General features: G+C 41.6%; 61 protein-coding genes (1 of these 61 running past the window's edge). 20 read left to right on the top strand and 41 right to left on the bottom strand.

Features of this window, described 5'->3' with window-relative positions; translation table 11 throughout:
• Nucleotides 1-48: 48 nt before the first annotated feature.
• Nucleotides 49-618, top strand: coding sequence for a DUF3611 family protein (locus G1O98_RS02560; RefSeq protein WP_163927018.1), 570 nt, complete (start codon nucleotides 49-51; stop codon nucleotides 616-618).
• 829 nt (nucleotides 619-1,447) lie between these two features.
• Here the strand turns inward: G1O98_RS02560 and G1O98_RS02555 are convergent.
• Entirely contained in the window at nucleotides 1,448-2,125 is a 678-nt protein-coding gene (locus G1O98_RS02555; protein ID WP_114084732.1) for a response regulator transcription factor, read from the bottom strand.
• Between the two features lie 190 nt (nucleotides 2,126-2,315).
• The gene (gene era / locus G1O98_RS02550; protein WP_163927017.1) at nucleotides 2,316-3,290 is read right to left on the bottom strand and encodes a GTPase Era; all 975 of its coding nucleotides are present in this window, start codon (nucleotides 3,288-3,290) and stop codon (nucleotides 2,316-2,318) included.
• Nucleotides 3,291-3,571: 281 nt separating this feature from the next.
• Between era and G1O98_RS02545 the strand changes: the two genes are divergently transcribed.
• The gene (locus G1O98_RS02545) at nucleotides 3,572-4,654 is read left to right on the top strand and encodes an ATP-dependent 6-phosphofructokinase (protein WP_163927016.1); all 1,083 of its coding nucleotides are present in this window, start codon (nucleotides 3,572-3,574) and stop codon (nucleotides 4,652-4,654) included.
• A 173-nt stretch (nucleotides 4,655-4,827) separates the two neighbouring features.
• On the opposite strand, the gene G1O98_RS02540 is transcribed toward G1O98_RS02545, so the two are convergent.
• The 7 genes from G1O98_RS02540 to G1O98_RS02510 all read right to left on the bottom strand — a co-directional run bounded on the left by G1O98_RS02540 (nucleotide 4,828) and on the right by G1O98_RS02510 (nucleotide 10,706).
• On the bottom strand, nucleotides 4,828-5,955 hold the full coding sequence (locus G1O98_RS02540; protein WP_163927015.1) for a succinylglutamate desuccinylase/aspartoacylase family protein: 1,128 nt from the start codon (nucleotides 5,953-5,955) through the stop codon (nucleotides 4,828-4,830).
• A gap of 283 nt (nucleotides 5,956-6,238) precedes the next feature.
• Entirely contained in the window at nucleotides 6,239-6,877 is a 639-nt protein-coding gene (locus G1O98_RS02535) for a histidine phosphatase family protein (protein WP_163927014.1), read from the bottom strand.
• Between the two features lie 258 nt (nucleotides 6,878-7,135).
• Complete coding sequence (locus G1O98_RS02530) at nucleotides 7,136-7,822, bottom strand: PEP-CTERM sorting domain-containing protein (RefSeq protein ID WP_163927013.1); 687 nt, start codon at nucleotides 7,820-7,822, stop codon at nucleotides 7,136-7,138.
• A 476-nt stretch (nucleotides 7,823-8,298) separates the two neighbouring features.
• The gene (locus tag G1O98_RS02525) at nucleotides 8,299-8,820 is read right to left on the bottom strand and encodes a hypothetical protein (protein ID WP_163927012.1); all 522 of its coding nucleotides are present in this window, start codon (nucleotides 8,818-8,820) and stop codon (nucleotides 8,299-8,301) included.
• 112 nt (nucleotides 8,821-8,932) lie between these two features.
• Entirely contained in the window at nucleotides 8,933-9,376 is a 444-nt protein-coding gene (locus G1O98_RS02520; RefSeq protein ID WP_163927011.1) for a hypothetical protein, read from the bottom strand.
• A gap of 332 nt (nucleotides 9,377-9,708) precedes the next feature.
• A complete protein-coding gene (locus G1O98_RS02515) occupies nucleotides 9,709-9,891 on the bottom strand; it encodes a CsbD family protein (RefSeq protein ID WP_069070399.1) in 183 nt (60 codons plus the stop codon).
• Between the two features lie 350 nt (nucleotides 9,892-10,241).
• Nucleotides 10,242-10,706: a hypothetical protein gene (locus G1O98_RS02510; protein WP_163927010.1), complete on the bottom strand. Its 465-nt coding sequence runs from the start codon at nucleotides 10,704-10,706 to the stop codon at nucleotides 10,242-10,244.
• A gap of 253 nt (nucleotides 10,707-10,959) precedes the next feature.
• Here G1O98_RS02510 and uvrB point away from each other — a divergent pair, with 253 nt between their 5' ends.
• The 4 genes from uvrB (at nucleotide 10,960) to G1O98_RS02490 (ending at nucleotide 14,760) form a co-directional block, all read left to right on the top strand.
• Entirely contained in the window at nucleotides 10,960-12,957 is a 1,998-nt protein-coding gene (gene uvrB, locus G1O98_RS02505; RefSeq protein WP_163927009.1) for an excinuclease ABC subunit UvrB, read from the top strand.
• Nucleotides 12,958-12,967: 10 nt separating this feature from the next.
• Entirely contained in the window at nucleotides 12,968-13,528 is a 561-nt protein-coding gene (locus G1O98_RS02500) for a Uma2 family endonuclease (protein WP_163927008.1), read from the top strand.
• A gap of 117 nt (nucleotides 13,529-13,645) precedes the next feature.
• Nucleotides 13,646-14,227, top strand: coding sequence for a Uma2 family endonuclease (locus G1O98_RS02495; RefSeq protein WP_163927007.1), 582 nt, complete (start codon nucleotides 13,646-13,648; stop codon nucleotides 14,225-14,227).
• A gap of 104 nt (nucleotides 14,228-14,331) precedes the next feature.
• On the top strand, nucleotides 14,332-14,760 hold the full coding sequence (locus G1O98_RS02490) for a hypothetical protein (RefSeq protein ID WP_163927006.1): 429 nt from the start codon (nucleotides 14,332-14,334) through the stop codon (nucleotides 14,758-14,760).
• 297 nt (nucleotides 14,761-15,057) lie between these two features.
• Here G1O98_RS02490 and G1O98_RS02485 read toward each other — a convergent pair whose 3' ends face one another.
• The gene (locus G1O98_RS02485; RefSeq protein WP_163927005.1) at nucleotides 15,058-15,678 is read right to left on the bottom strand and encodes a hypothetical protein; all 621 of its coding nucleotides are present in this window, start codon (nucleotides 15,676-15,678) and stop codon (nucleotides 15,058-15,060) included.
• Nucleotides 15,679-15,830: 152 nt separating this feature from the next.
• On the opposite strand from G1O98_RS02485, the gene G1O98_RS02480 reads away from it, so the two are divergent.
• From G1O98_RS02480 to G1O98_RS02470, 3 genes are all read left to right on the top strand, one after another.
• Nucleotides 15,831-16,619 (top strand): SDR family oxidoreductase, encoded by a 789-nt coding sequence (locus G1O98_RS02480; RefSeq protein ID WP_163927004.1) that lies wholly within the window; start codon nucleotides 15,831-15,833, stop codon nucleotides 16,617-16,619.
• Between the two features lie 94 nt (nucleotides 16,620-16,713).
• Entirely contained in the window at nucleotides 16,714-17,433 is a 720-nt protein-coding gene (locus tag G1O98_RS02475) for a rhomboid family intramembrane serine protease (RefSeq protein WP_163927003.1), read from the top strand.
• Between the two features lie 119 nt (nucleotides 17,434-17,552).
• Nucleotides 17,553-18,224: a rhomboid family intramembrane serine protease gene (locus tag G1O98_RS02470; RefSeq protein WP_163927034.1), complete on the top strand. Its 672-nt coding sequence runs from the start codon at nucleotides 17,553-17,555 to the stop codon at nucleotides 18,222-18,224.
• A 172-nt stretch (nucleotides 18,225-18,396) separates the two neighbouring features.
• Here G1O98_RS02470 and G1O98_RS02465 read toward each other — a convergent pair whose 3' ends face one another.
• The 5 genes from G1O98_RS02465 to G1O98_RS02445 all read right to left on the bottom strand — a co-directional run bounded on the left by G1O98_RS02465 (nucleotide 18,397) and on the right by G1O98_RS02445 (nucleotide 25,496).
• Complete coding sequence (locus tag G1O98_RS02465) at nucleotides 18,397-20,571, bottom strand: polysaccharide biosynthesis tyrosine autokinase (protein WP_163927002.1); 2,175 nt, start codon at nucleotides 20,569-20,571, stop codon at nucleotides 18,397-18,399.
• Nucleotides 20,572-20,782: 211 nt separating this feature from the next.
• Entirely contained in the window at nucleotides 20,783-22,147 is a 1,365-nt protein-coding gene (locus G1O98_RS02460; RefSeq protein WP_175586480.1) for a polysaccharide biosynthesis/export family protein, read from the bottom strand.
• A gap of 230 nt (nucleotides 22,148-22,377) precedes the next feature.
• Nucleotides 22,378-23,100 (bottom strand): cyanoexosortase B system-associated protein, encoded by a 723-nt coding sequence (locus G1O98_RS02455; protein ID WP_163927001.1) that lies wholly within the window; start codon nucleotides 23,098-23,100, stop codon nucleotides 22,378-22,380.
• A gap of 218 nt (nucleotides 23,101-23,318) precedes the next feature.
• Entirely contained in the window at nucleotides 23,319-24,212 is an 894-nt protein-coding gene (crtB, locus tag G1O98_RS02450) for a cyanoexosortase B (protein WP_163927000.1), read from the bottom strand.
• 90 nt (nucleotides 24,213-24,302) lie between these two features.
• Nucleotides 24,303-25,496: a DegT/DnrJ/EryC1/StrS family aminotransferase gene (locus G1O98_RS02445; RefSeq protein ID WP_175586479.1), complete on the bottom strand. Its 1,194-nt coding sequence runs from the start codon at nucleotides 25,494-25,496 to the stop codon at nucleotides 24,303-24,305.
• A gap of 552 nt (nucleotides 25,497-26,048) precedes the next feature.
• Between G1O98_RS02445 and G1O98_RS02440 the strand changes: the two genes are divergently transcribed.
• Both G1O98_RS02440 and G1O98_RS02435 read left to right on the top strand, forming a co-directional pair.
• Nucleotides 26,049-27,602, top strand: a complete 1,554-nt coding sequence (locus G1O98_RS02440) for a GAF domain-containing sensor histidine kinase (protein ID WP_163926999.1) — start codon at nucleotides 26,049-26,051, stop codon at nucleotides 27,600-27,602.
• A gap of 195 nt (nucleotides 27,603-27,797) precedes the next feature.
• On the top strand, nucleotides 27,798-29,216 hold the full coding sequence (locus tag G1O98_RS02435; protein ID WP_163926998.1) for an IctB family putative bicarbonate transporter: 1,419 nt from the start codon (nucleotides 27,798-27,800) through the stop codon (nucleotides 29,214-29,216).
• Between the two features lie 63 nt (nucleotides 29,217-29,279).
• Here the strand turns inward: G1O98_RS02435 and G1O98_RS02430 are convergent, their stop codons facing one another.
• Both G1O98_RS02430 and smpB read right to left on the bottom strand, forming a co-directional pair.
• Nucleotides 29,280-29,558: a WGxxGxxG family protein gene (locus G1O98_RS02430; RefSeq protein ID WP_163926997.1), complete on the bottom strand. Its 279-nt coding sequence runs from the start codon at nucleotides 29,556-29,558 to the stop codon at nucleotides 29,280-29,282.
• Between the two features lie 182 nt (nucleotides 29,559-29,740).
• Nucleotides 29,741-30,208 carry an SsrA-binding protein SmpB gene (smpB, locus tag G1O98_RS02425; protein WP_012407256.1) on the bottom strand — a complete coding sequence of 156 codons (468 nt, stop codon included), beginning with the start codon at nucleotides 30,206-30,208 and terminating at the stop codon, nucleotides 29,741-29,743.
• A 692-nt stretch (nucleotides 30,209-30,900) separates the two neighbouring features.
• Between smpB and G1O98_RS02420 the strand changes: the two genes are divergently transcribed.
• Nucleotides 30,901-31,584: a DNA-binding response regulator gene (locus G1O98_RS02420; protein ID WP_163926996.1), complete on the top strand. Its 684-nt coding sequence runs from the start codon at nucleotides 30,901-30,903 to the stop codon at nucleotides 31,582-31,584.
• Nucleotides 31,585-31,610: 26 nt separating this feature from the next.
• Here the strand turns inward: G1O98_RS02420 and G1O98_RS02415 are convergent, their stop codons facing one another.
• The 4 genes from G1O98_RS02415 to murC form a co-directional block, all read right to left on the bottom strand.
• Nucleotides 31,611-32,090, bottom strand: a complete 480-nt coding sequence (locus tag G1O98_RS02415) for a low molecular weight protein-tyrosine-phosphatase (protein WP_083782455.1) — start codon at nucleotides 32,088-32,090, stop codon at nucleotides 31,611-31,613.
• A 199-nt stretch (nucleotides 32,091-32,289) separates the two neighbouring features.
• On the bottom strand, nucleotides 32,290-32,637 hold the full coding sequence (locus tag G1O98_RS02410; protein ID WP_163926995.1) for a YbaB/EbfC family nucleoid-associated protein: 348 nt from the start codon (nucleotides 32,635-32,637) through the stop codon (nucleotides 32,290-32,292).
• Between the two features lie 179 nt (nucleotides 32,638-32,816).
• A complete protein-coding gene (gene murB, locus G1O98_RS02405; protein ID WP_114083710.1) occupies nucleotides 32,817-33,815 on the bottom strand; it encodes a UDP-N-acetylmuramate dehydrogenase in 999 nt (332 codons plus the stop codon).
• 124 nt (nucleotides 33,816-33,939) lie between these two features.
• A complete protein-coding gene (gene murC, locus G1O98_RS02400; RefSeq protein WP_163926994.1) occupies nucleotides 33,940-35,385 on the bottom strand; it encodes a UDP-N-acetylmuramate--L-alanine ligase in 1,446 nt (481 codons plus the stop codon).
• Between the two features lie 403 nt (nucleotides 35,386-35,788).
• Here murC and nadD point away from each other — a divergent pair, with 403 nt between their 5' ends.
• Both nadD and G1O98_RS02390 read left to right on the top strand, forming a co-directional pair.
• Nucleotides 35,789-36,415 carry a nicotinate (nicotinamide) nucleotide adenylyltransferase gene (gene nadD / locus G1O98_RS02395; protein WP_163926993.1) on the top strand — a complete coding sequence of 209 codons (627 nt, stop codon included), beginning with the start codon at nucleotides 35,789-35,791 and terminating at the stop codon, nucleotides 36,413-36,415.
• A gap of 116 nt (nucleotides 36,416-36,531) precedes the next feature.
• Nucleotides 36,532-37,545, top strand: coding sequence for a type I glyceraldehyde-3-phosphate dehydrogenase (locus G1O98_RS02390; protein WP_163926992.1), 1,014 nt, complete (start codon nucleotides 36,532-36,534; stop codon nucleotides 37,543-37,545).
• Nucleotides 37,546-37,591: 46 nt separating this feature from the next.
• Here the strand turns inward: G1O98_RS02390 and thiL are convergent, their stop codons facing one another.
• Complete coding sequence (thiL, locus tag G1O98_RS02385) at nucleotides 37,592-38,614, bottom strand: thiamine-phosphate kinase (protein WP_163926991.1); 1,023 nt, start codon at nucleotides 38,612-38,614, stop codon at nucleotides 37,592-37,594.
• A gap of 89 nt (nucleotides 38,615-38,703) precedes the next feature.
• Between thiL and G1O98_RS02380 the strand changes: the two genes are divergently transcribed.
• Nucleotides 38,704-39,285: a Uma2 family endonuclease gene (locus tag G1O98_RS02380; protein WP_163926990.1), complete on the top strand. Its 582-nt coding sequence runs from the start codon at nucleotides 38,704-38,706 to the stop codon at nucleotides 39,283-39,285.
• A 54-nt stretch (nucleotides 39,286-39,339) separates the two neighbouring features.
• Here G1O98_RS02380 and G1O98_RS02375 read toward each other — a convergent pair whose 3' ends face one another.
• Nucleotides 39,340-40,446, bottom strand: coding sequence for a peptidylprolyl isomerase (locus G1O98_RS02375; protein WP_163926989.1), 1,107 nt, complete (start codon nucleotides 40,444-40,446; stop codon nucleotides 39,340-39,342).
• A gap of 249 nt (nucleotides 40,447-40,695) precedes the next feature.
• Between G1O98_RS02375 and efp the strand changes: the two genes are divergently transcribed.
• The 3 genes from efp (at nucleotide 40,696) to G1O98_RS02360 (ending at nucleotide 42,343) form a co-directional block, all read left to right on the top strand.
• Nucleotides 40,696-41,253 carry an elongation factor P gene (gene efp, locus G1O98_RS02370; RefSeq protein ID WP_114083704.1) on the top strand — a complete coding sequence of 186 codons (558 nt, stop codon included), beginning with the start codon at nucleotides 40,696-40,698 and terminating at the stop codon, nucleotides 41,251-41,253.
• 109 nt (nucleotides 41,254-41,362) lie between these two features.
• Nucleotides 41,363-41,920 carry an acetyl-CoA carboxylase biotin carboxyl carrier protein gene (accB, locus tag G1O98_RS02365; protein WP_114083703.1) on the top strand — a complete coding sequence of 186 codons (558 nt, stop codon included), beginning with the start codon at nucleotides 41,363-41,365 and terminating at the stop codon, nucleotides 41,918-41,920.
• A gap of 75 nt (nucleotides 41,921-41,995) precedes the next feature.
• Nucleotides 41,996-42,343, top strand: a complete 348-nt coding sequence (locus G1O98_RS02360; protein WP_012407243.1) for a metalloregulator ArsR/SmtB family transcription factor — start codon at nucleotides 41,996-41,998, stop codon at nucleotides 42,341-42,343.
• 71 nt (nucleotides 42,344-42,414) lie between these two features.
• Here G1O98_RS02360 and G1O98_RS02355 read toward each other — a convergent pair whose 3' ends face one another.
• Together G1O98_RS02355 and G1O98_RS02350 are read right to left on the bottom strand one after the other, a co-directional pair.
• The gene (locus G1O98_RS02355; protein WP_163926988.1) at nucleotides 42,415-43,026 is read right to left on the bottom strand and encodes a GerMN domain-containing protein; all 612 of its coding nucleotides are present in this window, start codon (nucleotides 43,024-43,026) and stop codon (nucleotides 42,415-42,417) included.
• A gap of 352 nt (nucleotides 43,027-43,378) precedes the next feature.
• A complete protein-coding gene (locus G1O98_RS02350; protein WP_163926987.1) occupies nucleotides 43,379-45,193 on the bottom strand; it encodes a proline--tRNA ligase in 1,815 nt (604 codons plus the stop codon).
• A gap of 215 nt (nucleotides 45,194-45,408) precedes the next feature.
• Here G1O98_RS02350 and G1O98_RS02345 point away from each other — a divergent pair, with 215 nt between their 5' ends.
• Both G1O98_RS02345 and G1O98_RS02340 read left to right on the top strand, forming a co-directional pair.
• The gene (locus tag G1O98_RS02345; RefSeq protein ID WP_163926986.1) at nucleotides 45,409-45,978 is read left to right on the top strand and encodes a Uma2 family endonuclease; all 570 of its coding nucleotides are present in this window, start codon (nucleotides 45,409-45,411) and stop codon (nucleotides 45,976-45,978) included.
• A gap of 273 nt (nucleotides 45,979-46,251) precedes the next feature.
• Nucleotides 46,252-47,634, top strand: coding sequence for a 1-acyl-sn-glycerol-3-phosphate acyltransferase (locus G1O98_RS02340; RefSeq protein ID WP_163926985.1), 1,383 nt, complete (start codon nucleotides 46,252-46,254; stop codon nucleotides 47,632-47,634).
• A 49-nt stretch (nucleotides 47,635-47,683) separates the two neighbouring features.
• Here G1O98_RS02340 and G1O98_RS02335 read toward each other — a convergent pair whose 3' ends face one another.
• The 16 genes from G1O98_RS02335 to G1O98_RS02265 all read right to left on the bottom strand — a co-directional run.
• Entirely contained in the window at nucleotides 47,684-48,265 is a 582-nt protein-coding gene (locus tag G1O98_RS02335; RefSeq protein ID WP_163926984.1) for a Uma2 family endonuclease, read from the bottom strand.
• Nucleotides 48,266-48,322: 57 nt separating this feature from the next.
• Complete coding sequence (locus G1O98_RS02330; RefSeq protein WP_163926983.1) at nucleotides 48,323-49,465, bottom strand: PD-(D/E)XK nuclease family protein; 1,143 nt, start codon at nucleotides 49,463-49,465, stop codon at nucleotides 48,323-48,325.
• 252 nt (nucleotides 49,466-49,717) lie between these two features.
• Nucleotides 49,718-50,260 carry a (2Fe-2S) ferredoxin domain-containing protein gene (locus G1O98_RS02325; protein ID WP_163926982.1) on the bottom strand — a complete coding sequence of 181 codons (543 nt, stop codon included), beginning with the start codon at nucleotides 50,258-50,260 and terminating at the stop codon, nucleotides 49,718-49,720.
• A 109-nt stretch (nucleotides 50,261-50,369) separates the two neighbouring features.
• Entirely contained in the window at nucleotides 50,370-50,573 is a 204-nt protein-coding gene (nifT, locus tag G1O98_RS02320) for a putative nitrogen fixation protein NifT (RefSeq protein ID WP_114083693.1), read from the bottom strand.
• Nucleotides 50,548-50,835: a nitrogen fixation protein NifZ gene (locus G1O98_RS02315; RefSeq protein WP_012407236.1), complete on the bottom strand. Its 288-nt coding sequence runs from the start codon at nucleotides 50,833-50,835 to the stop codon at nucleotides 50,548-50,550. The genes nifT and G1O98_RS02315 overlap by 26 nt, the downstream gene beginning before the upstream one ends.
• On the bottom strand, nucleotides 50,822-51,955 hold the full coding sequence (gene nifV / locus G1O98_RS02310) for a homocitrate synthase (protein ID WP_163926981.1): 1,134 nt from the start codon (nucleotides 51,953-51,955) through the stop codon (nucleotides 50,822-50,824). Before nifV ends, G1O98_RS02315 begins: the two co-directional genes overlap by 14 nt.
• 371 nt (nucleotides 51,956-52,326) lie before the next feature.
• Nucleotides 52,327-52,524, bottom strand: a complete 198-nt coding sequence (locus G1O98_RS02305; protein ID WP_163926980.1) for a DUF2949 domain-containing protein — start codon at nucleotides 52,522-52,524, stop codon at nucleotides 52,327-52,329.
• Between the two features lie 285 nt (nucleotides 52,525-52,809).
• A complete protein-coding gene (locus G1O98_RS02300) occupies nucleotides 52,810-53,040 on the bottom strand; it encodes an Asr1405/Asl0597 family protein (RefSeq protein ID WP_163926979.1) in 231 nt (76 codons plus the stop codon).
• Nucleotides 53,041-53,140: 100 nt separating this feature from the next.
• On the bottom strand, nucleotides 53,141-53,902 hold the full coding sequence (gene cysE, locus G1O98_RS02295) for a serine O-acetyltransferase (RefSeq protein WP_163926978.1): 762 nt from the start codon (nucleotides 53,900-53,902) through the stop codon (nucleotides 53,141-53,143).
• Nucleotides 53,903-54,456: 554 nt separating this feature from the next.
• Entirely contained in the window at nucleotides 54,457-54,582 is a 126-nt protein-coding gene (locus G1O98_RS40570; RefSeq protein ID WP_275941758.1) for a hypothetical protein, read from the bottom strand.
• Between the two features lie 135 nt (nucleotides 54,583-54,717).
• Nucleotides 54,718-55,197: a hypothetical protein gene (locus G1O98_RS02290; RefSeq protein WP_163926977.1), complete on the bottom strand. Its 480-nt coding sequence runs from the start codon at nucleotides 55,195-55,197 to the stop codon at nucleotides 54,718-54,720.
• Nucleotides 55,198-55,304: 107 nt separating this feature from the next.
• Nucleotides 55,305-55,478: a hypothetical protein gene (locus G1O98_RS39630; protein WP_243458321.1), complete on the bottom strand. Its 174-nt coding sequence runs from the start codon at nucleotides 55,476-55,478 to the stop codon at nucleotides 55,305-55,307.
• 9 nt (nucleotides 55,479-55,487) lie between these two features.
• Complete coding sequence (locus tag G1O98_RS02280; protein WP_163926976.1) at nucleotides 55,488-55,742, bottom strand: hypothetical protein; 255 nt, start codon at nucleotides 55,740-55,742, stop codon at nucleotides 55,488-55,490.
• Nucleotides 55,743-55,767: 25 nt separating this feature from the next.
• A complete protein-coding gene (locus tag G1O98_RS02275) occupies nucleotides 55,768-55,992 on the bottom strand; it encodes a type II toxin-antitoxin system HicB family antitoxin (RefSeq protein ID WP_163926975.1) in 225 nt (74 codons plus the stop codon).
• A complete protein-coding gene (locus G1O98_RS02270) occupies nucleotides 55,989-56,309 on the bottom strand; it encodes a type II toxin-antitoxin system HicA family toxin (RefSeq protein ID WP_345940518.1) in 321 nt (106 codons plus the stop codon). The genes G1O98_RS02275 and G1O98_RS02270 overlap by 4 nt, the downstream gene beginning before the upstream one ends.
• Nucleotides 56,302-56,413, bottom strand: the end of a protein-coding gene (locus G1O98_RS02265; RefSeq protein ID WP_163926974.1) for a hypothetical protein. It continues 119 nt past the right edge of the window; the window shows 112 of its 231 coding nt (coding positions 120-231); its start codon lies beyond the right edge, outside the window; it ends in the stop codon at nucleotides 56,302-56,304. The genes G1O98_RS02270 and G1O98_RS02265 overlap by 8 nt, the downstream gene beginning before the upstream one ends.

Below are 56,413 nucleotides of genomic sequence, written 5' to 3'. Positions count from 1 at the left end.
CGCGAACCGAGGAAATATTCTTGGCAGTAGGGGATTAAGGTAATTTTTATGCAAACAGAATCAGAAGTGCGCTCGCTACCGCCAGAGACTAGAGGAATTGGTAATACTATTCGCCTTACAGGTTGGATTTCTTTCTGGCTGCAATTGGCAATTGGAGTGGTTTCTGTCTTAGCTTTGTTGTTTGCCTTGACTGGTCGTGAATTTGTTCAGCAACAGAATGCTGGTCTTGGAATTGGCATATTTTGGGCTGTATGCGGAATTGTAGTGTTGTTATTTAGTCTCTATTGGGATTTTCGTTATACCCGCATAGGCAAAGCTCTAGAAAATTCCAATCCTGCTTTACATCCGAGTAAGCCAGATACAACTAAAATTCTCCGATTGGGAATAGTTGTGAGTTTGCTGGGGATGTTATTAACTCTTTTTGGTGCTGGATCAACGGTGTTAGTGCTAGTGGCAAAATCTATATCGCAACCTCCAGGAGTGGCAATCACCAATCCCTATAATATTATTCGAGCAATGGATGTTTTTGTAGCTGTAGCAGACATCACTGGGATTGCTGCTCACTATGTGGGGACTGTCGCTTCGTTATGGTTGCTGGAGCGAGTGCATCAACACTAATGCAAGAAGGCACAAGGGAAGAAAGCCAATCTTAGTAACGACTACAGTAAAGGTGTTGACACACAATAAGTAGCTATGGCTGCGCCAACGTCTTCTTTACGAGACGCTACGCGAACGACGAACGCAATTTTGCACTAACTTCGCTAAACATTTGTTTCTCTGCGGTTATGAAGTCAGTTCTAATTATTCTAACGTTTACCTAAAGATGCAATTTAAAGGCAAATTCTTATTACTTATGATAGTTACTTTAAATCATCTTAATAGGTGAAAGTAAATATACTTAATAACTGAGGTTCAAAGCATGGACTCAACAGGTAAGGTTCAAACTGTGGACTCGTCCTGGTCTCTTCCAATGCCGTTGAAAGAGTATGCAATGAGCCGAGTAACTGTCTACTTTTTTAGCGACAGATGGGTTCCAATTAAATATTGTTCTTTGGAAAAGGCAATTTTGCTTTACCACAGGGCAAATTTAGAAGGCAAGGAAATTTTATTATTTCCTACTAATTTAGACCCTAATCAATTCTCAAACTCTTTTAACTAAAATGTATTGAGGTAGGCCATTTTTGAAAATATGAATTGGATATAGAGGCGTACATATATTTATATGTACGCCTCTACTTTTGATTGGGATTTAAATATTTACTCAAGTAATATTTTTGGATACATCAGTATTATTATCTTTGCTAACGTTTATTTCTGTATTTTGCTGCATTGGTCGGTTACTGCTTAGTACTACGATTACTAAGTTCTAATGTATACATAATAATTAGGAAGCGATACTCACCCTTATCCAGATATTCAGTAGTAAAGATTTGAATGTATTCTGACATCAAACCAAACCTGAACGCAATGCAACGACTGCTGCTTGCACGCGATCGTCAACTGCTAATTTATTCATAATCCCTCGGACGTGGGTTTTAATGGTGTTGGGACTGAGATAGAGTTTTTCGGCAATCTCTGGGTTACTCAACCCGTCTACCATGAGTTTCAACACTTCTAATTCACGCCCAGATAAATTGGCGTTGTTGCTGGTAGGTGTAGGTGGTTTGAGATTATCAATTACTCGCCGCGCAATTTGGGGATCGAGATAGGCTGCACCATCAACTGCGGCTGCGATCGCACTTAACAATCGTTCCACACTTGCACCTTTGATGCAATACGCATCTGCACCGCTAGATAGTGCCGCAATAATTTCTGTCTCCGTTTGATGAGATGTCAGCATCACCACATGAGTTGCTGGCAACGCTGCCTTAATTTGCTGTGTCGCTGCAATGCCATCCAATCGCGGCAACCCAATATCCATAACCACCAAATCGGGTTTCAGTTGCAGTGCGGCTTGAACTCCCAAATAACCATCTTCTGCTTGTCCAACTATCTCCAATTGAGGATGAGCCATTAATGATTGCTCTAATCCCAATTGCATCATCGGATCGTCTTCGACAATTAACACCCGCAACGGCGGAGCATTGGCTGGTAAATTCAAGGGATAGCGAGTATCTAAAGACATTATTTATTAAGAGTCATTTGTCATTTGTCCTTTATCCTTTGTCATTAGTCATTTGTCCTTTGCCTTTTTAACTTCTCTACGAGAGGGTGCGCCGTAAGCGTAGCTATGCCGCAGGCTTTACGACTACGCGGTAGTTGAGCGCAGTCGAAACTCAGTACAAGTGACCAATGACTAATGACCAATGACTAATTTATTCTTCCACGCGATAGCCTAACTCTGCTAAACTAATGCGCGACTGTCGCCATTTTGGTTGGACTTTGACAAACAATTCGAGGTAAACTTTGCCAGCGATTAACTTTTGGATTTGTTCGCGGGCTTCACTACCAATTGCTTTGAGCATCGCTCCGCCTTTGCCAATGAGTATGCCTTTTTGAGAATCACGCTCAACGTTGATGGTAGCAAGTACACGAGTAATGCTGGGAGTTTCTTCTACTAAGTCAATAGCGATCGCTACTGAATGGGGTACTTCTTCACGAGTCAATAATAAAATTTGTTCTCGGATTAATTCACCCATAATAAAGCGTTCTGGCTGGTCTGTTACCAAATCTGGCGGGTAGTATAACGGCCCAATTTCTAAATGTTCAATTAATAACTCTTGAAGTTGCGGTAATCCTGCACTCGTCTTGGCAGAAAATTTCACGATTTCCCATTCATGTGACTGGGCCATCTGAGCATAACTATCATCTAGATACTGAGAATCAGACGGTTGTTGGTCGCTTTTGTTCACGCCCAGAATCACCGGGGTTTTGCTACGACTGAGCAATTCGGCAATATAGCGATCGCCCGATCCACAAGCTACTGCTCCATCTACCACAAATAGGACTACATCTACCGATTCAATGGCAATTTTGGCATTTTGTACCAATACTTCGCCCAATTGATGATGGGGCTTATGAATTCCTGGCGTATCTACAAAAATTAATTGCGCCTCTGGCGTAGTTAATATACCGCGCAAACGGTTACGTGTAGTTTGTGCTATCGGTGAGGTAATGGCAATTTTTTGTCCTACTAATTGATTCATCAAAGTAGATTTACCGACATTTGGACGACCAACAATGCCGATAAAACCTGATTTAAAATCAGGAGGAGCCTGTGGGATTGTTACTTCTCCTGAAAAAGAGAAGTTGTAATTATCAATACTAGTCACCTTTGGCTCCACCCTCATATTTTACAGCTGGGATAACTTGGTTTTTTCTTAGACACAAAACAAGCATAAAATTACCCTGGCATTTTTAGGGATTGCTTTTGCCGAGGTTTAATCTACTACTGGCTCTACACCTATATTTTACAGCTGAGATAACTTTGTTTTGTTTTTAGATACAAAACAAACATAAAATTACTTTGGCATTACAAGGAGCGCATTAAATTAGGTTTAATCTGTTGCTAACTTTGGCTTAAGTTTCATCGACTACTCAATATATTTGGATCAAAATGTCAATAAAAAATATGGAAGAACCCAAACGCATTGGAATTCTTACCAGTGGAGGTGATTGTTCTGGCTTAAATGCTGTGATTAGGGCTGTAGTAAATTGTGCTGTGGATACTTACGGCTGGGAAGTTTTGGGAATTCGTCAAGCGACTCTAGGATTAATGGCACGTCCACAACAATTCACAAAACTGGAAGTTGATCAAGTTGACTCGCTATTAACTGCGGGTGGCACAATGTTGGGGACAACCAATAAAGGCGACCCCTTTGCTTTTCCAATGGCGGATGGAAGTGTAAGCGATCGCTCCGAAGAAATCATTGCAGGTTATCATGAGCTAGGTTTAGACGCTTTGATTGGTATTGGCGGCGATGGTAGTTTGGCAATTCTCCGCCGTCTCGCTCAACAAGGTGGGATTAATTTAGTAGGTATTCCCAAAACCATCGATAACGATATTGGCGTTACTGAACACGCTATCGGTTTTGATACAGCAGTCAATATTGCCACAGAAGCACTAGATCGGTTACATTTTACTGCTGCAAGTCATAGCCGAGTCATGATTTTAGAAGTAATGGGGCGTGATGCCGGACACATAGCAATAGCTGCGGGAATTGCGGGGGGAGCAAATGTAATTTTGATTCCCGAAATTCCTTACACAGTTGAGCATATTTGCCACAAAATCAAAGAACGCCAAGAGAAAGGCAAAAACTATTGTTTGATAATTGTTTCCGAAGCGGTTCGTACCCACGATGGTGAAAATGTGACGATTACAAATCGCTTAGGTCAATCTCGATATGGCGGAATTGGTGAATATTTGGCAGATAAAATTATTGAACACATCGGTGTAGAAACACGAGTTACAGTTTTAGGACACATTCAACGGGGTGGAACTGCTTCACCACTAGATAGATTAGTTGCAACAGCCTTTGGCGTAGCGGCGGTTAATCTCATTGCAGAGGGTAAATACGATCGCATGGTGACATGGCAAAATCGCCAAGTATTAAGTGTACCAATTACAGAAGCGATCGCTCAATATAGCGCTGTAGATCCCAATGGTACTTTAGTTAAAACCGCTCGTGGTATGGGTATTTATTTAGGCGACTAAACTCAATACTCTTCGGTTAAGGCAAGAGACGCGATGAATCGCCGTCTCTACAATAATTAGTCTTTTGTAGAGACGGCGATTTATCGCGTCTTTGTGATGATTTAGGGAAAAAAATTTTCATGTTTAGTATGTGATGAAAATTACATAAATATCTATGCCCAATGCCCCATGTCTTAACTAATAATCCCCAATACAAACTCGCCTTCATTTACAGCCTGATTGGTTGCGACATCATAAACTAATCCATCATGTTGAGCGCAGACATCAATTACAGTAGGTAGTTGACCTTCTTTATTAAAACTGAGAATCTGATACAGCTTTTCTCCAGTTTTGACTTTGCTACCTAATGCTATTCTCGATTGAATCATGCCACCTGCGATCGCATAATATTTTTTCCGGTTGCTGCTAGATGCAAAAGTCATCTCATGAGTTTTGGTGTCTTCTGATAAATTAGAAACTTGTATTACACCTTTTTGCGCTAAATAGTTTTTCACACCCTGTATACCTTTGGCGACTGAATCAGAATTCATTTGCATTCCTGAGCCTAATTCCAGTGTCCAAGCTTCCACATCAAACTTGATTTCTCTACCAAACTCTTTAAAACAAGCTTCCAGTGCTAACCAAGGTTTGATAAAAGCTTCATCAAAAGCGTCACCATCATATTTATTAAGTAAGATTCCGAAATCGAGTAGAAAGTATTTTGCACTGTCTTCTCGATTTTGGAAGTAATAAATATAGTCTAATGCTTGATTTGTAGAACTGTGTAAATCAATTAAGTAGTCTGCATCTAAACTCAAGTTTTGTAGCTTGTAGGCAAAAAGCTCAGTGTAGGGAACACCATTAGAAGAATGAATTTTTTCTAAAATTGTCACAAAATTTTGCTTAATTATAGTTAGATAATTTTGTCGAACGACCTCTAGATCACTATGAAGTTGAGATTTAGTAAAAGCTACTAAATCATCAGCTTCTTTCTCGTAGTCCCAAAATATGCGATTCCAGTCTTTGGCTTCATAAATGCAGTATCGTCCAGGAGAGAAATGATGAGCGCGTTCATTTGTTCCCATTGGATTACATACGGGAACTAGCCAAATTTCTCCAGTTAAATCTGTATCATTTATTGTTAATAAAAACTCAATTAGCTGGTGAATAACGGCATTACCAGCAATTTCTGCACCGTGCAGATTAGATTGAATGTATACCTTTTTACCAGGTTTAGCGCCAATGAATTTGTATAATTGTAAGTATAGGCGATCGCCCGAAGCCATTTGACGTAATACAATGCTTTCAATAACTGGCAGCATGAAACAACTCGGTGATGATTTGAGTAAATTATCGCTGTATCTGTACTGAATTAAAATAGGACTTACACAAATTATCTCTCAAACTCTGATTTCTCCGTGCCCTCTGTGCCTCTGTGGTAGCTTGCGGCAAGCCACTTCTCTACGAGACGCTACGCGAACGTGTCTACGTTATTCCGTAACTCGTGCGTAAGTCCGAAAAAGCTCTAACCCAATAGTGAGGCAGAGTAAGTCAAAAATAATATTATTGTACAGACGCGATTAATCGCCTCTCTCCTAACTCCTCTCATGAACCCGGTAAATTTCGCAACTGCTCATCTAAATGACTATGGTCTGCCAAAACCTTTAAGAGCGGCCCATGTGAGCTAAATTCTACAATACTGACCGAAGCAACAGGGCATCCCAAACGAAAACGGAAGCGTCCCACATCAATCCCTAGTAAACTACACAGAATAATTCTGATGGTTGCCTTGTGTGAAACAACTAAAACATTACCACTACTGTAATTTTGTTTAATTTCTTCAATTACCTGCAAGGCGCGAGAAGCAATTGTAACTGCCATTTCTCCACCAGTTGGAGCATTCCAAGCCGGATCTGCTGACCAGCGAATATAATCATCGTGATATTCACGGCTAATTACTTCTGGCGTTTTTCCCTCCCACTTACCATAGTTTATTTCCTTTAAACCATCTCTGAGTTGTGATTCTATATTTATTGCTTCACATAAGGGTTTCGCTGTCAATACAGTTCGTTGCATTGGACTACAAAATATTGCTGTCCAATTCATAGAACTATATGCGTCAGCAAAAGCCTTTGCCATCTCCAGACCTTCAGGAGTAAGCTCTGAGTTTATTGAACCGCAAAAGGAATTATTGCGGCTGCATTCGGTTTGTCCGTGACGGAGAAAATAAAGAGTTAGGCTCACGATATATTTTCATCGATTGTGAATTTAAGAGCGCTAACAATCAGATGTAGCTGAAGATAGTTAATGCCTGTGGTATATTACTACAATTTTTTGAGATTTGAAATAGTTTTCAGGACAGAGTTGCAGCAGCTACGCCCGTCTTAGAGATTGCTAAATCCATTAAACATAATGATAAAAATGGAGTTAAAATTTCATAACTCCACAATTAATACACTCTTTTTATCTGAATGCAATTATCTATTGGTTGAGTTTGTTAGCCTAAACTTTACTAGTGGCTTTTTGTTGCCACTTTTGTTTGCGGCTCAAAGCTATACCAAAACTAGTGACTGTCAATAAACCCAAGATAGTTGTAGGTTCGGGAACGGTCTTAGAATTATAGGTGAAGTTATCTAAAACAATTTGTGTGCCACTACCTCCATATCCTACATCAATGCCACCAGAGGAGGTAAATTTTAAACTGTCAATGTCAAGAAAGTCAAAGTTAAACTGGGTAGGGGATGTAGTATCTACAGTTACTGTCGTTGCATACTTAGTTATTCCATCTGAGAAGCCCTCTACTAGAATATCTAAGCCATTGCTCCAAGCGGCTGTGAGATAAGCACTGTTAAAGTCAAACTGACCACCGTCAATACTTACACTGCTTACCGTGCCAGGCTCACCAAATGAATTGTAAGCAACATTTGGTGATGAAACTGTTCCAAAGGTATAACCAGATGGGTTAACTTGGTAGGTTGGAGTAGTAAGATAATAAAAGTTATCCCAATTTAATCCGCCATAGCCGTTTGGAATTTGATTGCCGTCAAATTCACTAGTCGCATCAAGATCATCAAAGGTCAAAACAAGCCCTTGCGCCTCTCCTGTACTCAGTGCTCCTGCTGCAATAGCACTAGATACTGCTATGCTACAAACCTTCAGCAACTTTTTTGTGACAGCTAATATGGTCATTAAACTAATTCCTGTGAAAAGGTAAGTGGTTAATGCTTGCGAGAACTCAATCAAAGAACACACAACTGACAAATAATTGCTCACCCTGTGGCAATTAAAAACAGCTATCAATATAACTTCAGTGTTAAATATCGCTTGCGTATTCGATATGCTAGGAATAATTACTTGTTTTCCGCAAATTCCACAGTGAATATAGCTGAACAAAAAAACATTTTCAACAAATCATTACCTAGATTTATGAAAACTTTAAGATATATTTTTTGATAAAAATCTTTTAAAAAGCAGTCAAAAGCAAGAAATAATCTAGTTGTTATTCACCTAAATCAAAAAAATATATAAGATTTATGTGAATTTTATTTAGCTAAAAATAATTTTTTCGTATTCTTAAATACATATTTTTTTGTTGAGAAGAAGCAAAAAATAAAGGTGAGCTATGCTCACCTGACTTTGTTACTTATACACTCAAAATTCAGAAATTACTTGCGACTACCCAACCACTTAGCCGCTGCAATGCCAAGAATACCTGCTACTACAGGATTACTGAGAAACTTGATTATCCCTGGTTGCTCTGCTAGCACTTCGCGGAAAATATCGGGGTGGTTATGATATGCGAAAGACGCGAGTTTGCTAACATCATCAGCAGTCATGCGGCTGGCGTGGTGTGTAGAAAGCCCCAACTGTTGCTCTAGATGCTTCTCGTCAAGCTTTCTTTCCTTCAAGTGTTTGAAAAAGGCTCTTGCTACATCATCCCGTTCATTGGGTTTAATTTGTGCGATCGCATTCTGTAATTCTGGCTCCATCTGGCTGGTTGGAATCCGATCTGGATGTAAAGATCGACCAAATAACTGCCGACGTTGATCTGGTGTTGTGCGTTGAGCGAAATCATCAAAATTTTGATATTCCGCCGTTGATTCGGCTGTAGTATCATCTAAAGATTCAACATCACCCTGAGCCAAATCTTTCATTATTTGACGTTTATACTGTTCGCTACTTGCCACTTTACTTATCTCCTTTTTTCGTCAAATTATTTTGATGGCTGGTATTTCCAAGCCATAACTCTAAATCCCAATTCATCAAACTCTCTTCAAGTTTTCATTGCAAATACAGCAATTAGCTATACTTAACTTGATTAGTCTGAACATCATACTCAGTAGTCAAAATCAATTTCTTATCAGGCGCATAAACCAAAACCTTTAAGTCTTGGTTGGGAAAGTTCTTCCGAAAACCTTGAACTAAGGATTTTGCTAGTGGTCGCACTTCGTTAGGACTAACTTTAGGGGAAATCACAACACCTAGTTTGTTGTTATCACGAACATAAGCGTCCTGAACTAATCCTTGAGATGTTTGCACAACCCAGTTACCAAAGGTTTGTCCGCTTGGAGTATTGCCTCGCTCCAACTCTGCATAAGTTACATCTCGGCCAATTGCTGAGGGAGTTGTTGGGCGGTCAACTTGTGACACAGTACCACCACCACCACAAGCGGTAGTTATCATCAATACTCCAATTAAAAGGAAAGTCGCCAATATTTTGCGACTTTGTTGAAGCAGAATCATTTTTTTACCTCCTGAAAAAACACTTTAAACAACAGATAGAATAAGTTGTACGTTTAAACTAATTGCTTACATTTAGCTGACATTTATAAAATTAGAATTTATAGAGGTTATTCCTCTGAATTAATAAAATTACTTTGTAATGCAGAGGAGTAATAAATTACACCTCTGCAAAATTTATGCAAATCAAGCTAGTCCTTTATCTGTTCATGTTTGCTAAGATGAGAAGAAAGGTACATAGCATTGAATGAATCTTGAACACTTCACATTTTCTTGCAAAAATGGAATCCACCCCATTGATATCCCTAGAGTTTCTGCAAAAAAATTATGAATTGTTAGTCAATATTTTTCTTCACATTATCTTTTACATCTTCAATCCCGTGACGGACTTCGCTTTCAGCTTGTTTTGCTTTACCTTTGGCTTTATCTTCTGGATCTCCAGTGATATTTCCTAATGCTTCTTGGGCCTTACCTTCAACATTTTTAGCAGCAGCTTTAGCGCGATCTTCAATACTCATTTTGTACTCCTGATTTTGTAAAAAATTCTTTTCAAAGCTATAACTAAACTTTGAAATATTTTGTGATTACTTTTACACAGTAGCTTAAAGTTTTTGCTAAAGCCTTCCACCACAAGACATATTAAAAAAATCGTAATTCCTAATGCTTATTTCGTAATTAAGAAAGGTAGTCATAGTAAGCATTCTGGCTGTTGACTGAATGTAAATTAAAGCAATAACAGTTTAGTTACCTATGCTAAAAGACATAGAACAAGGGCGAATATCGTAATTCCTACTTTTGACTATTTAAATAAAAAACCCAGATTCGTATAGAAACTGGGTTAATAAAGTTATGGGGATATTTCTTTTGTCTAATCTAGAAAACCCATCAGGCTTTCAGAATTGTCAATCTCATTTGATGCTATTGGACGATTACCGAAGGTGGAATAGCTTTCATCAATTACCAATAAACTTGAGCCAATTGGACGAATCCCAGAGAGATTGATACTTTCAACAACTTGGAATGTATTAGCGCCAATTGGACGAATACCCATTGAGTTGTAGGTTTCAACTACTTCTAATGTACTGGTGCTAATAGGACGCACCCCAGCAATTGAAAGTTTTTCAGCAACTTCTAAGTCGCTAGGGCCTATGGGACGAATTCCAGAAATTGCAAGTGTTCCAGAAGCTCCCACTGGCAGTTCATTAGCTTCCTCGACTTTATCTGCATTCAAGCTCTGGTCTGGTTGATTTTCAACTTCCTCTGTTGTTTCCCCTGGAGACTTAGCATTGTTTTGCCGAGAACTGATTGCTTTGCCAGCGTTGCTAATAGCCATAAACGAACACCTCTGGTTTGTTAATTGAATTTTACAATAATTAAGGAAAGATGAAATTTTTTCCCATATACTTTAGAGTTTAACCTTAAAAAACCTCACATAGATATAAGAATCTTTAAAACTGATACATAAGTAAATTTTAATTAATAAGTTTTGTAATAAATTATTACAATTTATTTAGTCTAATAAGCCAGCTACAATGGATACAGGGCGAAATCGTCACCATGAGATAGGGTATTTCCAGCAAAACTGTATGACAGAATTTTGTCTTCAAGCTCCCTTTAGTCCCACAGGCGATCAACCACAAGCGATCGCACAACTTACTGCTAGTATCCAATCAGGTAATCGCTACCAAACTTTACTAGGAGCCACTGGAACTGGTAAGACATTTTCGGTAGCAGCAGTTATTGAGAAAATTGGCAAGCCTACTTTAGTTTTGGCCCATAACAAAACCCTTGCTGCACAGCTTTGTAACGAGTTGCGGGATTTCTTTCCCAACAACGCAGTCGAGTATTTTGTCAGCTATTACGATTACTATCAGCCAGAAGCGTATATTCCCGTTACCGACACTTATATTGAAAAAACGGCAGCGATTAATGATGAAATTGATATGTTACGGCATTCAGCGACGCGATCACTGTTTGAACGCCGTGATGTCATTGTCGTTGCTTCCATCAGCTGCATCTACGGTTTGGGAATGCCAGCAGAATATCTCAAAGCTGCCATCCCTCTCCAAATAGGTATGGAAGTAAATCAACGCCAAATTTTACGGGATTTGGCAAATGTTCAATATAGCCGCAACGACATAGAAATGGGCCGAGGAAAATTTCGTGTCCGTGGTGATGTCTTAGAAATTGGCCCAGCCTATGAAGACCGAATTATCCGCGTCGAATTCTTTGGTGATGAAATTGACGCGATTCGCTATATTGACCCAGTGACAGGTGAAATTCTCAAGAGCTTAGAAGCGGTGAATATCTACCCAGCGCGTCACTTTGTCACCCCAGAAGAACGCTTAGAAGTAGCTTGTCATGACATTGCAGCAGAATTAAAACAGCAAAAACTGGACTTAGAACAAGCTGGGAAACTATTAGAAGCACAACGTATAGATCAACGTACACGCTATGACCTAGAAATGCTACGCGAAGTAGGTTACTGCAACGGCGTTGAAAACTATTCCCGTCACTTAGCAGGAAGACAAGCTGGAGATCCACCAGAATGTTTAATTGATTATTTTCCGAAAGATTGGCTATTAATTATCGATGAATCTCACGTTACCGTACCCCAAATTCGCGGTATGTATAACGGCGACCAAGCGAGAAAAAAAGTTTTAATTGAACATGGATTTCGGCTTCCTAGTGCTGCTGACAACCGTCCTTTGAAAGCAGAAGAATTTTGGCAAAAGGTTAATCAGTGTATTTTTGTTTCCGCAACTCCCGGAACTTGGGAAATAGAAGTTTCTGAAGATCATGTAGTTGAGCAAGTGATTAGACCAACTGGGGTGGTTGATCCAGAAATTTCCGTGCGTCCTACAGAAGGACAAATTGATGATTTGTTAGGCGAAATTAAAGATAGAGCTGACCGCCATGAACGAGTGTTAATTACCACATTAACCAAACGGATGGCGGAAGATTTAACTGAATATTTGCAAGACCGCAGTATAAGGGTACGGTATTTACATTCCGAGATTACTTCTATTGAGCGCATTGAGATTTTGCAGAACTTGCGCGAGGGGAAATTTGATGTTTTAGTTGGTGTGAACTTGCTGCGGGAAGGCTTGGATTTACCCGAAGTTTCCTTAGTAGCAATCATGGATGCAGATAAAGAAGGTTTTTTGCGAACCGAGCGTTCCTTAATTCAAACTATTGGTAGAGCCGCGCGTCACGTCCAGGGACAAGCGATTTTGTATGCCGATAATATGACAGGTAGCATGATTAAAGCTATTGATGAAACAGACAGGCGGCGTGGTATTCAAACGGCACATAATCGACTGCATGGGATTACACCGCAACCAATTGTCAAAAAATCAAGTAATGCGATTTTGGCTTTTTTAGATGTATCTCGGCGGTTAAATGCAACTGACTTGAAAGTTGTAGATGAACATCTAGATGAACTGCCATTAGAACAGATTCCCCAATTGATTACTCTGTTAGAAGCGCAGATGAAAGAAGCGGCGAAAAAACTCGAATTTGAAGAGGCGGGAAAATTGCGCGATCGCATTAAACATCTGCGGGATAAAATGCTAGGACGTTAAAGTGAATTTTATGCTCACCAATATTCGCCTAATTAGTGTTCAAGAATATCACCAAATGGCGGAAACGGGGATTTTTCATCCTGAAGAACGCTTAGAATTAATCGCTGGACAAATCATCAGAATGTCAGCAAAAGGAACTGCTCACGAATCAGCAATTACCCGCACAGAAAGGTTATTACGTCAACGTTTGGGTGACAAAGTTTTATTAAGAATCCAGTCACCAGTGCAACTTGACGATTACTCGGAACCAGAACCAGATATTTCAGTGGTGAAGCTGAATCCATTAGATTATGAGGATCACCATCCCAATGCTTCCGAAGTGTTTTTACTGATTGAAATAGCTGATTCCAGTCTCAAATATGATCGAGAAGTAAAAGCGATCGCATACTCTAAGTCAGGTATTATTGAGTACTGGATTTTAGATGTCAATGGACGCAAGTTGTATATGTATCGTCTCCCTAGTCCAGACGGATATCACAGTGAGAGCATACTTTCAGAGGATGTGACAATTTCACCTTTAGCTTTCCCTGATTGTGCGATCGCTATTCGGGAATTGTTGCGAAAAATCTAAATAATTCGTAATTTCTAAAAACGTTCGTGGACTCACTAACGTTTTTCTAGTCATACTAAAAGAGAACGCCATTTTTTCGCTATCCTAAATCAAGTGAATCATTAAGGGATCGTGCCAATGGTTGCTTTACCCGACAACATTTTGATGAGTGCAGAAGAATACCTGGTTTGGGAACCTACCCAAGAGGAACGCTACGAGTATTGGGATGGCGAAGTTGTGATGATGAGCGGTGCTACACGCAACCATAATCGGGTTTCTGGAAATTTCTTTAAGCTCTTAGATGATGCCTTAGCCGATCGCTCCTGTGAAGTATACATTGTAGATGTGAAGGTGCAGGTAGAACCGGAGCAAAAATATTTTTATCCAGATGTGGTGGTAACTTGCGATGAGCGAGATACTGATCCACAATTGGTACAATTTCCCTGCTTAATTATCGAAGTGCTATCACCTTCAACAGAAGCAGCCGATAGGGGGAAAAAGTTTGCCAAATATCGCCAATCTCCAACCTTGCAAGAATATGTCTTAGTACAAGTAGCTCAACCAGTTGTAGAAGTGTTTCGGCGCAATGAACAGGGGAAATGGGTGCTGTCGGAGTATAATTTGGATGAAATATTACGGCTGGAATCGGTGGATGTAGAAATTGCGATCGCCCATTTGTACCGACAAGTACAGTTTGAAACTGAAGCCACTGAAAATTGAATATGTGGAGGAAGCTGTTTATTCTAAAAAATAGTTGTAGTATATGTGTTACCATTTGAATTTAGAATTTAATTAGAAGTTTGATAAACAGTTTTGATTAAAATATGACTAACGCAGAAGAACTATCTCAAAAAGATTTTTACGAGTACACAGTACGGCAAATAGAAAGGGAGCAAGGGTTAATCAATACTCGGCTTTCCTGGATGCTTACATTTCAAGGATTTCTTTTTGCTTCGATTGCATTGGTTGTTAATAAAGATACAGAACCATCAGTACGTCTAGTTTTTAGGAATGTCATACCAGCTATTGGAATTGCTGTTGCATTATTAGCTCTTGTTGGCGTTCATGCTGCTGCTCTTTCAAGTAACGGAATTAAGGCAAAATGGAACCAAAGGGGTGGATTTCAGCAGTATCCACCAACCTTTGGTAGTCCTACAATAAGCTTATTAGGCAGAGTTACAAGCTATGGTATACCTACCTCCGTAGTTCTGGCTTGGCTGCTTCTGTTTTTTGGTCTAGTTACAGCCACCTAACAACCGTGGTGTAGCGGACGGCGCTAGCGCTAAGTTCGGTTTTATCTACCCCCGTTGATTGAAAACGTTAGCTGGCTTAGGTAATCTGTTGAGGCACGACTGGAAAGTTTTCTTTTCGAGGCGATCGCCTAATTTGCTACACATCTGAAAAGCATATACCACTTCTAATCAGCATAATCACTTACAATAGCGATTCTGACACAGTGTGCGCTCGCCCAATCCATAAGCGGAATTGACCGAGACATTACTTGTAAGTTTCCCTTTCCATAACGCTTGATTTATTTACTATTGAGAAAATCAAAACCATCCTCGCAGGATTTTATGTACCTGCGCCAAATACCACATATAATCATCAATCTTGTAATTATCAGCAGCTTTAACTATATATTCATGAGCCAAATCAACATTATTCTCGACTTCGTAATATAATCCCAAGTAAAGATGACTGTAAAAATTTCCCTTTATCCCTTCTGATTGACCAACAGTTAAAACATCATCTGGTGTACAATCTCCCGCATACAAATCATATACGCGCTGCATAATGCGTCGAGGGTCATTTTTCACAGTTAGTAAAGATTTACGTGCCTCTTCAAAACCTAATGAACAAGCTATGCAGATATATCGCCATACTGTCTCTTCTACATCTTGAGCATTTACGGTCAAATCTATTTCAAATTGTTCAGCGCCCTCAGCAAATCTTTCTGCATAATAATACGATAATCCACGTTGCCAGAGGTATGGTTTAATACTAGCATCCAATTGCTCTGCTATGTCGAAATCTTGAATAGATTCATCAATTTTTGCCAGTTGAAAGTTAACCATACCCCGACGAACGTAAGCATTAGGATTTTTCGGCTGATTGCGAATGGTTTCGTTCCAGCGCTGGAGTTGATTTTCCAGAGAATTTGAAAAAAACATGAGTTTGATCAGCTATTGAACTGGAATCAGATGTTGTGAATGGTTTAGAGATTGCGATCGCCTACATTACTATAAAAAGCGATCGCATTGGGCACTTACAATATAAACTCTTAAATTGATACCTTGAAAATAAAAAATCCGCAAAATTACAAATGAGTGATGCCTACGGCGGGCTACGTCTACGCTGGACACTGACAGGAAAGAAAGCACTGATTACAGGTGCTACCAAAGGCATTGGACTAGCTGTTGCCAATGAGTTCTTATCTCTAGGTGCAGAAGTCATAATTGTGGCACGGAATTCTCAAGATGTTGACCAACAACTAATTATCTGGCGAGAATTAGGATTACCTGCTTATGGAATTACGGCAGATGTTGCAACTGCTGAGGGGCGACAAGCCATTTTTGAGCAGGTTAGCAAAACCTGGGATAAATTAGACATCCTGGTTAATAATGTGGGAACCAATATCAGCAAAAAAGTACTAGACTACACAGCTGCTGAATATCAGTTCATCATCCAGACAAACCAGATATCAATTTTTGAGATGTGCCGTCTATTTTACCCTCTACTGCAAAATGGGGAAAATAGCAGCATTGTGAATATAAGTTCTGTGGCGGGTTTAGTCTCGAACCGTACAGGCGCTCCTTATGGTATGACTAAAGCGGCTATAAATCAACTGACGCGATCGCTATCAGTTGAATGGGCTTGCGATCATATTAGGGTAAATACCGTAGCACCTTGGGCTATTCGCACGCCTCTAACCGAGTCTGTACTCGATAACCAAGATTTTCTCAAATTAGTTCTGTCCCAAACACCTATGGGAAGAGTTGGTCAACCAGAAGAAGTAGCGGGTTTAGTAGCATTTCTTTGTATGCCTGCGGCATCTTTCATCACTGGACAATGTATCACTGTCGATGGTGGTTTTTTAGCTTTCGGTTTTTAAGTCTCAAAGCAAGATCCATCCACGAGGTAGAAGAAACTACTTACAAAATTCCGTATTGTAGAATTGCTGTCTTAAAATCAGGATAAAAACGCCCGTGGTTCCAATTAGCGATAATAATCCCACAAAAATCACGCCTTATGTAACTTATGGGTTGATTGCTGCCAATGTCCTCGCTTTTCTTTATGAAGCAAGTCTTCCCCCACAAGCATTAAATGGATTTTTACACCTTGCGGCTGTAGTTCCACGAGAACTCACCCTCAGCTTTGGTGGTATCTCTGTACATCAACCAGTACCAGAATGGGCAACTTTGATTACCTCGCAATTCTTGCATGGTGGTTTCTTGCACTTAGCAGGTAATATGCTGTTTCTGTGGATTTTTGGTAACAACGTTGAAGATAAGTTAGGTCATGCCAAATATTTACTGTTTTATTTATCTTGCGGTGTTTTGGCAGCATTAACACAGTGGTTCTTCGCTCAAGATTCTAGCATTCCATCTTTAGGTGCGAGTGGTGCGATCGCAGGCATTCTCGGAGCGTATATTCTTCGCTTTCCCAACGCTGAAGTTCTCGGCATAGTGCCTTTAGGAATTTTCTTCCCAACTTTCCGTGTCCCGGCATATTTCTTTTTGGGATTCTGGTTTCTCGAACAAGCTTTCTACGGGCTTGCTAGTCTCGAAACACGTACCAATATAGGTATGGAAAGCGGTGGTATTGCCTACTGGGCCCATGCCGGTGGGTTTATCTTTGGGGCAATTCTCGGCCCTCTGTTAGGTTTGTTTAACGATAAATCACAGGAAGAATCTTGGTATAAGTGATTTTGTTATTGGAACTATCAATCAGACTGATTGATTTAATAGGCGACATTGCCTAAGCTTCGCAACTGCTAGCCTTACAAGCTATATTGCAATTAGCCAATAATTTAGGAAAAACACCTGTGTTTCCCCTCTACGACGAAAATCCGACGCGAATCACCCCGTATTTCACCTACGGTTTAATTGGCATAAATATTGTAGTTTTTCTTCACGAGGTGAGCCTGTCAAATGCACAATTGAGTCAGTTTTTAAGTCAGTATGCGGTAGTACCTCAAGAGTTAACAACCAATTTGAATGGAGAGTGGATAACATTATTTACGTCGCAATTTTTACACGGTGGTTGGTGGCACTTAATCTCAAATATGTTGTTCCTCTGGGTTTTTGGCAACAATATTGAAGATCGATTAGGTCATGCCAAATATCTAATTTTTTATTTGGCGTGTGGTGCTTTAGCTGCCTTATGCCAATGGTTTATTGGTATGAATTCTGAGATTCCTTCCTTGGGGGCAAGTGGTGCAATTTCTGGGGTTTTGGGTGCGTACATTATCCGCTTTCCCCATGCTAAAGTCATGACCTTAGTTTTTTTGGGGATTTTCATCACTACCATCAGAATTCCAGCACTAGTGATAATTGGACTTTTCTTTGTGCAGAATGTTATATCTGGTCTTGCTACCTTACAAACAGCCGCTCATATGACTGTACAAACCGGTGGAGTTGCTTACTGGGCGCATATCGGGGGTTTTGTTTTTGGGGTAATTCTTGCTCCCCTGTTTGGGTTGTTTAGGCAGGACTAAATACAGCATTTTCTGTCTAAATTCATAGCGAAAAAATTACTAGCTATCAAACCTCTGCGTTAATCTTTGCTTACTTACCCAGTGAGAATGCGTACCACTTCGTGGAAGCAAGCTACGCGTAGCGTCTCGTAGAGAAGCGCCCATACAACATTGAAATTTACCTATTGGGATATCAGTTTTTGCTAGCAGCTGCTGAAACTTCTTCTGATTCTTCTACCTCAGATGTAAATGTTGATGATTGTGCAACTTCTTCCGGTACAGAAACAATGATATCAGCACCATTAATAATTGCTCCTAACAACCCCAGTTCAGCTTCTACCAATTGATCAACAGCTTCACCTAACATATTCTCTTGTGTGTAGTGTGGCCGTGTCACTAATACGATCCCATCACTGTAAGGTTGGATTAACAAAGGATCATTGGAAATACTGAGCGGACTAGTATCTAAAATAACTAAATCAAAGCGTTCGCGGACATCCTCAATCAGCCGCCGCATTTCGCTAGATTCCAGAATAGCAGCAGATTGGCGCACAGGGCCAGGACTTGGAAGAATGTATAAATTTTCTACATCAGGAACTAAACGGATACATTCACTTAAGTTAGCGTAATAACGTAGGGGTTCAATTGAGGCATCGGGGTCAGGAATTACTTTCAGAGATGTAGAACGGGAAGGCGATCGCAAATCTGTTTCGATAATCAAGGTTCTTTTACCAGCACGGGCAGAAGCTATACCTAAGTTATAAGCACTTGCCGTCTTACCCTCTAAGCTACTGGTGCTAGTAATCAACACCACTTTTAAGTTTTTACCACCTATCCGGCGCAGATTACTGCGGAATTTCTCATAAAATTCTAAATAAGGAGAATCAGCAGAAATGACCACCGGTACTGCCTCTTTATCCAAATCATCAACTGGCATTAAAGGCAATTCTCCCAACACTGCCACTTCCCGTTGCTTGAGGCTCTCGCGAATATCCTCTCTGGTTTTGAAAGTCCCTTCCAGCGCTCCCAACAAAAATATTACCCCGCCACCAATCACCACACCTAAGAAACCGCCCACAGCAAGGGTAATAGGTACACTCTTCGGGGGTTTGATGTCGGCAGCAGCTGTAGGCCGTCTGGCAATACTGAGGCTGCTAGTAGTTTCTGCCTCTGCGGTTTTAGCATCGGTTAGCTTCACCTGCATTTGGTCGTAGATAGATTTTTTGAGGGCAACCTCCTGTTCTAAACGCGATCGCTCTAATTGCTTATTGGGTATCAGAGAATACTCTTGTCGTAGTCGCGCTTCTTGTTGGATCTCTTGAACTAATTGTTGTTGCAGCGTCTCCCGTTGGGTTTGCAAAGACACCATTTGGTTTGCCAATTGCTGGCGGGCTGGATCTAAGCTGCTTTGGGTGCGAATACCTGCAACGCTACCCTGAAGCGGAGCTGCCGTTCCATCACCACCTAATACCTCAGCCGCACGTTGTTGCAGCAATTCTTCAGCCGCTTGCTTCTGACGCATTAACTGAATCATCGTTGGGTGTTCCGGTCGCAAATCTTTTCTGAGTACGGCGATTTGCGACTCACTTTGATAAATTTGCGCTCGTAAGTTACCAATAATTGGATCGGCACTCAAAGCAGAAGAAACATAAGCCTGTCCGACTGTTAAGCCTAACTTATTTTGTAAACTGCGAATTTGACCATCAACCCCAGAAATAGTTAATTGCATCTGCCGTTGGAGATTTTGGCTAGCAGTAACAGCGCTTAACAAGCTGCCATTCTCGGCTGCTAATATTGCCGTTCGTTCGATGCGATCGTACTGTTCTAACTTCTTTTCAGCAACTTGCAACTCTCGTTTAGCTTGTGGTACGCGATCGTTAATCTTTTCAATAATTGCTTGTAATCGCCCAGTATTGATATCACTGCTCAACTTGATCATTGCTTGCATCAATTCCGCCAAGACCTGTATACCTCGTTTGGGATCAGTATCTACATATTTCAATTCCAAAATACTAGATTCCAATTCGCCAGTCCTGGGGTTTTTTTTAGGAACAGAAAGGACAACACTGTTACCCAGCTTTGTCGGTTTGACACCGACTTTTTCTGCCACTGCTGCAATTATCTGGTTGGAGAGTAAAACTTCCTGATTCAGTTCCTTTCCTTGCTGTTGGATTTCAGTACCAGTTGCAGAGAAAGAAACTGGTGGACCACTATAGGTAAGTGCGGCAGATGCTATATAGCTAGTAGGTGGCTCTGGTTGCATAGCTACCAAAGTCGACCCTACTATAACTAGACCAAAACTAGCTAGTCCAATCCACTTGTACTTATCAAAAGCAATAAGATAGCGCTTAACAATTGGTGGGGTCATGGTCGCTTCGCTCCAATTCAAAATTCAAAATTCAAAATTTAGGAAGCACCAAACTAAAGATAGTGGTTTTGATAAAAGAACGCTATCAACTTCATACTATATATTGGTTGATATGTTTAATATTTTTACATTCACGAATTCAAAGACCAGTTGGAGATGTGGCTTCCTACACTCCCAACTATTTCCAGATTGTATCCTTCTTTTAGAGTTACTAATTTGACCCGCCACCGAAGTTGTCAAAAAACCGGAGAAAGGATTGAACGTTGAAGAAAGGTTGGGTAATGGTAGTTAGGAAATTAGTAATTCTACCTATGAGGTTACGACCAACAACAATAACATCATTATCTTGAAGCGCCACATTTTGAGACGCATCGCCTCCTAGAGCTTTTTTAGCATCAAGTTTCTGGGTAACAGCTTTACCTTGTTCAGGATCAAAGCGAACGAGAGCGATATCTCGGAGATTAGCAGTATCAAGATTTACTCCTCCCAAAGCATCTACAAACGTACTGCCATTAGGCAGTGCTTGAATAGAGAGACCTCCCGCAGCGTAGTTTAAAACCCGGACTCTAATCTGTGGTGTGGCTAAGGATGAACGTGCTACCAAATTGCGGTCATAACCGTCATCATTACCAACTTCACGACGGGGGACGAGTATCGCATCTCCGTCTTGTAAGCGTAAATTAGGAATTGAACCGCCATTTTGCAGTGCTGCATATAAGTCAATAGTTTGTGAAATCACAGAACCATCAATTAACTTGCGGCGTACTTGTATTTGTCGCAGGTCTGCATTTAACGTTGAACCCCCAGATATTAGCAAGGCATCAGCAACGCGGGGTGTTGCTGAATTAATCGGATAAATTCCTGGTCTGAATATTTCTCCGCTAACGGTAACTTGAACTGGTCGCGTCCCTGCCAAAGATACTACTACGATTGGATCTGGGAAAAAACGACTTAAACCCAAGCGAATTTTTTCTTGAGCTTCTTCTAAAGTTAAACCTTGTAATGACACCGTTCCTACTTGCGGTACTACGATGTTGCCTTCGGGACTAATTACAGCTTGAAAACTTAAGTCTTGACGCTGCGCTGCTAAGGCTAAAACTATTACTGGATCGACAACATAACGATTTAAACCCAAGCGGATTTTTTCTTGAGCTTCTTCTAAAGTTAAACCTTGTAAAGAAACTGTTCCCAGTAGTGGCACTACAATGTTACCTTCTGGGTTGATTAAAGCTTGAAAACTCAAATCTGGAAAGCGCTGAACCGAAACGCTAATTCCATCTCCTATGCCTAAGCGGTATGGGCCAGGAGGACGCTGAAGTACAACGCCAATTATGTCTCCTGGCCCCAAGAGGTAGCGGCTGAGTTGGCTGGAAGTTTCGTCATTTGCACCTGTAGGTATAACCTCAGTCTCAGTACCTGGCACAGGCGAGGGGGGTTGCCTTGGTGATTGTCCTTGAGATGGAAAAGGCTGGGCAACAACAAGTTGGATAGGTGTTGTTAAAAAAACTCCTACTTGAAGACTAACAAAACACAGGGCGCTGAATGCACGCATATAAGAAGTGGGATCTATGAACATCGGTGCAGAAAAAATGATATGAGAATTATTCGCGCCGAGTCGTTATTTTACTCTATTAATGTCCCCAATGTCTCTGGAGTCTGCAAGCATTTACCAAGAAAAAGAGAGGAACTTTACTAAATTTAAATACTAACTTCATATTATTAACATCTTTTGTCTAAGTTTTAGGCTGAACGTAATTATAGAGATACTTCTGATGAATCTCTGCACAAAGGCATTCATCAGAGACTTTAAAAAGGGCCTGCCATCAATGTACTTTGCACTGTTTCCCCCATAGACTTGGCTAAAGACCAAGATGTTTCTACCTGCCCTAAAGGTTCCATCGGGATTAGAATGCTCACGCTTACCCAGGGAATACGTTGCTTGCGCCACTGGGCCACTTGATCTGCCAAGAACCAATGGAAAGGTGATGGATTTCCGCCATCTGGCATTGCGTACCATTGCAATACAGCGAAGGTTTGCTGTGGTGTAACAGCACGAAAGAACCTAGCTTCTACTTTAGTTTCAACACTAGAAGCCAACTTTTTAGACTGTTTCACAGTAAATTCGGCAGAACGAGATTGCGCTATATCCCACTTTCCCCAGCGCGATCTTCCCCAGCCGTTAACATCTGTCCACTCTACCTCTGGTTGATCCATAGGCCCATTTTGCGGCAGCAAAAGCAGGATTGCCTGGGATTGCGAACCTTCTTTTTTCATTACCTGCAAAGACCATTTATGTTCGCCAATTTGCTGTTCTGATTGTTCAATAGTTTGCCAACCAGGAAGGGCTAACCCAGTGTTGCGAATCTGTTTTAACTCGTGGAGATTGGTAACAGGTAGCGGCTGTTTCCATTGCCAATGTCCTGTTAGATATCCGGGAATCCCTCCTATTGCTAGCAGTAGTAGCAATAACAAAAGTGCTGCTACCTGACTAAATTGGTTTTCTTTGAAAAACTTGGAGAATGAAATCATCAGTAAAATTTGTGATACTTAGGCAAAATTTTACTTTATAAAATCACACCGTGAGTTCAGTAATATTTATGAGTATATTAAGAGGGAGGGGAGCAGGGGAAGAATTCGTAACTCCTAACTCTTCACGGGCTAAACCTTAGCTATCCGCTAACAGCACAGGCTAAATGCCCCGCTACCGCTAACGGAACTGTTTTGCCCAATGCCCAATGCCCATAGTTCTAACTTTCTGTTTCTTGCTCAGTTTCTAGAGATGTTGAAAAATAGCTATTAATCCAATTCAGTAGGGGTACTAATGACACCAGCATACAAGCAGAGTATAAGTCACCACCCCAACCTTCATGTAGCCATTTAAAAGCTGCTTCTTGACCTGTGCCGTGAAAGAAAGTCAGTAAAGTGTTACGAATGATATTGGCAGTAGTACTAACGATCGCAGCAAGGGATAAAAACGATATGGTTGTGCGCCGTGAAGATAAACCATCTGTCCAATAAAGCAGCATCAAGCCAACGTAGAGAGTCGTGAACAACATTTTCAACCCTGCACAATAGGGGGCAACTTCTACAATGCGTCCTCCCACGTAGAGATTGATTTCATTTACTGTTACGTCCATACCAAATTGATTCAATATGAAACCTGCCGTACCAGCGATGAAGCTTTGCAGAGGCAAGGTATAGGGCGCAATGAGATAGGGTGCTGCTGTCGGGGTGGCTAAAAATACCAGTAACAGGGGGAATCCTTGCGATCGCAAACCTGCTATTCCTTTAAACCACAAACATAATCCTGCCAGGATAACGGGTAAGGAAAGGTTAACCCACTCTGTAACACCACTAAGATAAAACACTGCCCCTAGTAACAATAAAACAGCGCTCAAAGGATGTGTGGTATCTGGTAAACGTGTCCACTTTTTTCGGTTTATCCAGGCCAGATAAGCCGCAAATGGTAAACCAATAATCCCGTGGCTGAAATATTCGTGTTCTGTACTGATATTTTTGTTCAGCCAACCATCCAACCAGTGTAGCAATATAGGCGCATAAAGCAGCAGCAAAACGCCTATAATAGCTAGATTCAATAAGTCTGAGGCGTTTCTTTTTTTAATCTGTTGCTGGAGTGCCATGATTTTTATTGGTCATTGGTCATTTGCAAAGAACAACTGACAAAGAACAAATGTCTAATTGTTGGATGCACATATAAGTATGAATTCACTTCAGGCTACCACGCTGTCAAGGTCAGCATTGGAGGTTTCATCTACCTTAGAAGTTGTTGAGACTGCATGAGCGATCGCAGCTACAACTTCTTTAACTTGGCTACTGCTCAAACCAGGATACATCGGTAATGATAATATTTGCTGTGACAGTTTTTCTGCTTGGGGAAAATCTCCCGGCTGATAGCCTAAATTGCTGAATGCTGGCTGGAGATGACAAGGAATTGGGTAGTGAATGCCTGTTTGAATTCCCACGGCTGTGAGTTTTTCTTGGAGTTGCTGGCGTTCTATTGGGCAAGAATCATCAACTTTAATGACATAAAGATGATAAACGTGTCCTGTATCACTTTGGTTTTCTATAGGAATAATACCAGTAGTTGCCAAAGGTGCTAGTTCAACATCATACTGCTGGGCAATAGTCAAGCGATCACGATTCCACTGTGGCAAATATGGTAATTTTTGGTGCAAAATAGCTGCTTGTAAAGTATCCAAGCGGCTATTCGTACCGGGTTCAGTATGAAAATACTTTTGCGATGCACCATAATTTCGCAAACGCCCCATCTTCTGGGCGACATCTGAATCTCGTGTCAGCAGCATTCCCCCATCCCCAAATGCTCCCAAATTTTTGCTGGGATAGAAACTAAAAGCTGCTGCTATGCCTACTGAACCAGCGTGATATCCGTCTCTTTGGGCAAGGTGTGCTTGGGCAGCATCTTCAAAAATTAGTAGTTTGTAGGTATCAGCAAACTTGATGAGTTCACGTGGCGATACCATTTGTCCATAGAGATGTACAGGAATAATTGCTTTAGTCTGAGGCGTAATTGCCTTTGCTGCGGCCTCTAAATCAATTAAAGCTGTTTGGCGATCGCAATCTACCAGAATTGGCTTCGCGCCAGCGCGGATAACCCCAATCAAGGTTGCGATAAAAGTGTTGGCTGGTAAAATTACCTCATCGCCAGCACCAATATTACAAGCTTGCAATCCGAGAGCGATCGCATCTGTTCCTGATGCAACACCAACACCATAAGCTGCCCCCGATACTGCCGCAAATGCTGCTTCAAAATCTGAGAGTGCTTGCCCTAAAATAAAATCTCCCTGTTCCAATACAGATTGGATTGCATATTGCAATTGCATTTGAATTGGTTCGTGTTGCAACTTCAGGTCTACAAAAGGAACTCTAACAGCCATTTTATTCATTAGTAGTTGTCCTCAAAAAATATTTCCTCAAATGGAAAAAATAAAAAAAACCACACAATTTTCAAAATGAAATTGTAATAGGTTCAATCTATTCGATTGAGACTTATATAAGCTATTTAGGATTATCAGCCATTAGTGCTAGCTGTTATAAGTAATAACTGCTATAAAAGTTACTCAAATATAATTTTTGTAAGTCATTTTACTTAGATATTGCCAGTAATAATTTTTCCTTCTGTACATAAAGAATGACAGCTTCTTTGTATTGTATCCTTAGGATTAGCTTACCCTGGCTGAATCCAAATCTAACGCAATCGGACTGTAAAATCCCAAGCAATAAAGACTACACCAGTAGTAAATAAAGAATATCTAGCACCAGTAATTAGTAACTTGTGCATACTGCATCGCCGAGTTAATGGAAGGGAGAAAAAAATTTTGCCCTAAATTTGTTTGTCAGAGGCAAAATTAGGGAATGCTTAAAAATAGCAATTGATAACCTAGAAATAGGACTTGGATCAATTACACAATAGAGAAATTATTAAGGTAGCAGTGGCAATGATAGAGCCTGAAAACAAATTATTTGCCCTAAAGGATGGTTGGGATTCTCATGAATCAAGAGAACAGCAACGCCTAAAAGCTTTGTCGGATTTAGGTTTGCGGCAACCAGAAACGATTCCGGTTTTTGAAGAAGCCACACAGACTGCTGCCCACTTTTTGGAAGCACCAATTTCCATATTGGGATTTGTGGATCAAGAACGTCACTGGTTTAAGTCAGCAGTGGGCTTATCTAGGCTAGGGCTAATGAATCATTTAGCACAAAGCCGCCAACTGTCACGCAGGGAATCGTTCTGCACTCAGGTTGTAGAGAGTCTTCAAATATTTGTAATTAATGATACACATAAACTTACAGACCCAGTACTTGTTAGCAGCAAGCTGGTGCAGGATTATGGTATTCGTGCTTACTTAGGAGCGCCACTCATTGATGCTGAGGGACATTGTTTAGGTGCGTTGGCAGTGATGGATTTAGTGCCACGCAATTTTACAACCCGAGACATTGAGTTTTTACAAATCATAGCTCGTTGGAGTATGAGTGAATTTGAGCGTAACCGACTTTTGCAAGGCAAACTCGAATCAACCGCTCTCAAGACCGCTCCTATATTTTCACTTAATGACGAACGTAACACTGAAATTAAAATCACCGCACCCACTCAAGATAACGACTCTGTTTCTACCAAGCAACTGAAATTGGAACTTTTGGGTCAGTTAACTCAGGAGTTACGCACGCCTTTAACATCTGTACTTGGTATGGCTAGTGTTTTAGGACGTGAAATTTATGGGCCTTTGACGACTAAGCAAAGAGAATATTTAGAAATTATCCAACATAGTGGTCGGTACTTACTTTCTCTAGTAAACGAAATTACCGAACTAGGAGCTATGGATGACAACTCAACTGTACTGAATTTAGCTCCTGTGGATATTGAAATGCTATGTCAACAAGCTATCAATACCCTTGAAGAAGTGGCTAATCGCCGCGAGCAAGACATTCGCCTCTCTATAGAACCGGGACGTAATCGCATTTGGCCTTTAGATAAAGACAAGGTGCGGCAAATGTTATATCACCTGGTTTTCAGTGTGATTCAACTTTCGGCTACAGGTAGCATTGTTCGCATCCATGTTTCTTACAAGGAAGATACGCTCAACATTACTATTTGGGTTTCTCATCCCTGGTTAGGGGATGGCATTACTGAGGTTGACCCTTACTTCCGTCTCAATTCTTTGTCGCTGCTAGAGTTAACCGGTGAGGTAGCAACTTACAATACTCATATAGAAGGACAACAGCAACTAGAGACTTCATCAGTAGCAGTGGACAATTCAAAAAGCCTGAGTGATTCCCACTCCAATTTTCTTGCTGCGAGTTCCGGTCTAAATTTAGCTAAATTACATGGAAGCCTTTCTCGTGAAAGCTTGGGTCTATTGCTAAGTTGTCAACTGGCAGAGTTGCACGCTGGACAAATTTTGATTCAAGGTTCACCAGAATCAGGATATCGTTATGTGCTTTCTTTGCCACTGCAACTGGCAACTCCCTCGCAAGCAATTAGTGATGTCTAATCGCAGCCGATAGAGAACAGATTACAGGTGATAGGGAATAGGGAAAGACAAATTCATACTTTGTTATGTAGTAAGTACATGAATTAAAAGCGTCATTACTAATTTACAAATTACGTTATTACCTTTTTATAGCCATAAGCATTATGATCAAATCCAAGTTCTGCGTCGGCAGGCTAATTGATCGCAATGTTTTTTATGAATTTAGTCTGGCAACTATTTACTTTATCATCTTTACCGCTCAAAGAATATCTTGCTACCAGTTACGTACACCGTTCTCTGGTGGGACTGTTAAGGTCTTGGCGGCAAACCAGCGTCTTGATTCAGTGGGGAGATGCGATCGCAGCTGTATTACTCAGCTCAATATATGCCCTTGCACCTTTTGCTTCGAGTACGTTGGTAGGTTTGTTATTGGTGGCTTGTGTGGGATTTTGGCTGTTGTTGACTTTATCTGATGAAGTCACACCTGCAAATGTCTCGTCAGTCACTCCCATTCACCTACTAGTATTGCTCTACTGGGGAGTTGCCGTAATCGCAACAGCATTATCACCAGTGAAAAAAGCGGCACTTAACGACTTGGGAACGTTGACCTTGTATTTGCTACTATTTGCCCTTTGTGCCAGGGTATTAAGGTCGCCTCGCCTCCGGTCTTGGATTCTCACCCTTTATCTGCACGTATCCTTAATTGTCAGTGTCTATGGATTGCGGCAATGGTTTTTTGGAGCCACAGCACTGGCAACTTGGGTTGATCCTGAATCTCCTCTGTCTAAGACTACAAGGGTCTACAGTTATTTAGGAAATCCCAACTTATTGGCTGGATACCTCTTACCAGCAGTAATTTTTAGCTTGGTGGCAATTTTTGCATGGCAAAGCTGGCTCAAAAAAGCTTTAGCATTAACAATGTTGATTGTCAATACTGCCTGCCTAATCCTGACTTTTAGTCGTGGCGGTTGGATTGGACTAGTGGTGGCAGTTTTGGCTGTGATGGCATTGCTAGTTTTTTGGAAGAGTGTGGAAATGCCTCCTTTTTGGCGTACTTGGTCGCTGCCCATTGTCTTAGGAGGTTTAATCGGGATATTACTGTTAGCAGTGATATTTGTAGAGCCAGTTCGCCTGCGGGTGTTCAGCATTTTTGCTGACCGTAAAGATAGCAGTAATAATTTTCGTCGAAATGTGTGGGATGCTGTCTTTGAAATGATTCGCGATCGCCCAATTTTCGGCATTGGGCCGGGTCACAACTCTTTTAATAAAGTTTATCCCCTTTACCAACGTCCTCGTTACACTGCTTTGAGTGCTTATTCGATTTTGTTTGAAGTGACTGTAGAAACTGGGTTTGTTGGTTTAGCCTGCTTTCTCTGGCTAATAATCGTTACATTTAATACGGCGCTTTTGCAAGTGCGACGATTGCGACGATTGAGAAGTGTAGAGGGATTTTGGTTAATTGGAGCGATCGCTATTTTGTTGGGTATGCTAGCTCATGGCACTGTAGATACTGTCTGGTATCGTCCTGAAGTCAATACCCTCTGGTGGCTCATCGTTGCTTTAATTGCCAGCTACTGGACACCTTTAACTCAAAACCAGACAAATTCATCTAATCCAGAGCCAGCAGTAAATTAACACGAACAAATTGTCAGTTGTTTTTCTACTGAACAACTGACAAATAAATGTATTTTGAATTGTCTAGTCCCTGTAAGTAGTGGCACCTGGGGCATTAGGGTCGCGATAAGCAGTCGGTTCGTGATCACGCTTTTTACCAGCCAAACCAGCTAGACCGAATAAACCAAGTAATCCTAGCCAACCCCAATCAAAATCGTTGCGATCGTAAGTGGTCGTTCTGGGAGCAGTATTGGCTCCGGGATCAGTTGTCGTCTGAGCTTGTGCGGATAGAGTCAAGGGTAAAATTCCCATACTCAAGGTGAGAACGCCTGCGCCAACAGCTGTAATGAAATTACTTTTCATAAGTTGTGACAATTCCTTATGCCATCCGAAGTTACTCACCACTGTATCGATTCCCAAACTTAATAAAATCAATCTGTGGCTATAAACTAGGGATTTTTACAACTCACGCTGTGGACATACAACATGGTTTTCACAGCAATCTGTTTCTCACTCTGGTGTGGTAGTTTGAACCACAATAACCCCTAATAGCTTTTCATTGCGCGTTGAATGTCACGCTGATCTTGCCGTCGTTTCAGGTCTTCTCGCTTATCGTGGAGCTTTTTACCTTTGCCAAGGGCTATACTCACTTTTACCCAGCCCCGTTTGAGATACATTTTCAAAGGGATTAAAGTTAGACCCTGCTGTTCTACTTTGCCAATTAGCTTGCGGAGTTCTTGACGATGCAACAGCAGCTTTCGTGTCCGCCGTGGTTCATGATTAAAATATTGTCCACTGGCGTTGTAGGGCGAGATATGAATATTGATCAACCATGCTTCGCCATTGCGAAGCAAAGCATAGCCATCTTGGAGATTTACTTTACCCGCACGAATTGACTTAACCTCGGTTCCTGTCAGCTCAATTCCGGCTTCGTAAGTTTCCAGAATTTCATACAAATAACGGGCTTGACGGTTGTCAGCAATAACTTTGTAACCTTCGTTCTTGTCGCTCATTGATAATTTTGTGCGTTTTAAATGTACCTAAAAAAATATTTGGATTGCCTGGCGAATTATAGGGTATTCATTATAACCGCTATAAATATTGAACTGTATATGACTAATTTAGCTTTTCTAAGTTCACAATTAAGAGTTTTCAGGTAACTTAAAGTTACCTGATATTGATTACATCTGAGGTTTATCCAGAACTTGGGGATTACACCTCAAGTTTCACCAAGCTCGATTTTGTGCAGTTTCACAAAGACTTGTAAGTAAATCGGCGTAAATAATTAAAGTTTTGTAGTATAGCTTGTTGGGTATCTTGCTACAAGACGCTACTCCAAGAGAGGGCTGAAGCCTTCTCTACAAACTTATTTCAATCATGCTTACTTAACTTATATTTTGGTACATTACTGATAAAATTAATAATAATTTATACTATAATGGAAATTTGCTCTGCCTTATTAATGAGTTGTTAAAAATTAAAAAGCTCTCTATGCTTCCCGATCTGAGGGAGTTAAAGGTGAGTTGCACTTCGTTAACCTTACAAGAGATTTAAGATTTTCTTTATAAATCAACCCTGAAGGCAGTCATTACCTGGTAATCCTGTCATAGTATGAAACATAAGAACACTATTCTTGCCAGTGTTCACCTATGAAGCGCGTAGAAGCAAATTTCTGAGTAAAAAAAATGCTAGGGGTGTATTGTCCATGCCCTTGACGATCCTTGTAGTGGATGATGATTTGGGCACTCGTCTGTCTGTTAGCGACTATCTTGAACTGTCTGGCTACTCAGTGATCACGGCTAATGACGGTCAAGAGGCTTTGTTTATGGTGGATGAGTATAATCCTGATTTGATTGTCACGGATATCATCATGCCACAGATGAATGGCTACGAACTGGTGCGTAGGGTGCGTCAACAACCAATGTTTCGCTTATTACCTGTAATCTTATTAACAGCCCGAACTAAGACCCAGGAAAGAATTCTGGGCTATCAGTCAGGGTGCGATTTGTACTTACCCAAACCATTTGAATTGGAAGAGTTAGCAGCAGCAATCCGCAATCTTTTGGAGCGATCGCAAATTATTCAATCGGAGTATCGCTTTTCTCATAAAGAGAGTTTGGGCATTTCCGGCTTGACAAAACCGGGGGATGCCCATAATTCTCTGTCTACTCAAATTCAGACATCCCACTTACACTCATCCCTAACTCATAGAGAACAAGAAGTCTTAGAGTTATTGACTCATGGTTTGTCTAATGCCGATATGGGTCATCAGCTACACCTGAGTCCCCGCACAGTGGAAAAGTACGTTAGCAGTTTATTGAGAAAAACTTCAACCAGCAACCGAGCAGAATTAGTGCGTTTTGCTATGAAGCATGGTTTAGTCGAATAAAAAAGTGAGGAGTTAGGAATTAAAACTCAGAACTCTTCACTTTTAACTTTTGTGAGCAGACCTTCACAAGCATCAATCAGTAAATCAATAACCTGATTAAATCCGTCTTGACCACCGTAGTAAGGATCTGGAACTTCCTTTAAGGTGTGTCGAGAGCAAAACTCACACATCAAACGCACTTTATGCTGATATTGCTCAGTGCGATCGAGAGTGAGGATATTCTCATAATTTTCTTGATCCATCGCCAAAATTAAATCAAAGTCTTGAAAGTCTGACTTTTGAAACTGGCGTGCTTGACCACGTAGTTTAATTCCCAACTTTGTAGCAGCCGCAGCACTCATGCGTCTGTCAGGTGGGCTACCCACGTGATAACTAGATGTACCAGCTGAATCACAGATGATGGCATCGCTCAGGCCTGCCTGCTCAATTAGATGATTCATTATGTTTTCTGCCGATGGCGATCGGCAGATGTTACCTAAGCAGACAAATAGCAACTTGTAAGGCATAGATATTTTTTGTCCTCTGTCAATAGTCATTTGTCCTTTGTCTTTTGACTAATGACCCTTCTCTTTCAGAGACGCTAACGCGAACGGGTGACGCTCCTGCGACGCTAACACCAGTTGCTCATGGGGGAAACCCCCTTGGCGCTAGCCTCTCCCTTTGGGAGAAGACCGCACTGGCTCACCAATGACTAATGACCAATGACTAAAATCCAGGTAACTCCAAGCCACTGGTTAATTCTTCCATGCGTTCCCGCATTGTTGCTGTGGACTTGTTGTAGGCTTCTTTCATTGCCACCGTCACGAGATCGGAAAGTACTTCTGCACCTTCTGCAAGAGCTTCTGGAGAGATTTCTACCCGCTTGGGTTCTTGGTTCCCACTGACAATCACCTTCACCAGACCACCGCCAGATTCTCCTAGAATCTCCATTTGCTCCAATTCTTCTTGGAGTCGCTTTGCACCTTCTTGAACTTGCTGTGCTTTCTTAAAAGCATCGGCTAGTTCCTTCATTTTTCCTAAGCCAAAGCCAAATCCCTGTCCTTTTCCTGTCATAATTATTTGTACGCTTGTGCGTTGAATAACAAATCAAATTCAATTATAGATGCGGTAAGTAATTTGCCTCTTTTTTTACCAATAATTAATGCATCTGGGAATTGGGCACTGGGCATTGGTTATGACACATATTTACTGATATGCCTAGTTCCCAATCCCCATCCCCGGAATTGAAAGTTTCAGCAAGCACCTTGAAACTCTCCGAGCATTTTGACTTCTGGCTCTAAATTAATAGACCAACGTTCTTGCACCTGATGTTGGATGTGGCGAATGAGACAAAAAATGTCACTAGCTTTGGCTCCACCCCGGTTAACGATGAAATTAGCATGGAGTAGTGCTACTTGCGCTCCACCAATTTGGTAGCCTTTGAGACCAGTTTGTTCAATTAACCAGCCAGCACTATAAGGTTTGGGATTGCGAAACACACTCCCACAACTGGGGAAGTTGTACGGTTGGGTGCTTAAGCGATGCTTTTTGTGTTCTTTGGTGATTGCTACAACTTTTGCTGGGTCTGCACCTGGCGCGAGTTGTAAGGTGGCTTGGGTGACTATGCGATCGCCACCTTGCAATAAGGAAGTCCGATAGCTATAACCTAACTGTTCCGGGGTAAGAGTTTCCAGCGTCCCATTGGGTGAAAGTACCTCGGCACTAACTAACATATCTGCGATACAGCTATTATGTGCCCCTGCATTCATCACCACAGCACCTCCGGCTGTTCCAGGGATGCCAACAGCCCACTCCAATCCTTGCCATCCTAATTCTGCTGCGGCCCATGCCAAACTGGGAATTGATTCTCCGGCAGCAACGGTCAATTGACCAGTTTGGGGGTCAAAGTTGCTGAAGCGGAGGTGACGAGTCGCGATAACTAAGCCTGATATACCGCCATCGCTTACCAGGAGGTTAGAACCTGCTCCCAGTGTTGTCACCTTTAAATCACGTTCTTTTGCGTATTTAAGACTGGCTTGCAGTGCTTCTAAGTTTCGGGGGGCAACATACAAATCAGCTGCTCCTCCAACCCTATAGGAAGTAAAGGCTGACAAGCAAGCCTGGGGCTTGATTGCACAATCAGTATTTGGTAAGTAAATTACTTCACTATCCACCGAATTAGTTGTTTGATGTTTCTTTGTATTCAAAGCAGAAACTGTGCAGACGTTTCCAGCTGCCTGGGAAATGGTCATTTTTACTTTATATTGGTAAAATTTTTACATTAATTTACCGCAAAGATACGGTAATAGAGTTCATAGATGGAACCGTTGCTAGACGGGCGCTTTGCTCAGAAACGAAACTTTGCAAAGTCTCCACTTAAGATGTGGCTTTAGCAGGTTCGCAAAGTGCAGTAATTACTTCAGGAATCACCTGATTCAAGTTCCCAGCTCCTAAAAACAGCGCCAAGTCTCCTGGGCGTAATGTTTTTAACAAGTACTCACGCACTGAGGGTAAAGTTGGTTGATAAACTACCTGGGAATGCTGTTTAGCAATTTCCGCTGCTAGCTGTTCACCAGTAATTTGCCCTAAGTTGGGTTCGCCTGCACTGTAAATATCAGTCAGCACAACCAAATCAGCATGGGTAAAGGACTCGGCAAATTCTTCTAAAAAGGTCAGTGTTCGGCTATAGCGATGGGGTTGGAAGATAGCAACCACTCTTTGTCCTGGTCTTGCCTGTAAACGTGCGGCGGCGAGAGTAACGCGAATCTCGCTAGGATGATGAGCATAGTCATCAATGAAGGTAATACCATCAACTTCACCCCGCAGCTCAAAGCGTCGTCTTGCTCCTTCAAAGGTTGCAATACCTTTGGCAATCGCTCCAAATTCTAAGCCCAAGGCGCGACCAACAGCTACTGCTGCTAGAGCATTGCTGAGATTGTGCCGACTGAGCAGCCGCAACTTCAACACGCCCAAGGCTTTGCCTTTTTCCCAAACTAGAGCCGTGGTGCCATCAGCACGATAATCAATATTAGTAACGGTGTAGTCAGCGTTGGTATCTGAGTGTAAGCTGTAGCTGATTGTGGGTTGTAAGCGATCGCGCACTGTCGCACAGTCAATACTACCTATTAAAGTTTTACAACCCTTAGCAAATGTCTGGAAGATGTCAATTACTTCTTCTAATGTATCGTAATGGTCAGGATGATCAAGTTCAATATTGGTGATGATGCCAATTTCTGGAGCGTGTTTTACCAAAGAACCATCAGATTCGTCTGCTTCGGCTACCAAATATTGGCTTTGTCCCAATCGAGCATTACCTTCCCAAGCATTGACTTCGCCACCTACTAAAATCGTTGGGTCTAGACCTGCTTCCAGAAGCATATAACCAATCATGCTACTGGTTGTAGTTTTGCCGTGTGTTCCTGCCACTGCAATACTGTAGTAATCGGAAATTAAGGCGGCTAGTACATCTGAACGATGCAAAATTGGACAACCTAATTCCAACGCTGCTTTGTATTCTAAATTATTAGTGTTAATTGCTGTTGAACAAATGACTTGAGGTAATTTTGACTTAGTATCAGCAGGTAATTGTTCTTGTGAATTTAATACTTGAGGACGAAAGAATTCGAGATTACTTGCCTCTTGTCTACCAAAAATATGGGCACCGATAGATTCCAATTTGTGCGTCATGTGGTTTGGACGAAGATCCGAACCTGATACTGGAAATTGACGCTTGGCGAGAACGTATGCCAGAGCAGACATACCTATGCCGCCGATGCCAATAAAATGAAATGGTCTACCACTAAAATCTACAGAATTAGTCATTTATTGCTCCTCTTACACCACACCACACCATAATCACAAATGACACGCGTATCATAACAGGAATTTGATTTTTACCGTAACTACTCCTATATCGTATTTATGTTTAATGCCCAGATGTTGTTTCTGGTCTGGTTTTGCGTGTTCAGAATGATTTTACCTTGGTTGGAGGTTTTTACTATTTCTGAACTGTTGTTAAGATTATTCTGAAAATTTTGGCTACATCGGGAAAGAAATTCTTGTAATGTCAAATACATATTTTTGTCTACCTTACTGGAATTGGCTACATAATACATTGTTTAGTGAAACTGATTTGAAATTGCATCAAGTTTAGCCGTGAATTGACTACAATAGTACATTGGTAATGAAACTATTTTTCAATTGCATAAAACCCAGGCATAACTGGATGCAGCAACTAGCAATTTTTGGTGGCACATTTGATCCAATTCACTGGGGACACCTGCTCGTAGCCGAGACAGCAATGCAAGAAGTATCTCTTGAAAAGGTAATTTGGGTGCCATCCCTAAATCCTCCTCATAAAGAAGCAGCTTTGTTTGAGCATCGCGTGGAAATGCTGCAATTAGCCATAAAAGATAACCCAGCGTTTACTGTCTCCCTAGTGGAGGCAAATCACTCTGGGACTTCTTATGCCATTAACACTCTGATTGACTTATCTGCTTGTTACCCAAATACTCACTGGTACTGGATTGTGGGCTTGGATACTTTCCAAACCTTACCTCGTTGGTACCGTGGACACGAACTAGCACAAATGTGTGATTGGTTAATCGCACCCCGACTGCTAGGTGGTGAGACTATAACTCAAAGCAAATTAATCTGCAAGCAAGTGGAGCAACAACTGAGGGAGCAGTCACATACCATTTACTGGCAACTCTTGAATATACCTTTAGTAGGAGTTTCGTCAAGTCTAATTCGCAAATTGTGTCGCGAACGCCAGTCAATTCGTTATTTAGTACCGGAAACGGTCAGATCATATATCACTAACAACAGTTTCTACTCGAACAAATCTGAATAAATTATGTGTTTTTTTATTGATCTAACACTTTATGGTTATAAGTGCCCCCCCCCTTTGCGATATGATTGGGGTCAACGATATCAACATATAAGCATAAATACAGAGGGCAAGACACTGTGATTAGAGTTGCAATCAACGGTTTCGGGCGGATTGGACGTAACTTTGCGCGTTGCTGGGTGGGTAGAGAGAATAGCAAAATTGATCTTGTCGCTATTAATGACACGTCAGACCCTAGAACTAATGCTCACCTGCTGAAGTATGACTCGATGCTAGGTAAGATCAAAGGTGCTGAGATTAGTGCCGATGATAACTCTATCATCGTTAACGGTAAGACCATTAAGTGCGTATCCGATCGCAACCCAGAAAAGTTGCCCTGGAGAGATTGGGGAATTGACCTAATTATCGAAGCAACAGGCGTATTTACTAGCAAAGAAGGAGCGCTAAAGCATGTGAATGCTGGAGCCAAGAAAGTTCTGATTACCGCTCCTGGTAAAAACGAGGATGGCACTTTTGTGGTTGGTGTGAATCATCATGATTATGACCACAACATACACAACATTATCAGTAACGCTAGTTGTACTACCAACTGTTTGGCACCAATTGCCAAGGTGTTGAACGATAAGTTCGGCATCATCAAAGGTACGATGACCACCACCCACAGCTATACAGGCGACCAGCGTTTGCTAGACGCTTCTCACCGGGATTTGCGACGGGCGAGGGCCGCAGCGATAAACATTGTACCCACCTCCACTGGTGCAGCAAAAGCAGTGGCGCTGGTTATCCCAGACCTGAAAGGCAAGCTAAATGGCGTTGCCTTGCGCGTACCAACCCCGAACGTCTCAATGGTAGATTTCGTAGTTCAGGTTGAGAAGCGTACTATTACTGAAGAAGTTAACCAAGCTCTCAAAGATGCTGCTGAAGGCCCACTTAAAGGCATTTTGGACTATAGCGAACTAGAACTGGTATCTTCCGATTATCAAGGTAGCGATGCTTCTTCGATTGTTGATTCTAGCTTGACTTTGGTTATGGGCAATGACTTAGTAAAAGTTATGGCGTGGTATGACAACGAGTGGGGTTACAGCCAACGAGTTTTGGATTTGGCAGAATTGGTCGCTGAGAAGTGGCAATAATTTGTCATTAGTCATTGGTTATTAGTTTTTCACAAAAGACAAAGGACTATTGACTAAAATGCTGAAATCCCTGGCTAAGGCTCAGAACTTGGTCAGGGAATTTTTTTTGTTCGTCGTGCAATAGTACTGTTGATCCGGGTGTAATCTTGCCGACGATCGCAGCACCTTGACCAAGATTTCGTACTAAGGCTAATGCTGACTCTTGTGGCAAGCAAAGCACTAATTCAAAGTCTTCACCACCGTATAGAGCATAAGCTAGTGCTTGCTCTTCTGTTAGCCAATGGTCAAAAGCTGCTGGCATGGAAATTTGTCTGCGTTCTAGGATAGCGCCAACACCACTAGCGCGGCAGATTTGGATAATTGCATCTGCCAAACCATCGCTGCTATCCATACCGGCAATGGGTATGGGAGATGGGGATGCTAAAATTTTCCAGAGGATTGGTAAGACATCTAATCGTGGCTGTGGGCGCTGGTGTGCGCGGATTAGTGCCGTGCGTTCTACATCTTTGAGGTTTTGTCCTGATTGGGGATGTAAAAGCAGTTCTAAGCCAGCTTGGGAGGCTCCATGAACCCCTGTAACAACGATCGCATTTCCCACTACAGCAGCAGAACGGCGGATAATTTGACTAGGGTTAACTTGACCAAAAGCGGTAATTGCCAAAGTTGTCACAGGCGATCGCACCACATCGCCCCCGACAATTGAGGTATTGTATTTTTGCAGGCATTCTGTCATTCCTTGGTATAAGCGTTCTACCCAACTCACCCTAAGTTCACCGGGGAGTCCCAACCCGACAGTGATTCCCAATGGAGAAGCACCCATTGCAGCTAAATCTGATAAATTGGCAGCTGCCGCTCGCCAACCAGCATCTTCTGGGGAAGTGGTGAGGTTGCTAAAATGTACGCCATCAACCAGTACATCTGTAGTCACTACCAAAGATTTGCCTGGTGCAGTTTCAAGTACTGCGGCATCATCACCGATAATTTCTGGAGGACAGAAGCGCTGTAATCTTTCTAAAAGACCTTGTTCGCCAATATCTTTGACTTGTTGAGAAGATAACTCACTGTTCACAATCGGTTTTCCGTGTTGCAAAATTACTAAGAAAACTGATGATTTGCTTTACTGTTTAATATAAAAATATCGTCTAGGGGTCACTTGGGATGGTAACAACACCAGTAACCAGCATCACGTTTGAGGAGTACTTAACTTATGATGATGGCAACGGTTTTCATTACGAACTGGTGGATGGCAAGCTAGAGCTAATGAACCCACCTACTATTGAACATTTTCTGATTGTCGATTTTTTGGATACTGCTTTCAAAGCAGAAATAAAACGTTGTAGCTCACCTTGGCTGTGTTTTCGAGAAAGTGGGGTGAGAACGGGGAGAAATAAATCTAGGTTGACTGATTTGTGTGTGGTGACGCTTGAGCAAGCCAGGGAATTGTTGAATGCCTCAGCAGTATTTCAGTCACCGCCGTTACTAATTGTTGAGGTGGTCAGTCCAGAGTCGGTTAAACGGGATTATCGTCATAAGCGTTCTGAATATGCGGCCTTAGAGGTTTCTGAATATTGGATTGTAGACCCACTGGAAGCAAAAGTTTCAGTGTTACTACTGGAAGATGGATTTTACGAAGAAACAGTTTTTACTGGTACTCAAGAAATTGTATCACGGACTTTTCCAGAATTAGCGATCGCAGTTGATCAAGTATTCAGCGCCGGGAATCTAAATCAGGGGAGTTAGGAGAGACGCGATTAATCGCGTCTGTACAGGAATTATTCTCCCCCTGCTCTCTTCTTATGCTGCTTGCGGTTCAACCAGATTTTCTATTCCTTGAACGACTTTTGCCGATTCAATTTTGTCACCCGCCTTCAGTTTATCCAAAACTTCCTTGCCTTCGGTGAGATAGCCAAAAACGGCATAGCGACCATCTAATAGGTTGCGTCCGGCGGGGGTAAGTTCTGGTTCAAACAAAAAGAAGAAGAATTGCGAAGAACCACCATTCACTTCACTTTCAGGGCGAGCCATGACTACTGCACCAAAAGCAGAAAAAGGTAGAACTGGCATATCAACGTAACGACCAGCTTCTTCTAGCGTAATCCCATAAGTAGGTGCTTTATCACCCTGAACTAGAACTTCTAAGGGAATAGCGCGATATTCGCCCGTCTTGGGATCAATGAAACCTACATCTTTACCTGCGGGATCTCCAGTTTGCAGAAAGTAAGATTCTTCAGAACGGGTAAACTCTAAGCCATTGTAAAAACCCCTCTGCACTAAATCTACAAAATTACCAGCAGTAATAGGGGCGCTATAACCATCTACCACAACGGTCAAATCGCCTTTGTTAGTTTTAAATTCTACCGTGGCACGACCTTTAAGTTGTGGCAGATTACTGTATTGGGCAGGTACTTCAAAGGGGAATTCTTTCACCATTGACTCTTCTATCTGAGTCACAAGATTTAGAAGTTTGCCTCTCTCTTGCAGAATTTGTTCTTTATCTTTGTTCTTCGCCAATTCTTCTAATTTACCCACCCCAGATTTCAACTCGGTAATCCAAGCTTCTGCTTGGGGTTGGCGTTCTGTGGGAACGCTTGTTAAGATTTGGGAGGGTTTATCGAGAATTCGGGATGCTTTGCTGATGTCTTTGGAAATAGCACCCCATCGCCGATTAGCCCGCAGTTGGGCAGAGATGTCCTCTAAACTGGCTTGTAGTTGCCGTACAGGTTTGTTATCTATCGGGAGTGCATACCGCAACAAAGCCTTGCCGTCGGTAATTGCGTTGCCGGCTGGCAGCGCGGCGCTACTGGAGGGAGTCCACCCAGCTGTAGTTATGCCTAAAAATATTGTTACCAGCAGTATTGCCATTAGGCTGTTCTTCAGCCAGGATTTTAATAAGTTAAGCATGGGATAACTCAAATGCAGCATTAAATTGTTGACTGGACGTAACCCATCAATAATCTTCCCACGTTAAGGGCGGAGGATAAATGACAAATACTTCGACAACTCTTGGAGACGCTACGCGTTAGCGAAGCTTTCGCTTTAGCGATACGCTCAGTACAAATGACAAATGATAAATGACTAATGACAAATGCCCAATGACGACTCTAGAAGGGTACAATAAATGCCGATTGTCTTCCAAAATTTGAAAGTTTCATGATCTCCAGTAACGACTTTCGACCCGGTGTTTCAATTGTATTAGATGGGTCTGTATGGCGAGTGCTTGAATTCCTGCACGTCAAACCAGGCAAAGGTTCCGCCTTTGTCCGAACTAAGTTAAAAAATGTCCAAAGTGGGAGCGTGATGGAAAAAACGTTCCGAGCTGGGGAAACTGTGCCCCAAGCTACTTTAGAAAAAAGCACGATGCAGCATACCTATAAAGAGGGCGATGAGTTCGTCTTTATGGATATGGAAACCTACGAAGAAGGCAGATTGACCCGCGCACAAATTGGCGATCGCGTCAAATACCTGAAGGAAGGTATGGAAGCTGAAGTTATTAAGTGGGGCGACCAGGTGCTGGGAGTAGAATTGCCTAAGTCTGTGGTTCTGGAAATTGTACAAACAGATCCAGGCTTAAAAGGTGACACTGCTACCGGTGGCTCAAAACCAGCAACTTTGGAAACCGGTGCAATTGTGATGGTTCCTTTGTTTATTTCCCAAGGAGAACGCATCAAAGTTGATACCCAGGAAGATAAATATATCAGCAGGGAATAACTTTCATCTCTATGGAGATGTTTGCTCCCGATTGAAATCCCTACATCTGGATTTAATCCCTGCCACACTTAAGATGCTAATTTACGGATAGGTCGAGGTAATAAAAACTGTGCCATTGGACTTTAATGAAATCCGCCAACTATTGGCAACTATCGCACAAACAGATATTGCAGAAGTCACGCTCAAAAGCGATGATTTTGAACTAACAGTCCGTAAGGCTGTGAGCGTCAGCAATCAGATGTTGTCGGTAGGTCAAGCAACCTTCGGCGGTGTGGTAGGTTCTGGCTTGACATCGGGTTCATCTGGAGGAAACCAGGTGAACGCGAGTCAGGTAACGGAGGTGTCCACATCTCGCGTGTTTGAGAATACTGGTACTAGCACACAATTGCAGTTGTCAGTAAATGCTCCCTCAATCATTGATCAGAGATTAGTAGAAGTGCCTTCCCCAATGGTAGGAACGTTTTATCGCGCTCCTGCACCTGGGGAAGCGGCATTTGTGGAAGTTGGCGATCGCGTCCGCAAGGGCCAAACCGTCTGTATCATTGAAGCCATGAAGCTGATGAATGAAATCGAAGCCGAAGTCTCTGGACAGGTGATGGAAATTCTTCTCCAAAATGGTGACGCTGTAGAATATGGTCAACCTTTGATGCGAATTAACCCCGATTAAGTATTAATCTATATATCAAATGAGTCATCTGAAATGAGTCATCGTTAAAACTTCAGTCCTTGCGGGTTAATCCTGATGAAACAAACGTTGCCTTTACCGCCAGAAGTGGTGCAACAAGTAGCTGAATACTTCAGCCTGTTAAGTGAGCCGATGCGCTTGCGGCTGCTCCACTTATTACGGGATGAAGAAAAATGCGTGCAAGAGTTGGTAGAGGCAACACAGACTTCTCAGGCAAATGTGTCAAAACACCTGAAGGTAATGTGGCAAGCAGGTATCCTTAGCCGCCGCAGTGAAGGAACTTGCGCCTATTACCGGGTGGAAGATGAAATGATTTTTGATTTGTGTAATCGGGTTTGCGATCGCCTGGCCACAAGGTTAGAGGAGCAAGCCCGTAATTTTCGTGTGTTAAATAGCAAACGTTAGGTCAGTTGTCATTTGTCCTTTGTCATTTGTCCTTTGCTAATGACCAATGACCAATGACCAATGACCAAGAACTAAAGCTGATAATTTTTCTCAAAGCTTTCACGAGTTAGTGGCTGTTGTAACTCTACGCCTTCACCCCCTAAAACATCCAATGGTTTGCCGTTCACGTCAATGTAAACCTTGGCTTTAGGATTTAAACTTGTCGCAGTATAAACAACTTGTCCGACGCGACCCATCATTGATGTGCTACCACCACCACTGGTAAAGTCTTCAGATAAATTAACGTGAACTTCGTCATTGTCTGATTTCAGTCCCAACAGCTTAGTTCCTTTGGGGATAGTTGTGGAATCTGTTCCTTCTGTCGGCCCTGCCAATAAACTTTGGAAAGCTGCTTCTAAAGGCTGGTTGGCTCGTATAGAAGCGACTTTAACAGGTTGGGGAACCAAAGCAACACTTTTGTCTTTTGGTCTGAGCCAATAAACATTAGGGGTTTGCTCGTTAGCTGGCTGCCTAGTTGATGGCTGTGCTGGTTGAGCGATGCGCCCAGAGGGGTTTGACGGTGTGGGAGGATTGCTGGAGTGTGTAGTAAACCAAGCCACACCGCCACCCACCGCTACAACCACTGCTGAAACAGCTGCAATTGCGCCTGAAGAAATACGATTAGATCCTTGTTGGTCTTTCATGTTCAAAACCTTCCTAACTGAGGGCTGATATGGTAGTTATGTGAGGAGCAGCCTGGTTAAAGACGATACTTACAAGTAGAGAGTTTCCCGAAACCTGGAGGAGACTTTATGCCTCAAAAGGCGATTATTTTAATTCTGTAAGTCCCTGGTTCAATTTTAGAATTTCTATTTCTAATCCGTCACCTACCAAATTATGTAAATCTCATTCTTTTTGGAGATGATTGAAGATTAAATTTACAAAGCAGAGGAACGCAAAGTCAAGTATTTATTCCTCTGCGTCCCTTCCCTGCGGGACGCTACGCGAACGTGGAAGCAAGCTACGCGTAGCGTCTCGTAGAGAAGCGCCTATGGTTTAATTTTTTACCTCAATTGCGGCGGTAATCCATTGTTGGAGTGTAGTGGTAACTTCATCAATGACTATTTCTTGAGATTTACGGGTGGCTCTTTCTACAACTTCGACTTTGCCATTAGCGATCGCCCGCCCGGTTACAATTCTGTAAGGGATGCCAATCAAGTCAGCATCTTTAAATTTCACTCCAGCCCGTTCATCGCGGTCATCGAGTAGGGTTTCAATTCCTGCTTGATTGAGTTCTGTGTAAAGTTTTTGAGCGATTTCGACTTGTTGAGCATCCTTAATGTTAGGAATTGTGACGATCGCGTGGTAGGGTGCGATCGCAACTGGCCAAATAATCCCATCTTTATCATAAGATTGCTCTACGGCAGCTTGGGCTAGTCGTGATACGCCTACACCAAAACAACCCATAAATAACGGCTTTTCTTCACCCTGTTCATTGGTATAAGTTGCTCCCATAGCTTGGGAATATTTAGTGCCTAATTGGAAAATGTGACCTGCTTCGATTCCACGGGCGCTTTGTAAGGTTTGTTCTGGGTTATGGATGGCGCGATCGCCTGGTCTTGATTTACGAATATCTACCACTCGTTCTGGTAACTTAAATTGCTCACCCCAATTAGCACCAACTACGTGATAACCAGCTTCATTCGCACCTGTAACAAAGTTTTTTAAATCAACGGCTGTTTGATCCACCAAGCGCAAAAACTTCGGATGGATCTGTTTATTAGCAGCAATATACTCATCTGCGATATCAGGCGCAATGTAGCCTAAAGGTAGAGATTTAGCTGTCCATGTTTGCTGGGCTTCTACATTTGGTACATTCAAACTAATAATAGTTTTAGCGCCATATTCAGAAGCTAATTTAGTCAATTCATTTTGCAACTTGACTTCATTCACTTCCTGATCGCCTCGGATGTTCACCAGAACTAACACCGTTGTACCATTATCATAAACTGTCTGATAAAGGACATTTTTCACCAATTGAGTAGGAGAACAGTTGAGGAGTTGACACACCTTTTCAATCGTTTCTGTTCCAGGTGTATCGCGTTTCTCATAAGTTGTAAACCGTGAGGTTTCGGCATCAATTGGTAAAGAAACAGCCTTTTCTACGTTAGCGGCGTATTTACCATCCTCAGTGTAGAGAACTTCGTCTTCACCAGCTTCCGCCAAAATCATAAATTCTGTGGAACCAGAACCACCAATTGCACCAGAATCAGCTTCCACTGCCCGAAAAGCTAAACCAGAACGCCGTAGGATATTGCTGTACGCTTTATACATATCTTGGTACGTTTCCTTGAGGCTGGCTTCATCGGTATGGAAGGAGTAGCCGTCCTTCATGATAAACTCGCGTCCGCGCATCAAACCAAAGCGGGGACGAATTTCATCGCGGAATTTAGTTTGAATTTGGTAGAGGTGTAGGGGTAACTGGCGATAAGAGCGAATCATATCACGAGCGATCGCTGTGATTACTTCCTCATGAGTTGGGCCTAATCCTAATTGTTGCTCGCGGCGGTCAATTAGGGAAAACATGATCCCCTCAGCTTTGGTGTAAGTGTCCCAGCGTCCCGATTCCTTCCATAAATCAGCAGGTTGTAATTGTGGTAAGAGACATTCTTGTGCGCCTGTAGCGTTCATTTCTTCCCGCACAATCTGGGAAACTTTTTGCAGTACCCGCCACATTAACGGCAAATAAGCATAAAGACCACTACCGATGCGACGAATGTAACCTGCACGGAGTAATAATTTATGACTGGGAATCTCAGCATCAGCTGGATCATCCCGGAGTGTAACGAATAACATTTGTGATAGTCGCATCGTTTATTCCCTTTCCAGAATCTCTAATTTGTTTATAAACCACCTGGCGATTATAAATCGCGGCCACACAAACCCTCATCCGCCTGGGTGCATTCAGAAGGTATCCTAGTTTTTGAACCTGCGAGGTACGCAAAGCGCAAGCGCGATCGGCATCTTACAGCCGTTAAGATATGGCATGATATAATCTTTGCAACTATTTAATCTAGGTCTAGGTTATGAGTCATTTGACATTAAAACTAGACACTGTTCACCTGAGTGACGAACAATTTTATCACTTATGTCAAAATAACCGCGAATTGAAATTTGAACGCACTACCAAGGGAGAATTAATCATCATGTCCCCCGTTGGAGGTGAAAGCGGCAATCGAGAAGCAGATTTAATTATTGATTTGGGAATCTGGAATCGGCAAACTGGCCTTGGATTTACCTTCAGTTCTTCTACTATATTCAAATTACCCAATGGTGCTGACCGTTCCCCAGATGCCGCTTGGATTCAACGAGAACGTTGGCAAGTACTTACACCTGAACAAAGACGTAAATTTCCCCCCATTGCACCCGATTTTGTCATTGAATTAAGGTCAGCAACGGATGATTTGGAAATGTTGCGTTCCAAAATGCAGGAATATATAGATGCAGGCGTGCAATTGGCATGGTTAATTAACCCTCAACAGCAGCAAGTAGAAATTTATCGCCAAAAACAAGATACGGAAGTGCGAAATCTACCCACACAATTATCGGGTGAAAATGTATTGCCAGGATTTAGCTTGAGTCTTTCTTGTTATTAAGTTTGTAAGTGTTGCAAAACCTCCACTATCTGCCAACACGTTCCATTGCAGCAGAAAATACTTTATAAGTCTGCGTAAGTACGCTTCATTAAAATAATCTGCGTAGACTAAGAAGGTATCCTAGTTTTCTAACCTGAGTAATGTACCAAGCACAGCGCAAGAGGCAGGTTTTACCTCGACTTCATTACTCAGGGCATATTACAGCCGTTAAGATATCTTAAAAGAAATAACCATCAGGCGATTAAAATCAGGGAATCTTTAGGAGAAACTACTTTGGCAGATGTAATTTATCAAGCACAAGCACCCTTAGAATTTATTCCCCCCGCGTTTAACCCTTTATTGCTACGAGTTGTCCAGCTGTTGCTACCTAGTTGGATAAACTGGCAAACACCTATTACCCAAATTGAAGCAGACAACGTAGAGGTGCTGGTGGATCTCTATCGCCAGTTTCAGGAGGATAAGATCCGTTTTATGCTGGCATTTCGCCATCCGAAAACAGACGATCCGTTTTGTTTGGGTTACTTGCTGTCTCAAATTGTACCAAAGACAGCGCGATCGCAAGGTACAACACTACAACATCCCATTCACGCTCATTTTATCTATGATCGCGGCATTCCTCTCTGGGCAGGTTCCCACGTTGGCTGGATTGCTTCTCATTTAGGTGGGACTCCGATTCAGCGAGGTAAAGCTGACTGGACGGGATTACGTTCGGCGCGTGACTTGTTTGCTAATGGGAAATTCCCAATGGCTGCTGCGCCAGAGGGTGCAACCAATGGTTTATCGGAGAATATTAGCCCTCTAGAACCTGGTATTGCCCAATTAGGCTTTTGGTGTGCTGAAGATTTGCAAAAAGCTGAACGCCCTGAACACGTTCTAATTGTACCAGTTGGGATTAAATATAGTTACGTAGATGCTCCTTGGGGTGCGATCGCAAATCTTTTAAGTGAATTGGAAGCGGCTAGTGGTTTACCTGTGAATTCAGCAGAAAATGCTTCTATAGAGTCGCTTTATCCTCGGTTGTTGGCTTTGGCAGAACATTTACTTTTGCTCATGGAAGAATTTTACACCCGGTTTTATCATCAGAAACTGCCAGATCCCAAGATTGTCAATGGGCAAATTACAGATAGAAATGAAGCGTTAGCAGTTCGTTTACAAGCGTTGTTGAATGCAGCGTTGTTAATATCAGAACAGTATTTTAATTTGCAGTCAAAAGGTAGTTTGAGCGATCGTTGTCGGCGGGTAGAACAAGCAGGTTGGAATTATATATTTAGAGAAGAATTTAAGGATGTCAAAGGAGTCTCTGCTGTAGAAAGAGCTTTAGGCGATCGCATTGCTGAAGAAGCGAATGCGCGGATGTGGCACATGCGTTTAGTAGAAAGTTTTGTGGCAGTTTCTGGTAATTATATTCGGGAAAATCCAACAGTAGAAAGGTTTGCTGAGACGACTTTAATTTTATGGCAAATGATTGCTAAAATCAAAGGCGATAAAAGTGTACAGCGTCCGCAATTGGGTAAGCAAAAAGTAAAAATTACTGTGGGTGAACCCATATCTATTTCTGAGCGTTACCCAACGTATAAGGAAAATCGTTTGGGTGCTAGGCAAGCTGTTGCAGATGTGACAAACGATTTGCAACACGCCTTGGAAGGATTGATTTAAATTGGTGTCTAGCGTAGACGCACAGTGACTTGTCATTAGACATAGCCTTTTATAAATTAACTGGAAACACCTTAGATAAATCCAGAACTAAATCAGAAAAATATGGCAAATTAATTGACTCATTAGGCAGAAAAATTAACTTACGACGATAACCAAATTTACCTTGCAAATCTTTATAAGGTTCACCGTAAGATTCTAGATAGTTATCTAGTAAATTAAATATCCAATAGTCGGGAATACCAGCTTCTGCATAAACAGATAATTTTACATCTTGGTCATATTTCAAAGTGGAATTAGAAATTTCAATTACCAACAATACATCAGATGGGCTAGGATGAGCTTCTAAATAGTCATCAGGACGATTTCGCACAATGACTAGATCGGGTTCTGGTTCGCTGTCATCAGGTATAATAATTGGTTCTTGTCCTCGAAGAACCGCCTCTTCTAGAACCAGCTTGAACAGCTCCCGATATAAGCGGGTGCTGCAAACAGAGTGCGGTGTACCTTTTACTGCCATCTGGATTATTTCACCCTTAATTAGCTCAACTCGGTCATTCTCCTCAAAGAAGCCGAGTTCAGCTAGACGGTGATATTCAGCTATAGTAAAGCGTTTAGCAGTGGTAAGGCTCATAACAACTACGAGAATGCAGAGTTATTTTTATCTTAATATAGCTGTAGCTGATTAAAGTTATGTGACTGAGGATGATGAGGTGTCTAGGTCTTCTTTATCAGCTTCTATACTTACACCTTTCCAAGGAAAATTAAAATATTGTTCTTGAACCGTTTTTAATTCCTTTATTGACTCTTGGAAAAATAATTTAATAGCAGATAGCTGGTCTTTTTCAGATAAAAACTCTTGTAGGCTTTTTTGATAAAAAATAGCTGACCATGCTGGCAAAATTGTTAAATTAACAGGAGTCCATATATTAGGCTTATCGTTAATTACTTTCTGCATTGATTCAATAATTTTTGGGCGTTGTGCAAACCTATGAGAAACCTGCAAAAATATACCTAAATATGGATAATCAGTTAAATTACTTGGATTTAAACCGAAGTATCCAACACCACAACAGAAGTCCCATTTTAAGGGAGAAAGGTGAGTGTAGATAATATATCTCTCGTCCCATTTCCATTGAGTCCTACTTGCTGCGCCGTTGATAACACCTCCAAAAGCTAGCTTGAATTCCTGCTGTACTTCTTCATTGAGAGTTGATTCCATGAGATTGAGAGTTTTGTTGTAATTCACCATTGTCAATAAGTCAACTGATGAAAATTGATTAGTGTGAGACATTTCATTTTCCCTCATAAAAGTTAATATTTCTTGGGCTAATATATCAGTCGCGTGTTGTCGTAAGCGGGTATAAAATTGATGCCACCTCAATTGATAAAAACTTACTTTTGGCTCTAATTGAAATGCTAGAGTTTTTATTTCTTCTTTTGGGTCATAATCACGGGTAATATAAATTAAAATTCGATGTCTGATATTTGGTAAATTACTCAAAAGTTCAGCATATTTTCTTAAAGCATTATTTCCATCTTTAGCACCAATTTTTGATTCAACAAATATTACATCTGTACTTAAACCATTTGATAATTCAACAACAATATCTAGTCTGCTATCCTCTGTATGGCTTTCAAGCCCTTTGTGTTTTTGTTGGGTTGAAATCTTGATGCTGGAATAATTATCATCACTAATGATTGAGTGATGTTTTAGCCAATCAATTAAAATCTCCTTATTCAAAGATAAAAAATAAGCAACAATCTCAGTAAAAAAATCTTCAAGCGGCTTGCTTCCTGAATGTAGATTGAGTAAATTGCTAAACAAAGACATTGATTTTTAACTACTTAAGATATTTGCGGAAAATTTGTACACAATAACGAAAGTTGTAATCCAGCTTGAACAAGGCTACTGGAAATTTTTATAAGTTCTATTTGTATTCAGTATTACTAGCAGTGCAGCAGTTATAACTTAGCCGATCGCAGTTTGACAAGATTACTGTATGATACTTACAACAAATAGGGGTAAAAATTTTACCCCTACAAAGTTGTGTATTATTTTAAGAAAAGCTAGCGAAGGTTACTACTATTGAGTTAAATGACTTTCTAGCAAAGATGCGATCGCTTCAGGATGAATATTCTTGTATTTCTTTTTACCAAGGTGTAAAACACAGTTGGGAGCGCTGCCACAGCATTTTTGGCAACTCGTATGTTCAATGGTAACTTTGTCTAACAAACCGCGATCGCACAAAGTTTTTTCTAATTCTGATAATAACCCTTTACCACCACGTTTCAGGCAACCACCCTTTTGACATACCATAATCTTGGCTTTGCTTTGAGGTGGTAAATCTTGCTTTGGACATGTATCAATTGGTGTCACTCGATAGGCTTTAATTTTAATTTTACTTGTGCGCGAGTCTATCTTACTATGGCCACAAACGCGAATTTGCTGGCCAGGAATTAAAGATGAACTTAGTAAACGGCGCAACTCTTTAGGCAGTTTAATTTCCACATTTCCAGATGGAACTGCCAATTGCATATATTTATATTTTCCTGGTTCACCACCAACAAAACCTAGTAACTGTCCCTCAAGATTTAATTCTGATAACGTCAAATACTTGTCACCCATAATTGATAAAAAGTTAGGAGTGGGGGATGAGGAGTTAAAAGTGAGGAGTTAGGAGTGAGGAATTAGGAGTTAAAATTTATAACTCTTAACTCATTACTCCTAACTATTTTTACGCGAGGCGTTTAGCTTCTACTGTTTGAGGTAAATTTGCTGTGTCTGGCAAATCACGAAATTCTAATTCCCAACCGTTTGCTAGGGTGAGAATCTTGCCATCATTTCCATCGGTTTGTTTGACGACTTCTTCTTCAAGGTCTTTTTTAGCAACGTAAACTACTAAAGTACCGGCATCATTCATGCGTAGCATTACTTTCATGAGATTCCTCAACAGATTCTAGTTCTTTTTTCTTACAGCCGACGACGAATCCTGTTTCCAAGAAATGCACAGCATATATATAGGAAGTCTGCAAATATGTTCCTATACTGGCTATGTAGCCGATATCTCCTTTGTTCACTAAAACTTGCCCGACTTCTTTACCAGGGAAAGTACCATCGTTCTTCAGCAGTTTCCGAACTCTGACTTTTTCACCAATTTCAAAAGCGGGTGGCAAGTTTAGCTCTAATTCATCGCGTTGCATGAGAGTACCTCTGTTCTCTGACCAAATTCAATAGTTCTTCTGTCGTCAGGCTGCGTTTTTTCTGTACCGATTGATGGCGCACTGCATCTAAAACAGATTGGGTTTCTTGGGGGTTCAAGAAAATTCCATGCTGCTCTAGCAAGTTTGAAACCAAATGCCGTCCAGAATGTTTACCTAATACTAAACGCCGTTCCCAACCCACCTCTTCGGGAGCAAATGGTTCGTAGGTAATTGGGTTTTGCAATACCCCGTGAGCATGGATGCCAGATTCGTGAGCAAAGGTATTTTCGCCAACGATCGCTTTCCAAGGTGGTACGCTAGCTCCTGATGCGGCTGCAACTAGTTGAGACAGTTCCAGCAAACTGGGAGTGTCGATGCCTAAATCAACGCCATAGATGCGTTTAATTGCCATCACAACTTCTTCTAAAGCTGCATTTCCCGCCCTTTCACCTAATCCGTTGACTGTGGTATTCACAGATAAGGCTCCGGCTTTGATACCCGCAAGGGCGTTGGCTGTTGCCAGACCAAAATCATTGTGGGTGTGGATTTCTAAGGGAATCATCAAAGCTGAAACTAGCCGTTTAACCTTGGTGTAGGTGGTGAAAGGGTCGAGAACTCCTACGGTGTCGCAGAAGCGGAACCGGGATGCACCCCATTCTTGGGCATAAAGCGCTACATCTAAAAGGAAGTTTTCATCAGCCCTGGAAGAATCTTCTCCGCCGACTGCTACCCAAAGACCTTGATCGACGGCGAAGCTGATACAGTCTTTGAGTTTTTGCAAACTTACTCGCCATTGACCGTGGAATTTGGCGGCGATTTGGATACCAGAGACGGGAATGGCGATATGCACCCGGTTCATACCGCAAGCAATAGAAGCCTTAATATCTGAGATGACAGCGCGGTTCCAGCCGAGGAGTTTTGCTTGTAAACCCAAATCAGAAATTGCGGCTATCGCACGTGTTTCTTCATCACCCATTGCTGGTATACCGACCTCTAATTCGGGAATACCAATGGCATCGAGAAATTTAGCGATCGCAACTTTTTCTTCTAGGGTAAAAGCAACACCTGCTGCCTGTTCGCCATCACGTAGTGTAGTGTCATTAATTATGATTTGATTCATTGCAAATATCCCTCTCTTGGAAGTATTCTTAATATCCTTTCTCTCTACAATCCCCAGCGATGGCAAATGCTAAAAATATCACAATTCATAATGTAGGATACATGATCCTTAATTATTGACCTATTAGCAGCATCACATCTGTATGACAGGGAACTAAAACAATGTATAATTTACTAATCGTTTTTACCGATGTCAGTTGAAACGTCTTCGAGTAGCAATGAACTAATATAACTATTAGCAAATCCTGAGCAAAGTAAAACACAGAATCCAGCAATTAAGGATGTAATCATCTTCGTAACCTCATCTTTTATAGTGCATTTGGGTGTAATTTAGGCAGATAATGCTACTTAACGCTAAGGGGTACAAACTAGCTAACTGTGGTCTGCTAGCCAATCAAATATTTTTCCTAGCTGCTCCAAATCAACGAAACCATACTGCCAGAGGAGCATCGGTAGTGGGCCATTTTCTAATTCACGGTGTCGCAGAGCTACAGCAATATCGGCATTTGAAAGTTCAAGTTCGTTGTGCAAATAATTGAGGAGTTTTATATCTCTGTTCCGAGTCGCCATAATTGATTGAACTTTCAATTTCTTAATTTGGGAAAAACTTAAAAATCAGAAATTCCAATTTTTATATGGAAATTTCGCATTTTTAATTGTTGCTATATGTCAGGGGAATTTCAGATTTAGCATAAGAAACAAAATCTAAACTCCATCTAATCCATCTCAGTCTGCAATAAATTCTGCAAGCATACAGTAGCTTCAAACTCTAAAGCTATTTGAGCTTTGTGCAGTCATGAACAAAAAGGATAAAGTTCAGTGATTGCGTCATGAATTCAAGATTAATTAGAAGATTCATGATTCATCGCTGTAATGCCAGCAACGCTCTAGCCACTCTAATAATTCCTGGCGAGAAGCGAGAAATTGCATAACTGTACTGCGAATTAGAATCGCTTCTAGCAAATTGTTCACTTGCACTCGTAAAGAACCATCGGGGGGACAAGAGCTATTTATTTTTAACTCTTGCAATCGGTGATAGATTCGCCAGCGATCGCTCCGAGGAATCTGCAAAACGTGATTTGTCATTTGTCCTTTGTCCTTTGTCATTTGTCAGTTGTCAGTTGTCCTACCCTGCGGAAAGCCGCTGGCGCGTCTATGTCATTTGCAAATGACCAATGACCAATGACTAATGACTCTTGACTCCTAGAGTTTGCAGTTGTTTTTCGAGTTGCTCAACGCGCGAGAGCAAAGAACGAATCACGGTTGCTTCCATATCGGGTAGCTTTCCATGTTCTAAAGGAGAAAGGCTGACGTTTTCATTTCGGGAAATAATTCGGCCGGGAATTCCTACAACTGTGCAATCATTGGGGATATTCCGTAAGACAATGGAACCTGCGCCAATACGGACGCGATCGCCAATTTGCAGATTACCCAAAACTTTCGCACCCGCACCGATCACTGCATTTTTGCCCACTGTCGGATGACGCTTACCAGTTTCTTTACCAGTTCCGCCAAGGGTAACGCCCTGGTAAATCAGTGTATAGTCGCCCACGATCGCAGTTTCGCCAATGACAACCCCCATTCCGTGGTCGATAAACACGCCCTGACCAATCTCTGCACCTGGGTGAATTTCAATTCCTGTCAAAAATCGCCCCAAGTGAGAAATAAAACGGGGGATAAAACCCACTCCTCGACCATGTAACCAGTGAGCAAGACGATGCAAACAGAGTGCGTGCAATCCGGGATAGCAAAACACCACCTCTAACCAATTACGTGCTGCGGGATCGCGCTCAAAAATAACGCGAAAATCACTCAATAATGGCTCAAAAAAAACGCCAGAGAGTAAATTTTTCAGCATGGATGTATGTGCAGAATCCTGCGTTTTGGTACTGGGGGGTAGGCGAAGCCCGTCGGAGACATCGCTAATACTGTCTAAAGACTGTTGCATCGGTAATGTCTATCTGGTAAATGAGTCATCTGCTATTTTTATGCTTATATCAGGTGACATCCAACTCGATAGAAAACCCGATTCTGATTGGATTTATTGGATTGATTAAGGTTGTACTCAAACGCCGAAACCCCGACTTAACATAAAGTTAAAATTTGTCTGGGGTTAGGGGCGCTAGTATTTAACGATGGGGGTACTAGTGTTTTTGGGGCAGGGGTTAAGAATTTCTGTTCACGCTACAAGAAACTTTACCCGTAAGCCTTTGCTAAGATTTCGTCAAGATATTTTGCAATATATTAAGTTGTACTCAGATGCACTCAAACATCAGTTAGATAAGGCTACGAATTGATTTTCTGTATATGCTACTACTATTAGTATCCTATTATTGAGTTGAGTGAAAGACAGGTTTCTTTATTTTCTTTTAGGATTTGCTGTCTGTATGCAGATATACGTTTCAAAATATAGTTATAGCTCGTAGCGACTGTTTTCTTATTATATAGATGTGTGGGAATAGCGATCGCAAAATCCTAGAACAGCAGAATAAATAAATCTTCTCATAGCGCCCTTATCCACGAAACCTCTAGAGGTGGATTCATCCGGTTCAAATACTCGACGACGGAGTTCAGAGGTGGATTCATCCGGTTCAAATACTCGACGACGGAGTTCAGAGGTGGATTCATCCGGTTCAAATACTCGTTAACGGAGTTCAGAGGTGGATAAACAAAATAGAGGCGTACATTTGTACACCCCTACAGCGAATTTATTTATTGCAAAGATTTTGGAAAATGATATAAGACTCACCGATGAGTATTAATTTATGAAGCAACAGAAGTTTTTGCAGATTTTCCTTTACCAATAGCTTTAAAGCGTTCGCCCAACTGTTCAGCAACAATTTTTAAGCCTGGAGTCTTTTTTGATGCAGTCTTGACGTAATCATAAACAGTCAAACTGCTAGTCATAGCTTCACTACCGACAGCCATTAGGGTATCATCTACCTGTTCGGTGAGTTGCTGCATTAAAGTTAAAAGTTCGGTCAGCGCTGCGGCTAATTGATAATCCCGAACAAGTTCTTCAACGTCAAAAGTGCCTGGAAGAATTTCGCGATTAGACTGAGCGGCAGTAATGCTATTGTTCACAAAGGCTAGGCTTTTATCGCCCATTTTTACTAACTTACGCCGTTCTTCTGTGCTGAGAGTAATCAGAAAGGGCATCTTTTTTTGGACTGTCTGTAGCGCGGCTTTAATTTCTTGGATATCTTGTGGCGAAAGGGACGCTGTAATATTTTGATAGGCCATCGTATATTTACCTTGGGAGTTCTAGTAATGAAGTAGCAATAGTTGCTAAGTATAGAATTCCCATTGGTAGATGCGATCGCACATCATAACCTATTTATTTATCTGTTTTAGAAAATTTGTAGGTTGGGTTGAACGGAGTGAAACCCAACAAAACCCGAAAATGTTGGGTTTCGTTCCTCAACCCAACCTACACCTTCAGAAAAGAGACAATACTCACAAATATGCTCGGCGCGATCGCTAACTAAACGCCGCAGTTCTGCATTAATATATAGCCGAGGCATTTTGAATACTTACTTAGGGTTAATGTACTGATGAGCTTTTGCTTTTGCCAACCTCATAATATGCTCTAGCGTCAGAAAATGATCTAACTCTCGCTTATCACTTCCTGTAAGACCTTCAGTTTTTGCGCGGTAAACGAGATCCTCTAAACGGTCTTTGGCTGCATCCGAGAGTTTGAAATCGATAACACTTTGGCGAGTGGTTCCAGCAGCAATAAACTCTATAATTTCATCGTAAACTTTGACTGTATTTACAGAGGTGTTCATAAGCTACCTTTTTAATTCATAAATTTTATGCAACTTCCAAAGACTTTCCTAGCGTTTTAGGCTCTGGTAGAGGTTCACCGTCAGCCAAAGATGATTCAATCAGCATTTCTAAAACTTCCTGAGCATTTCTAAAAGCTTCTTCATAAGTCTCTCCGTGAGTGTGACAAAATTCTCCCCATTCAGGAAGACTGACAACAAAACACTCATCTTCATCAGACCACTGAATAATTATTGTGTAGTGAGAATTCATTCTTTTTCTTCCTCTTGAGTATTTTTAATTTCTTTTAACCTTTGAAGTGCATTATTAACGTCTTTCTCTTGGTAAGCTTTAGCATCATTTCCGTCTTTACCTGATATAGTAACTCTCCCAGGTAGGAGGGGATGATACCAATTAGTGTGGCTACCTTTCCCAGGACGGTAACTAAACCCTGCTTGCAGCAATAAGCTTTTGAGTTCTCTAATTTTCTTGGGCATAGCCTCTAAGCATCTAGCAACCTTTTTGGCTAAAGCTTGGTCTGCTGTAGCATAAATCTCCTCGGCTTTGGCAGATAACACAACGTTATACATCAGACCGAATTGTTCTCCAGCTTTTTACCCGACCTTCAGCAATATCTTTTTTACCTTCTTCAAATGATTCAATAAATCCAGGGATATCAAGCAACTCTTGGGTA

The organism is Nostoc sp. UIC 10630 (assembly GCF_010747425.1).
GTDB lineage: Bacteria > Cyanobacteriota > Cyanobacteriia > Cyanobacteriales > Nostocaceae > Nostoc.
The sequence above is the reverse complement of the archived record's forward strand: the minus strand, read 5'-3'. Positions and strand labels throughout refer to the sequence as shown.

Excerpts from the sequence above, each read along its gene's own strand:
- G1O98_RS02560 (WP_163927018.1), top strand. The coding sequence starts at position 49 with ATGCAAACAGAATCAGAAGTGCGCTCGCTACCGCCAGAGACTAGAGGA.
- G1O98_RS02555 (WP_114084732.1), bottom strand. The coding sequence starts at position 2,125 with ATGTCTTTAGATACTCGCTATCCCTTGAATTTACCAGCCAATGCTCCG.
- era (WP_163927017.1), bottom strand. The coding sequence starts at position 3,290 with ATGAGGGTGGAGCCAAAGGTGACTAGTATTGATAATTACAACTTCTCT.
- G1O98_RS02545 (WP_163927016.1), top strand. The coding sequence starts at position 3,572 with ATGGAAGAACCCAAACGCATTGGAATTCTTACCAGTGGAGGTGATTGT.
- G1O98_RS02540 (WP_163927015.1), bottom strand. The coding sequence starts at position 5,955 with ATGCTGCCAGTTATTGAAAGCATTGTATTACGTCAAATGGCTTCGGGC.
- G1O98_RS02530 (WP_163927013.1), bottom strand. The coding sequence starts at position 7,822 with ATGACCATATTAGCTGTCACAAAAAAGTTGCTGAAGGTTTGTAGCATA.
- G1O98_RS02520 (WP_163927011.1), bottom strand. The coding sequence starts at position 9,376 with ATGATTCTGCTTCAACAAAGTCGCAAAATATTGGCGACTTTCCTTTTA.
- G1O98_RS02515 (WP_069070399.1), bottom strand. The coding sequence starts at position 9,891 with ATGAGTATTGAAGATCGCGCTAAAGCTGCTGCTAAAAATGTTGAAGGT.
- G1O98_RS02510 (WP_163927010.1), bottom strand. The coding sequence starts at position 10,706 with ATGGCTATTAGCAACGCTGGCAAAGCAATCAGTTCTCGGCAAAACAAT.
- uvrB (WP_163927009.1), top strand. The coding sequence starts at position 10,960 with ATGACAGAATTTTGTCTTCAAGCTCCCTTTAGTCCCACAGGCGATCAA.
- G1O98_RS02500 (WP_163927008.1), top strand. The coding sequence starts at position 12,968 with ATGCTCACCAATATTCGCCTAATTAGTGTTCAAGAATATCACCAAATG.
- G1O98_RS02495 (WP_163927007.1), top strand. The coding sequence starts at position 13,646 with ATGGTTGCTTTACCCGACAACATTTTGATGAGTGCAGAAGAATACCTG.
- G1O98_RS02490 (WP_163927006.1), top strand. The coding sequence starts at position 14,332 with ATGACTAACGCAGAAGAACTATCTCAAAAAGATTTTTACGAGTACACA.
- G1O98_RS02485 (WP_163927005.1), bottom strand. The coding sequence starts at position 15,678 with ATGTTTTTTTCAAATTCTCTGGAAAATCAACTCCAGCGCTGGAACGAA.
- G1O98_RS02480 (WP_163927004.1), top strand. The coding sequence starts at position 15,831 with ATGAGTGATGCCTACGGCGGGCTACGTCTACGCTGGACACTGACAGGA.
- G1O98_RS02465 (WP_163927002.1), bottom strand. The coding sequence starts at position 20,571 with ATGACCCCACCAATTGTTAAGCGCTATCTTATTGCTTTTGATAAGTAC.
- G1O98_RS02460 (WP_175586480.1), bottom strand. The coding sequence starts at position 22,147 with ATGTTCATAGATCCCACTTCTTATATGCGTGCATTCAGCGCCCTGTGT.
- G1O98_RS02455 (WP_163927001.1), bottom strand. The coding sequence starts at position 23,100 with ATGATTTCATTCTCCAAGTTTTTCAAAGAAAACCAATTTAGTCAGGTA.
- crtB (WP_163927000.1), bottom strand. The coding sequence starts at position 24,212 with ATGGCACTCCAGCAACAGATTAAAAAAAGAAACGCCTCAGACTTATTG.
- G1O98_RS02445 (WP_175586479.1), bottom strand. The coding sequence starts at position 25,496 with ATGAATAAAATGGCTGTTAGAGTTCCTTTTGTAGACCTGAAGTTGCAA.
- G1O98_RS02440 (WP_163926999.1), top strand. The coding sequence starts at position 26,049 with ATGATAGAGCCTGAAAACAAATTATTTGCCCTAAAGGATGGTTGGGAT.
- G1O98_RS02435 (WP_163926998.1), top strand. The coding sequence starts at position 27,798 with ATGAATTTAGTCTGGCAACTATTTACTTTATCATCTTTACCGCTCAAA.
- G1O98_RS02430 (WP_163926997.1), bottom strand. The coding sequence starts at position 29,558 with ATGAAAAGTAATTTCATTACAGCTGTTGGCGCAGGCGTTCTCACCTTG.
- smpB (WP_012407256.1), bottom strand. The coding sequence starts at position 30,208 with ATGAGCGACAAGAACGAAGGTTACAAAGTTATTGCTGACAACCGTCAA.
- G1O98_RS02420 (WP_163926996.1), top strand. The coding sequence starts at position 30,901 with ATGCCCTTGACGATCCTTGTAGTGGATGATGATTTGGGCACTCGTCTG.
- G1O98_RS02415 (WP_083782455.1), bottom strand. The coding sequence starts at position 32,090 with ATGCCTTACAAGTTGCTATTTGTCTGCTTAGGTAACATCTGCCGATCG.
- G1O98_RS02410 (WP_163926995.1), bottom strand. The coding sequence starts at position 32,637 with ATGACAGGAAAAGGACAGGGATTTGGCTTTGGCTTAGGAAAAATGAAG.
- murB (WP_114083710.1), bottom strand. The coding sequence starts at position 33,815 with ATGACCATTTCCCAGGCAGCTGGAAACGTCTGCACAGTTTCTGCTTTG.
- murC (WP_163926994.1), bottom strand. The coding sequence starts at position 35,385 with ATGACTAATTCTGTAGATTTTAGTGGTAGACCATTTCATTTTATTGGC.
- nadD (WP_163926993.1), top strand. The coding sequence starts at position 35,789 with ATGCAGCAACTAGCAATTTTTGGTGGCACATTTGATCCAATTCACTGG.
- G1O98_RS02380 (WP_163926990.1), top strand. The coding sequence starts at position 38,704 with ATGGTAACAACACCAGTAACCAGCATCACGTTTGAGGAGTACTTAACT.
- G1O98_RS02375 (WP_163926989.1), bottom strand. The coding sequence starts at position 40,446 with ATGCTTAACTTATTAAAATCCTGGCTGAAGAACAGCCTAATGGCAATA.
- efp (WP_114083704.1), top strand. The coding sequence starts at position 40,696 with ATGATCTCCAGTAACGACTTTCGACCCGGTGTTTCAATTGTATTAGAT.
- G1O98_RS02360 (WP_012407243.1), top strand. The coding sequence starts at position 41,996 with ATGAAACAAACGTTGCCTTTACCGCCAGAAGTGGTGCAACAAGTAGCT.
- G1O98_RS02355 (WP_163926988.1), bottom strand. The coding sequence starts at position 43,026 with ATGAAAGACCAACAAGGATCTAATCGTATTTCTTCAGGCGCAATTGCA.
- G1O98_RS02350 (WP_163926987.1), bottom strand. The coding sequence starts at position 45,193 with ATGCGACTATCACAAATGTTATTCGTTACACTCCGGGATGATCCAGCT.
- G1O98_RS02345 (WP_163926986.1), top strand. The coding sequence starts at position 45,409 with ATGAGTCATTTGACATTAAAACTAGACACTGTTCACCTGAGTGACGAA.
- G1O98_RS02335 (WP_163926984.1), bottom strand. The coding sequence starts at position 48,265 with ATGAGCCTTACCACTGCTAAACGCTTTACTATAGCTGAATATCACCGT.
- G1O98_RS02330 (WP_163926983.1), bottom strand. The coding sequence starts at position 49,465 with ATGTCTTTGTTTAGCAATTTACTCAATCTACATTCAGGAAGCAAGCCG.
- G1O98_RS02325 (WP_163926982.1), bottom strand. The coding sequence starts at position 50,260 with ATGGGTGACAAGTATTTGACGTTATCAGAATTAAATCTTGAGGGACAG.
- nifT (WP_114083693.1), bottom strand. The coding sequence starts at position 50,573 with ATGAAAGTAATGCTACGCATGAATGATGCCGGTACTTTAGTAGTTTAC.
- G1O98_RS02315 (WP_012407236.1), bottom strand. The coding sequence starts at position 50,835 with ATGCAACGCGATGAATTAGAGCTAAACTTGCCACCCGCTTTTGAAATT.
- nifV (WP_163926981.1), bottom strand. The coding sequence starts at position 51,955 with ATGAATCAAATCATAATTAATGACACTACACTACGTGATGGCGAACAG.
- G1O98_RS02305 (WP_163926980.1), bottom strand. The coding sequence starts at position 52,524 with ATGGCGACTCGGAACAGAGATATAAAACTCCTCAATTATTTGCACAAC.
- G1O98_RS02300 (WP_163926979.1), bottom strand. The coding sequence starts at position 53,040 with ATGACAAATCACGTTTTGCAGATTCCTCGGAGCGATCGCTGGCGAATC.
- cysE (WP_163926978.1), bottom strand. The coding sequence starts at position 53,902 with ATGCAACAGTCTTTAGACAGTATTAGCGATGTCTCCGACGGGCTTCGC.
- G1O98_RS40570 (WP_275941758.1), bottom strand. The coding sequence starts at position 54,582 with ATGAATCCACCTCTGAACTCCGTCGTCGAGTATTTGAACCGGATGAAT.
- G1O98_RS02290 (WP_163926977.1), bottom strand. The coding sequence starts at position 55,197 with ATGGCCTATCAAAATATTACAGCGTCCCTTTCGCCACAAGATATCCAA.
- G1O98_RS39630 (WP_243458321.1), bottom strand. The coding sequence starts at position 55,478 with ATGCCTCGGCTATATATTAATGCAGAACTGCGGCGTTTAGTTAGCGAT.
- G1O98_RS02280 (WP_163926976.1), bottom strand. The coding sequence starts at position 55,742 with ATGAACACCTCTGTAAATACAGTCAAAGTTTACGATGAAATTATAGAG.
- G1O98_RS02275 (WP_163926975.1), bottom strand. The coding sequence starts at position 55,992 with ATGAATTCTCACTACACAATAATTATTCAGTGGTCTGATGAAGATGAG.
- G1O98_RS02270 (WP_345940518.1), bottom strand. The coding sequence starts at position 56,309 with ATGTATAACGTTGTGTTATCTGCCAAAGCCGAGGAGATTTATGCTACA.